Annotated in this window: 64 protein-coding genes and 1 tRNA gene (2 of these 65 only partly in view); 27 read left to right on the top strand and 38 right to left on the bottom strand. The window is 58.9% G+C overall.

Going from position 1 to position 54,066, the window contains the following annotated elements:
* The 7 genes from HKD28_RS12275 to HKD28_RS12245 form a co-directional block, all read right to left on the bottom strand.
* On the bottom strand, positions 1 to 1,377 hold the 5' portion of the coding sequence (locus tag HKD28_RS12275; RefSeq protein WP_194268556.1) for a DnaB-like helicase C-terminal domain-containing protein. 174 nt of this gene lie to the left of the window's left edge; 1,377 of the gene's 1,551 nt are visible here — the first part of the coding sequence; its start codon is at positions 1,375 to 1,377; its stop codon lies off the left edge, out of view.
* Complete coding sequence (locus HKD28_RS12270; protein ID WP_194268553.1) at positions 1,374 to 1,823, bottom strand: helix-turn-helix domain-containing protein; 450 nt, start codon at positions 1,821 to 1,823, stop codon at positions 1,374 to 1,376. Before HKD28_RS12270 ends, HKD28_RS12275 begins: the two co-directional genes overlap by 4 nt.
* Positions 1,816 to 2,094 carry a hypothetical protein gene (locus tag HKD28_RS12265; protein WP_194268550.1) on the bottom strand — a complete coding sequence of 93 codons (279 nt, stop codon included), beginning with the start codon at positions 2,092 to 2,094 and terminating at the stop codon, positions 1,816 to 1,818. Before HKD28_RS12265 ends, HKD28_RS12270 begins: the two co-directional genes overlap by 8 nt.
* Positions 2,087 to 2,326: a hypothetical protein gene (locus tag HKD28_RS12260; RefSeq protein WP_194268548.1), complete on the bottom strand. Its 240-nt coding sequence runs from the start codon at positions 2,324 to 2,326 to the stop codon at positions 2,087 to 2,089. The genes HKD28_RS12265 and HKD28_RS12260 overlap by 8 nt, the downstream gene beginning before the upstream one ends.
* A 7-nt stretch (positions 2,327 to 2,333) precedes the next feature.
* Positions 2,334 to 2,525, bottom strand: coding sequence for a hypothetical protein (locus tag HKD28_RS12255; protein ID WP_062108512.1), 192 nt, complete (start codon positions 2,523 to 2,525; stop codon positions 2,334 to 2,336).
* Complete coding sequence (locus HKD28_RS12250) at positions 2,522 to 2,851, bottom strand: hypothetical protein (protein ID WP_062108514.1); 330 nt, start codon at positions 2,849 to 2,851, stop codon at positions 2,522 to 2,524. The genes HKD28_RS12255 and HKD28_RS12250 overlap by 4 nt, the downstream gene beginning before the upstream one ends.
* Before the next feature lie 438 nt (positions 2,852 to 3,289).
* Positions 3,290 to 3,586, bottom strand: a complete 297-nt coding sequence (locus tag HKD28_RS12245) for a hypothetical protein (RefSeq protein ID WP_194268545.1) — start codon at positions 3,584 to 3,586, stop codon at positions 3,290 to 3,292.
* 100 nt (positions 3,587 to 3,686) lie between these two features.
* On the opposite strand from HKD28_RS12245, the gene HKD28_RS12240 reads away from it, so the two are divergent.
* Positions 3,687 to 4,190, top strand: coding sequence for a hypothetical protein (locus HKD28_RS12240; RefSeq protein ID WP_194268543.1), 504 nt, complete (start codon positions 3,687 to 3,689; stop codon positions 4,188 to 4,190).
* A 14-nt stretch (positions 4,191 to 4,204) separates the two neighbouring features.
* On the opposite strand, the gene HKD28_RS16075 is transcribed toward HKD28_RS12240, so the two are convergent.
* Complete coding sequence (locus tag HKD28_RS16075) at positions 4,205 to 4,381, bottom strand: YdaS family helix-turn-helix protein (RefSeq protein ID WP_407925771.1); 177 nt, start codon at positions 4,379 to 4,381, stop codon at positions 4,205 to 4,207.
* Positions 4,382 to 4,515: 134 nt separating this feature from the next.
* On the opposite strand from HKD28_RS16075, the gene HKD28_RS16070 reads away from it, so the two are divergent.
* From HKD28_RS16070 to HKD28_RS12185, 11 genes are all read left to right on the top strand, one after another.
* Positions 4,516 to 4,836: a helix-turn-helix domain-containing protein gene (locus HKD28_RS16070; protein ID WP_099286649.1), complete on the top strand. Its 321-nt coding sequence runs from the start codon at positions 4,516 to 4,518 to the stop codon at positions 4,834 to 4,836.
* Positions 4,837 to 4,929: 93 nt separating this feature from the next.
* Positions 4,930 to 5,220 (top strand): hypothetical protein, encoded by a 291-nt coding sequence (locus HKD28_RS12225; RefSeq protein WP_194268538.1) that lies wholly within the window; start codon positions 4,930 to 4,932, stop codon positions 5,218 to 5,220.
* On the top strand, positions 5,217 to 5,642 hold the full coding sequence (locus HKD28_RS12220) for a hypothetical protein (protein WP_194268536.1): 426 nt from the start codon (positions 5,217 to 5,219) through the stop codon (positions 5,640 to 5,642). The genes HKD28_RS12225 and HKD28_RS12220 overlap by 4 nt, the downstream gene beginning before the upstream one ends.
* On the top strand, positions 5,642 to 5,875 hold the full coding sequence (locus HKD28_RS12215; RefSeq protein WP_062108528.1) for a hypothetical protein: 234 nt from the start codon (positions 5,642 to 5,644) through the stop codon (positions 5,873 to 5,875). The genes HKD28_RS12220 and HKD28_RS12215 overlap by 1 nt, the downstream gene beginning before the upstream one ends.
* On the top strand, positions 5,872 to 6,342 hold the full coding sequence (locus HKD28_RS12210; RefSeq protein WP_194268534.1) for a helix-turn-helix domain-containing protein: 471 nt from the start codon (positions 5,872 to 5,874) through the stop codon (positions 6,340 to 6,342). The genes HKD28_RS12215 and HKD28_RS12210 overlap by 4 nt, the downstream gene beginning before the upstream one ends.
* 1 nt (position 6,343) lies before the next feature.
* Positions 6,344 to 7,024, top strand: a complete 681-nt coding sequence (locus HKD28_RS12205; protein WP_194268532.1) for a hypothetical protein — start codon at positions 6,344 to 6,346, stop codon at positions 7,022 to 7,024.
* A 205-nt stretch (positions 7,025 to 7,229) separates the two neighbouring features.
* The gene (locus HKD28_RS12200) at positions 7,230 to 7,784 is read left to right on the top strand and encodes a hypothetical protein (RefSeq protein WP_194268530.1); all 555 of its coding nucleotides are present in this window, start codon (positions 7,230 to 7,232) and stop codon (positions 7,782 to 7,784) included.
* A gap of 94 nt (positions 7,785 to 7,878) precedes the next feature.
* On the top strand, positions 7,879 to 8,001 hold the full coding sequence (locus tag HKD28_RS15940) for a hypothetical protein (RefSeq protein WP_268898561.1): 123 nt from the start codon (positions 7,879 to 7,881) through the stop codon (positions 7,999 to 8,001).
* Positions 8,002 to 8,301: 300 nt separating this feature from the next.
* On the top strand, positions 8,302 to 9,432 hold the full coding sequence (locus HKD28_RS12195; RefSeq protein ID WP_194268528.1) for a tyrosine-type recombinase/integrase: 1,131 nt from the start codon (positions 8,302 to 8,304) through the stop codon (positions 9,430 to 9,432).
* A gap of 21 nt (positions 9,433 to 9,453) precedes the next feature.
* The gene (locus tag HKD28_RS12190) at positions 9,454 to 9,963 is read left to right on the top strand and encodes a DUF488 domain-containing protein (protein WP_207728985.1); all 510 of its coding nucleotides are present in this window, start codon (positions 9,454 to 9,456) and stop codon (positions 9,961 to 9,963) included.
* On the top strand, positions 9,926 to 10,717 hold the full coding sequence (locus HKD28_RS12185) for a hypothetical protein (RefSeq protein WP_194268523.1): 792 nt from the start codon (positions 9,926 to 9,928) through the stop codon (positions 10,715 to 10,717). The genes HKD28_RS12190 and HKD28_RS12185 overlap by 38 nt, the downstream gene beginning before the upstream one ends.
* Before the next feature lie 144 nt (positions 10,718 to 10,861).
* Here HKD28_RS12185 and HKD28_RS12180 read toward each other — a convergent pair.
* From HKD28_RS12180 to HKD28_RS12170, 3 genes are all read right to left on the bottom strand, one after another.
* A tRNA-Val gene (locus HKD28_RS12180) sits at positions 10,862 to 10,936 on the bottom strand.
* Between the two features lie 96 nt (positions 10,937 to 11,032).
* Entirely contained in the window at positions 11,033 to 12,919 is a 1,887-nt protein-coding gene (locus HKD28_RS12175) for an adenine nucleotide alpha hydrolase family protein (protein ID WP_194268521.1), read from the bottom strand.
* 13 nt (positions 12,920 to 12,932) lie between these two features.
* Entirely contained in the window at positions 12,933 to 13,865 is a 933-nt protein-coding gene (locus tag HKD28_RS12170; RefSeq protein ID WP_194268518.1) for a mitochondrial fission ELM1 family protein, read from the bottom strand.
* A 62-nt stretch (positions 13,866 to 13,927) separates the two neighbouring features.
* On the opposite strand from HKD28_RS12170, the gene HKD28_RS12165 reads away from it, so the two are divergent.
* Positions 13,928 to 15,109, top strand: coding sequence for a DEAD/DEAH box helicase (locus HKD28_RS12165; protein ID WP_194268516.1), 1,182 nt, complete (start codon positions 13,928 to 13,930; stop codon positions 15,107 to 15,109).
* Here the strand turns inward: HKD28_RS12165 and HKD28_RS12160 are convergent.
* Positions 15,106 to 16,194 (bottom strand): glycosyltransferase family 4 protein, encoded by a 1,089-nt coding sequence (locus HKD28_RS12160; protein ID WP_194268514.1) that lies wholly within the window; start codon positions 16,192 to 16,194, stop codon positions 15,106 to 15,108. The two genes, HKD28_RS12165 and HKD28_RS12160, sit on opposite strands and share 4 nt — an antisense overlap.
* The gene (locus tag HKD28_RS12155) at positions 16,191 to 17,384 is read right to left on the bottom strand and encodes a glycosyltransferase family 4 protein (protein ID WP_194268512.1); all 1,194 of its coding nucleotides are present in this window, start codon (positions 17,382 to 17,384) and stop codon (positions 16,191 to 16,193) included. The genes HKD28_RS12160 and HKD28_RS12155 overlap by 4 nt, the downstream gene beginning before the upstream one ends.
* A 207-nt stretch (positions 17,385 to 17,591) precedes the next feature.
* Here HKD28_RS12155 and HKD28_RS12150 point away from each other — a divergent pair, with 207 nt between their 5' ends.
* A complete protein-coding gene (locus HKD28_RS12150; RefSeq protein WP_235993456.1) occupies positions 17,592 to 18,734 on the top strand; it encodes a M14 family metallopeptidase in 1,143 nt (380 codons plus the stop codon).
* Here the strand turns inward: HKD28_RS12150 and glyA are convergent.
* Complete coding sequence (glyA, locus tag HKD28_RS12145) at positions 18,731 to 20,035, bottom strand: serine hydroxymethyltransferase (RefSeq protein WP_194268510.1); 1,305 nt, start codon at positions 20,033 to 20,035, stop codon at positions 18,731 to 18,733. The genes HKD28_RS12150 and glyA overlap by 4 nt on opposite strands.
* Before the next feature lie 92 nt (positions 20,036 to 20,127).
* On the opposite strand from glyA, the gene HKD28_RS12140 reads away from it, so the two are divergent.
* Genes HKD28_RS12140 through HKD28_RS12130 form a run of 3 tightly spaced genes read left to right on the top strand, consistent with a single transcriptional unit; the run spans position 20,128 to position 22,953 of the window.
* Entirely contained in the window at positions 20,128 to 21,564 is a 1,437-nt protein-coding gene (locus HKD28_RS12140; RefSeq protein WP_194268508.1) for an amino acid permease, read from the top strand.
* A 10-nt stretch (positions 21,565 to 21,574) separates the two neighbouring features.
* A complete protein-coding gene (gene hemB, locus HKD28_RS12135) occupies positions 21,575 to 22,585 on the top strand; it encodes a porphobilinogen synthase (RefSeq protein ID WP_194268507.1) in 1,011 nt (336 codons plus the stop codon).
* Entirely contained in the window at positions 22,582 to 22,953 is a 372-nt protein-coding gene (locus tag HKD28_RS12130; RefSeq protein ID WP_328750506.1) for a YraN family protein, read from the top strand. Before hemB ends, HKD28_RS12130 begins: the two co-directional genes overlap by 4 nt.
* Before the next feature lie 4 nt (positions 22,954 to 22,957).
* Here the strand turns inward: HKD28_RS12130 and HKD28_RS12125 are convergent, their stop codons facing one another.
* The 9 genes from HKD28_RS12125 to purB all read right to left on the bottom strand — a co-directional run bounded on the left by HKD28_RS12125 (position 22,958) and on the right by purB (position 29,930).
* Entirely contained in the window at positions 22,958 to 23,284 is a 327-nt protein-coding gene (locus tag HKD28_RS12125; RefSeq protein WP_194268504.1) for a hypothetical protein, read from the bottom strand.
* A gap of 206 nt (positions 23,285 to 23,490) precedes the next feature.
* Complete coding sequence (grxD, locus tag HKD28_RS12120; protein WP_099286707.1) at positions 23,491 to 23,826, bottom strand: Grx4 family monothiol glutaredoxin; 336 nt, start codon at positions 23,824 to 23,826, stop codon at positions 23,491 to 23,493.
* Positions 23,827 to 23,913: 87 nt separating this feature from the next.
* Positions 23,914 to 24,144 (bottom strand): BolA/IbaG family iron-sulfur metabolism protein, encoded by a 231-nt coding sequence (locus HKD28_RS12115; RefSeq protein ID WP_062032111.1) that lies wholly within the window; start codon positions 24,142 to 24,144, stop codon positions 23,914 to 23,916.
* A gap of 5 nt (positions 24,145 to 24,149) precedes the next feature.
* On the bottom strand, positions 24,150 to 26,354 hold the full coding sequence (gene purL, locus HKD28_RS12110; protein ID WP_194268501.1) for a phosphoribosylformylglycinamidine synthase subunit PurL: 2,205 nt from the start codon (positions 26,352 to 26,354) through the stop codon (positions 24,150 to 24,152).
* Positions 26,351 to 27,052: a phosphoribosylformylglycinamidine synthase subunit PurQ gene (gene purQ, locus HKD28_RS12105; RefSeq protein ID WP_194268499.1), complete on the bottom strand. Its 702-nt coding sequence runs from the start codon at positions 27,050 to 27,052 to the stop codon at positions 26,351 to 26,353. Before purQ ends, purL begins: the two co-directional genes overlap by 4 nt.
* On the bottom strand, positions 27,049 to 27,453 hold the full coding sequence (locus HKD28_RS12100; RefSeq protein ID WP_194268497.1) for a Rap1a/Tai family immunity protein: 405 nt from the start codon (positions 27,451 to 27,453) through the stop codon (positions 27,049 to 27,051). The genes purQ and HKD28_RS12100 overlap by 4 nt, the downstream gene beginning before the upstream one ends.
* Positions 27,450 to 27,692: a phosphoribosylformylglycinamidine synthase subunit PurS gene (purS, locus tag HKD28_RS12095; RefSeq protein WP_099286711.1), complete on the bottom strand. Its 243-nt coding sequence runs from the start codon at positions 27,690 to 27,692 to the stop codon at positions 27,450 to 27,452. The genes HKD28_RS12100 and purS overlap by 4 nt, the downstream gene beginning before the upstream one ends.
* Positions 27,689 to 28,453, bottom strand: coding sequence for a phosphoribosylaminoimidazolesuccinocarboxamide synthase (gene purC / locus HKD28_RS12090; RefSeq protein WP_194263023.1), 765 nt, complete (start codon positions 28,451 to 28,453; stop codon positions 27,689 to 27,691). The genes purS and purC overlap by 4 nt, the downstream gene beginning before the upstream one ends.
* Positions 28,454 to 28,598: 145 nt before the next feature.
* A complete protein-coding gene (gene purB, locus HKD28_RS12085; RefSeq protein WP_194268495.1) occupies positions 28,599 to 29,930 on the bottom strand; it encodes an adenylosuccinate lyase in 1,332 nt (443 codons plus the stop codon).
* Positions 29,931 to 30,021: 91 nt separating this feature from the next.
* Here purB and HKD28_RS12080 point away from each other — a divergent pair, with 91 nt between their 5' ends.
* Genes HKD28_RS12080 through HKD28_RS12070 form a run of 3 tightly spaced genes read left to right on the top strand, consistent with a single transcriptional unit; the run spans position 30,022 to position 32,975 of the window.
* Positions 30,022 to 30,624: a YjbE family putative metal transport protein gene (locus tag HKD28_RS12080; protein WP_099286714.1), complete on the top strand. Its 603-nt coding sequence runs from the start codon at positions 30,022 to 30,024 to the stop codon at positions 30,622 to 30,624.
* A 22-nt stretch (positions 30,625 to 30,646) separates the two neighbouring features.
* On the top strand, positions 30,647 to 32,500 hold the full coding sequence (locus HKD28_RS12075) for a lytic transglycosylase domain-containing protein (RefSeq protein ID WP_235993453.1): 1,854 nt from the start codon (positions 30,647 to 30,649) through the stop codon (positions 32,498 to 32,500).
* Entirely contained in the window at positions 32,490 to 32,975 is a 486-nt protein-coding gene (locus HKD28_RS12070; protein WP_194268485.1) for a CinA family protein, read from the top strand. Before HKD28_RS12075 ends, HKD28_RS12070 begins: the two co-directional genes overlap by 11 nt.
* A gap of 78 nt (positions 32,976 to 33,053) precedes the next feature.
* Here HKD28_RS12070 and HKD28_RS12065 read toward each other — a convergent pair whose 3' ends face one another.
* From HKD28_RS12065 to HKD28_RS12010, 12 genes are all read right to left on the bottom strand, one after another.
* The gene (locus tag HKD28_RS12065) at positions 33,054 to 33,356 is read right to left on the bottom strand and encodes a hypothetical protein (RefSeq protein WP_194268484.1); all 303 of its coding nucleotides are present in this window, start codon (positions 33,354 to 33,356) and stop codon (positions 33,054 to 33,056) included.
* An 84-nt stretch (positions 33,357 to 33,440) separates the two neighbouring features.
* A complete protein-coding gene (locus HKD28_RS12060) occupies positions 33,441 to 33,920 on the bottom strand; it encodes a type II toxin-antitoxin system RatA family toxin (RefSeq protein ID WP_194268483.1) in 480 nt (159 codons plus the stop codon).
* On the bottom strand, positions 33,920 to 34,888 hold the full coding sequence (gene lipA, locus HKD28_RS12055) for a lipoyl synthase (protein WP_194263029.1): 969 nt from the start codon (positions 34,886 to 34,888) through the stop codon (positions 33,920 to 33,922). Before lipA ends, HKD28_RS12060 begins: the two co-directional genes overlap by 1 nt.
* Positions 34,889 to 34,893: 5 nt before the next feature.
* Entirely contained in the window at positions 34,894 to 36,300 is a 1,407-nt protein-coding gene (gene lpdA, locus HKD28_RS12050; protein ID WP_194268482.1) for a dihydrolipoyl dehydrogenase, read from the bottom strand.
* A gap of 3 nt (positions 36,301 to 36,303) precedes the next feature.
* A complete protein-coding gene (locus tag HKD28_RS12045) occupies positions 36,304 to 37,518 on the bottom strand; it encodes a 2-oxo acid dehydrogenase subunit E2 (protein ID WP_194268481.1) in 1,215 nt (404 codons plus the stop codon).
* Between the two features lie 5 nt (positions 37,519 to 37,523).
* Positions 37,524 to 38,891 carry a pyruvate dehydrogenase complex E1 component subunit beta gene (locus HKD28_RS12040; RefSeq protein ID WP_194268480.1) on the bottom strand — a complete coding sequence of 456 codons (1,368 nt, stop codon included), beginning with the start codon at positions 38,889 to 38,891 and terminating at the stop codon, positions 37,524 to 37,526.
* A gap of 3 nt (positions 38,892 to 38,894) precedes the next feature.
* Entirely contained in the window at positions 38,895 to 39,899 is a 1,005-nt protein-coding gene (gene pdhA, locus HKD28_RS12035) for a pyruvate dehydrogenase (acetyl-transferring) E1 component subunit alpha (protein ID WP_194268478.1), read from the bottom strand.
* A 153-nt stretch (positions 39,900 to 40,052) separates the two neighbouring features.
* Positions 40,053 to 40,979 (bottom strand): indole-3-glycerol phosphate synthase TrpC, encoded by a 927-nt coding sequence (gene trpC / locus HKD28_RS12030; RefSeq protein WP_194268475.1) that lies wholly within the window; start codon positions 40,977 to 40,979, stop codon positions 40,053 to 40,055.
* Positions 40,976 to 42,079, bottom strand: a complete 1,104-nt coding sequence (gene trpD, locus HKD28_RS12025) for an anthranilate phosphoribosyltransferase (RefSeq protein ID WP_194268640.1) — start codon at positions 42,077 to 42,079, stop codon at positions 40,976 to 40,978. Before trpD ends, trpC begins: the two co-directional genes overlap by 4 nt.
* On the bottom strand, positions 42,076 to 42,672 hold the full coding sequence (locus tag HKD28_RS12020) for an anthranilate synthase component II (RefSeq protein ID WP_194263033.1): 597 nt from the start codon (positions 42,670 to 42,672) through the stop codon (positions 42,076 to 42,078). Before HKD28_RS12020 ends, trpD begins: the two co-directional genes overlap by 4 nt.
* A gap of 60 nt (positions 42,673 to 42,732) precedes the next feature.
* Positions 42,733 to 44,145 (bottom strand): anthranilate synthase component I, encoded by a 1,413-nt coding sequence (trpE, locus tag HKD28_RS12015; RefSeq protein WP_194268473.1) that lies wholly within the window; start codon positions 44,143 to 44,145, stop codon positions 42,733 to 42,735.
* Complete coding sequence (locus HKD28_RS12010; RefSeq protein WP_194268471.1) at positions 44,145 to 46,094, bottom strand: peptidyl-prolyl cis-trans isomerase; 1,950 nt, start codon at positions 46,092 to 46,094, stop codon at positions 44,145 to 44,147. The genes trpE and HKD28_RS12010 overlap by 1 nt, the downstream gene beginning before the upstream one ends.
* 190 nt (positions 46,095 to 46,284) lie before the next feature.
* Here HKD28_RS12010 and tpiA point away from each other — a divergent pair, with 190 nt between their 5' ends.
* The 4 genes from tpiA (at position 46,285) to kdsA (ending at position 49,979) form a co-directional block, all read left to right on the top strand.
* Complete coding sequence (gene tpiA, locus HKD28_RS12005) at positions 46,285 to 47,085, top strand: triose-phosphate isomerase (RefSeq protein WP_194268469.1); 801 nt, start codon at positions 46,285 to 46,287, stop codon at positions 47,083 to 47,085.
* Positions 47,082 to 47,423, top strand: a complete 342-nt coding sequence (gene secG, locus HKD28_RS12000) for a preprotein translocase subunit SecG (protein WP_194268466.1) — start codon at positions 47,082 to 47,084, stop codon at positions 47,421 to 47,423. The genes tpiA and secG overlap by 4 nt, the downstream gene beginning before the upstream one ends.
* Positions 47,424 to 47,526: 103 nt before the next feature.
* Positions 47,527 to 49,158 (top strand): CTP synthase, encoded by a 1,632-nt coding sequence (locus HKD28_RS11995; protein ID WP_194268456.1) that lies wholly within the window; start codon positions 47,527 to 47,529, stop codon positions 49,156 to 49,158.
* Positions 49,155 to 49,979, top strand: coding sequence for a 3-deoxy-8-phosphooctulonate synthase (gene kdsA, locus HKD28_RS11990; RefSeq protein ID WP_194268454.1), 825 nt, complete (start codon positions 49,155 to 49,157; stop codon positions 49,977 to 49,979). The genes HKD28_RS11995 and kdsA overlap by 4 nt, the downstream gene beginning before the upstream one ends.
* Here the strand turns inward: kdsA and HKD28_RS11985 are convergent.
* Positions 49,976 to 50,452 (bottom strand): DUF3429 domain-containing protein, encoded by a 477-nt coding sequence (locus HKD28_RS11985; protein WP_228125595.1) that lies wholly within the window; start codon positions 50,450 to 50,452, stop codon positions 49,976 to 49,978. The two genes, kdsA and HKD28_RS11985, sit on opposite strands and share 4 nt — an antisense overlap.
* Before the next feature lie 101 nt (positions 50,453 to 50,553).
* Here HKD28_RS11985 and eno point away from each other — a divergent pair, with 101 nt between their 5' ends.
* Together eno and HKD28_RS11975 are read left to right on the top strand one after the other, a co-directional pair.
* Positions 50,554 to 51,834, top strand: coding sequence for a phosphopyruvate hydratase (gene eno, locus HKD28_RS11980; RefSeq protein ID WP_194268451.1), 1,281 nt, complete (start codon positions 50,554 to 50,556; stop codon positions 51,832 to 51,834).
* A gap of 138 nt (positions 51,835 to 51,972) precedes the next feature.
* Positions 51,973 to 52,302, top strand: coding sequence for an FtsB family cell division protein (locus HKD28_RS11975; protein WP_194268449.1), 330 nt, complete (start codon positions 51,973 to 51,975; stop codon positions 52,300 to 52,302).
* A gap of 85 nt (positions 52,303 to 52,387) precedes the next feature.
* On the opposite strand, the gene rpmG is transcribed toward HKD28_RS11975, so the two are convergent.
* On the bottom strand, positions 52,388 to 52,555 hold the full coding sequence (rpmG, locus tag HKD28_RS11970) for a 50S ribosomal protein L33 (RefSeq protein ID WP_011253780.1): 168 nt from the start codon (positions 52,553 to 52,555) through the stop codon (positions 52,388 to 52,390).
* 303 nt (positions 52,556 to 52,858) lie between these two features.
* Here rpmG and lexA point away from each other — a divergent pair, with 303 nt between their 5' ends.
* Complete coding sequence (gene lexA / locus HKD28_RS11965) at positions 52,859 to 53,581, top strand: transcriptional repressor LexA (RefSeq protein ID WP_194268447.1); 723 nt, start codon at positions 52,859 to 52,861, stop codon at positions 53,579 to 53,581.
* Between the two features lie 53 nt (positions 53,582 to 53,634).
* Here the strand turns inward: lexA and HKD28_RS11960 are convergent, their stop codons facing one another.
* Positions 53,635 to 54,066: the 3' portion of a hypothetical protein gene (locus HKD28_RS11960; RefSeq protein ID WP_194268445.1), read on the bottom strand. It continues 174 nt past the right edge of the window; only the last 432 of its 606 coding nucleotides appear in the window; the start codon falls outside the window, past its right edge — the gene reads right to left on this strand; it ends in the stop codon at positions 53,635 to 53,637.

Here is a 54,066-nt window from a genome sequence, read left to right as displayed (position 1 = left end):
CTCTTGACAGCGCACATTGAAGGCGTCGTGGGTTTCCTTGTCGCGTTTGACGAGACCACCCGACGATGCCTCTTTTTGGATGTAGTAATGTTCGCGATGGATCAGGGCGATGACGTCTGCATCCTGTTCCAGTGCGCCGGTGTCTCGCAGATCGGACATGGCCGGACGCTTGTTCTCCCGCTTTTCCGATTCACGGTTCAGCTGGGCGAGGACGATGATGGGAACATCCAGCTCCTTGGCCAGGATCTTCAGCTCATTGCTGATTTCCGTCATTTCCTCATAGCGCATGCGACCACGGACGCGCGGCGAGCCGCGCATCAGCTGGACGTAATCCAGAACGATTGCGTTCAACCCACGCTTCGAGCGCTTCATACGACGCGCGCGGGAGCGGAGCTGCGCGACCGTCAGTCCACCACGGGTATCGATTTCCAGTGGCAGCTTCTGCGCTTCGTCACAGGCACCCTGAAGCGCATTCCATTGCCAGCCTTCCAGCTCTGGCTGCTGACCGGTTGCGGCTTCTTCCGGCACGTCCCAACGGCGACCCGAAAAAACAGAACGTAGGTTCAGGCTGGATTTGGCGGCGCCACCACGCGCGCCGACCTGTTCGGCCGTCATTTCACCTGACCAGAACAGGCACCGCAGACCAGCTGATGCGACGCGCAATGCGATCCCGAGGCCGATCGACGTCTTGCCCATCGCTGGACGTGCCCCGATCACATACATATTCCCGCCGACCAGACCATTGGTCAGCCGATCCAGCGACCGATATCCCCAGGACAGACCGGCCAGCGCCGAGCCGCGCTCGACCGCCTCACGGGCCGAGATCAGGGCATTGCACAGAGCCTCATGGAACGTGACGTTCGGCTGACTGTCAGACATGCCCATGGCAATGTGCAGCAGTGCTGATTCATGCCCTTCGACAATATCTTCAGCGCGCTGATCTTCCGGCCGACTGCACAGATCTGATGTCTGCTGACACAGCGTCATTAACTCACGACGCATCGCAGCGTCGCGGATCTCACGGGCATAATCCAGTGCGACCAGCGGGCTGACATAGGCATTCATCAGCTTGGCGAGATATTCCCGGGGGTTCAGTTTGCCCCAGATCAGTTCATCCGGATGCTCGAAATGCCGGATAATCGTCAGGATATCGACCTTGCGCGCCTCATTGTACATGAGGAGAGCCTTCTCATAGATCTGGGCGTTCACCGGATCCGAGAAATGTTCAGGCCGCAGGATCTCTTCCACGGCTTCCAGTGTCTTCTTTGAGTCGACCAGAACCGAACCCAGCAAACCATGCTCACACCCAAGGTTCTGCGGCACCGACCGCAAAGCGCCACCGAACAGGCCGGGATCAACGGGTTTATGAATACTCATGCCGCGACGGCCTCCCCGGCCGGTTTCGTGGGGCGACGCCGGTAGCAGGTCAGCCGCACATAGCCCATGACGCGGAGCAGATCGTCCGTCGCCTTGGCTTCATCATTGAGGAATTTGGAGACGCTCGAAGCGTTGAGGCCGTTCACCCGACAAAAGCCGCGCAACGAGCCCACAGTGCGAATGCGTGTTTCCACTTTTGTAAAAAACTGGAAGTTATTGATCAGCGAAGCATCTTTCCCGCCGCCGACCGCGCGATAGCGCGGAAAGCAATCAAAACCAGCTGCATCCAAGAAAGCAGCCGACGGGAGCCGTCTGCCGTTCAGGATCTGCGAAACCGTCGTATGCGACATGCCGATCTGCTCGGCATATCGAACCTGATTTCCAGCCGCGCTGACGTCTGTTTCCAGTTCCGCACAAAATCCAATGAAATCCAGAATGTCAGCCACGCCCTGAACCCCACTGCGCCGGCATCTTCATGCGCCCACCCTCGACGAGCGTCATGCCGGACGAGAAGCGCCGCACCTGATTGTGCAGATCGGGCCTGATGCGCGCACTCTCGCGGATCGCTTTGGCATCGAGAGGTTCGGGGAACCGAACGTAAGCTCCCTTCCCTCCGACCGGCCATTTCTCATGGCGCGAACCCTCAACAGGCGGCGCGCACTCGCCTTGGATTAAGCCTTCTGCCACAGCCTCGGTCATGCCTACGCGATCAAGCATTGACGCCTCCCAGCACGAGACCCATTCCAACAGGCATCGGCCGACGAACTGGACGCCGCCGCGCCGAGGTCGCGACGACCGGTCGCGTCAGCCCCAGACGGCCAATCAGGCCGTGAGCGCTGCCAACGGAGATCCCCGCCTGGCGCGCGATGCGCTGCACACCATGGCCGTCCGCATGAAGGCGACGCACCATAGGTTCGAGACGAGTGTAATCATGGGAGGGTCGGGCCATCATTTCCTCAGAGGGTCTGGATCCAGCCTTCGAGGAGACGCATCACTTTGCGGATGCGCCTGTCTCGACGCTGGATTGATTGGATCTCCCGTCCGATCCACCACTGCACAATGAAAATGACGACACCGCGCGCCCTGAAGCGCGCATAAATCAGCCAGTTTTCAGCAATGGGACCGAACAGAAAAACGAGAACTGTCATGCGGCGCCCCTGTCATTGAGGCTGTCCAACTGCTGCTGGAGCCGGAGCTGCCGCGCCTGAAGTGTCTGGATGCGGGCCTCGCGAACGGCTTCCCATTCGCCAGCCGTGACCGAACGGATCTCATGGTGCCAGCAGGCGCGAACGCGGCGCTCCGTCAGGCCGAACAGACGCGCAACCTCACGGAATGCGCCCTTCAGCCCGAGGCCGCGCCGATCGCGAACCTCCTCATTCACCATGTCCTGGAAGCGTTCGGTCAGTGCATCAGACATGGCGATGAACCGGGCCTTGGGTGAAATACCCGCGCGCTTGGGTGAAATACCCAACATCTTGGGCGTCCTTCCTGTCATTGTTCCGGGTGTTGAGAGCCGGAACAGTTGACAGGAAGAAGGAGACCAAATGACGAAGAGCAGCCTTTACGCGGGATATAGTGAAGCCCGGTTCAGGATTGCGAATTTTCCAGTAATGGCCGGGGATTCGACACCCCGGCCATTTCGGATCACCATGGAAGATATCAACCAAACCTATGGAGACTCTGATGTCCGACCAATATGCAGGCCTGCCCGTTATCCGCAGCGTAAAGCTACAGGAAGATGGGAGACTGAAAGTTCGACTGTACCTTCCTACGACCAAAGAAGGACGCGATGGGCACGAACTCACCTTCTTTCTACCCGTCGAGGGAAGCGGAATAGGCGAACCCACCCGTGAAAGCATTGCTGCCGAACTAAAGCGATTGGCTGGCGACGTTAACATGGCCTGTGTGCGCCTTAACAAGACTCACTAGGAGACTGGACCAAACGCGGATACCCACGCTCGATAGTCCATTCACTCGCGCGATCATCCGGGCGCCTCATCGTGACGCCGCTGAGATGCTGCATGAGGCGATTGATCTGCTCCCGAAACTCAGGAGCACTCATCGCCTCAACGGTCTCGGCATACGGCGCACAGGCATCGATCGCACGACGTGCATGGTTCAGCGCGCGAAGCAGTTCCGCCCGTTCATCAGCCGCCCCGACTACACCAAGCGCCATGAACCGCTTCATTTCCTCGCGGCGCTTAGCCATTGCTTCGAACCAGCATTCGGAGCCGCCTTCCGCCGTTTTCTTTTGCTCCGAACGTTTGCCGTTAGCCCCTCTACCCGGAGAGAATTTCAGGAATTTACGCATGAACGAGCCGCGCATCATCATTTCCCTTTCCCCAGAAAATCGGGAATTTTATCCACAGTTTGGCTTTGAGATTTTCTCTACTCTGAAGCGCTACGCTCTTCGCGTCCGACGCTTCACGGGCGATCCTCTCGACCTGCAAGCTGAGGTCGAAGGAGGAAGCTTCATAGTCCCGGATGATGCCCCGGCTACGGTAACGAGACTTCGCATCAAACATCTCGATGCCCCGGTACGGCTTGGCCTTGATACTGATCTCATTATCGAGATTTGGAATTTGGACACCGGAGAAGTCGTAACCAGTCTTCCGCATGAATTTCTCACTTCTTCTAAAATCAAGAATGCTGAGAAGGAAATGAGAAGCCGAAAGCGTCACTATGGTATTACTGGTTTCACCTTGGCTGATTATCATGCGTGGCGCGTGGAACGCTTTCCGCCCGATGAGATCGAAGACGACAATAGGATCGTTCATTTTATTGATCGTGATAAGGGACAGCCTACTGATTGAGCTCATTGGCCGCTTCACGCTGCACGCCCCTGCTCTACGCCAGCGGCACCATGGATGAGATCACTCGCCGTGACCTGTCCAGACGTTGCCGTGTGTATTGCGCTCAGCATACGCGGAGACGGGATAGTTTGTTTTGAAATCCACCGCGACACAGTCGTATGGGACACCCCCAAACGCCGCGCCAGCGACATTTGGTTTTCTCCGTTCGCCATCATCCATGCTTCGAGCTTCATGCAAGTTATGTGCACCCCATGCACTGTGCATGTCAAGCACATTGTGCGTGGGGCGGCGTGGCATCTCCCTGAAAGGAGCGTGAGACTGTGATATGCCTAAGATGAACCTCTCCCTTCAGTCCCACCTACGCGCATGGCGCAAACAAGTAGGGTTGTCACAAGAACAATTAGGGAACAAAATGGATGTCGCGCATACAACTGTAGGCCGATGGGAGCGTGGAGAAGTGCCACTTACGTCCGACCAATTCGAGCATTTGGCCCGGATTTTCGAGGTTTCTCCAGCTGAACTCCTTGTCGCGCCACCTGACGCAGCCTCCGTCCGAGTCCTGCATGAAACATATGAAATAGTCCGGAACATGAGTCCTGAGACGCTTAGACACTGGCTCGAAATCGGGAAGAAGCTCAGTTCATAAATTTATATGTGCATGATGTGCACAATTTAGGTTGACAGATAATGTGCACGAAATGCACATTCTTCCCATCGCCACCCGCGATGGAGAGGTTTCATGTCGTTTCAGTCGACCCGCGGACATCACTTGCGGTCCGCCCTGGACACGGTCCAGTGCTTTTTCCCGAAGATCTTCCGTAGCTATCACCGCAGTCGCAGCCTTGCCCGTATAGCGGCGCTGCCGACCGAGGCGTTCCTCGCCCAGGCGGACAGATATGACGAAGCGGCGCGGTTCTGCGACGTGCAGCCCGCAGGTAATCCCCTCGCCGTCCTGTTCCGCGATCTCGCCGACAGATGGCGCTGCCGCGCCCCGTCACGCCAGATCGCGCATGATCGAGGTGCGGCATGATCCGCAAGCCTCATCCCGCCGTTGGTGGACACACGCAGGAAAGCTTCGACGGCTTCCTGCGCGGATATCATCCGGACATCCGTGAGCAGGCCCGCGACCTTCGGACGCGCATGGACTGGTGCCACATGTTGGCCAATGACTACGGCTCCATTGAGCCGCGAACTGAACGGTTCACTGTCATGGCGAAAACATGGAGCGAGTCAGCCGACAGTCTGGAAGAGCAGCTCATACTGCTTCTTTATGCGAACCGGCTTCCGGATCCTGTCCCGGGCATTCCACCCGTCCCCGCCCATGCCGTTCAGAGCACGCCTCCCGTGGCACGTCAGTCCTCTCACGAAAGAGCGCGTCTGCGGACGTGGTGCGACAAGGCTGTCCGCAATCTGAGAGTGCTGGCTTACGCCGCGCCGCGGGAGGGCTTGTGATGGCCGGCAAGCGTCGCAGCAACAAGCCATTCTCGATCTGTGATGGCCGAGGACAGATTGCTGCCCGGTACAGCACGCTTTGGCATGCCCATATGGCTGCCTCCGCATGGTGTCGGCAGAAGCGCGTCTCCGTCCCTGTCCGCAAGGGATGCAAGATCGTCGCCATCGCGCGCCCCATCGAAGGCGGTCGCGTCACGCTCGACTGGGGCGATGCCCAGGAGCTGGCGCTATGACCGTCACGATCGTCGATATCCTTCAGGCACTCCGGCGCCGGAAAGAGCCTGTTGCTGTAGCGGCTTTCTTTGAAATCCCAGAAACAGCTGTCCACGAGGTGTGGGATAATCTGTTCGAGTGCGGGATTGCTGCCGCGACGGTGTATCCGACCGAGGTTACCGAACCCGCCGCCGTCAAAACGAGCGCGCCAGAAGGCATCACTGAACTGGCGGCCGCCAAGCCGCGGCGAAAAGGCGATCCGCCCCCTACTGGACGCCCAAAAGGCGGACGGCCGGTGCCCAGCCACAGTTCCGACCCTTCGAAGATGAGTCCTCTTCACCAGGAAATGCTCCGCCTCCTCAAGGAAGGGCGCGGTACCGCCGAAGTCTCCCGAATGCTGAACGTGACAACTGCCACGGTTTCGCAGCGCCGCCGGAAATTCGAGGACGCCAGCCTTCTCCCGGTCTCAAAATTCAGGAAACCCTGACATGTCTCGAATTCTCATTGAGGCTCGCGCACTTGCGTTTGCTTCATTCGCCGTTAACCCCGACAGCAATCGCTACCATCTGCGTGGAGTGCGGATCGAGCATCATGCCGGTCACGCCGTCTGTATAGCCACTGATGGCCTCATGCTTCTGTTTGCGCGGTCTTCCTTCCAGACGGATCCGTTCGAGCCATTCACCCTGAATTTTCGCAAGAGCGGGCGCCTGTTCGTCTGCGCGCGCAAGATGGGCCCCATGGTCTCAATCACTATCGGTCCGGATGGAGAGGCGGTCTGGGCAATCGAGCGCATGAACGGCACCGTGATCGAACGCGGATTTGTTGAGTTGCTGGACGCTGAAGATCCCTTTCCCGAATGGCGGGCCCTTCTGCCCCGCAGTCCGGTTCCTGTCTCACCAATACCGATTGATGTCTGGCACAAGCCGATACGCTGGCTCTGCCGCGCCGTCGACAATTACCAAGGCGACGTTGCCTGCACCCTGCGTCTGGCCTCCCCAGGTCCGGGACAACCGATTGTTGCCGTTCTGCCCGCCACGCCAGGAGTCGGCGGCCTGATCGTCCCCGTTTCATGTGAGCAAGGCATGGAGATCATTTTCCCCGACTGGACAATGTTGGAGCCGGAGAACGGAGAAGCAGCCAAAGACCCAGTCGTGGAGGACGTAGCATGAGGACGTCTTCTGATTTCCGAAGCCTGCGCGCCCAGGCGGCCTGCATGGGCTGGAAGCCATCAAAGACCAATGGCGGCCATATCCGCTGGCGTCATGCGTGCGGCGCAATTGTATTCGCCCCGTCCACCCCAAGTGATTGCCGTTCACGCAAAAACACTCTGGCACAATTAAAGCGCTCGACTCCCGCGCTGAAAGCACAGGCATCATGAGCAAGATCCTGATCACAAAGGCCGGCCAGGACGTTCTGGCCCGGAAGATGAAGCACGCCCTTGATACAGCATTGCTGGAGGGGCCTCGGACGACTGAAGAGATCATGATCTCTCTGGTGGTCCTGCTGATCGGCGGAAAATATGACTACAAGGTCATACTGGACCGCATCACGGGCCGGGACGGTGACGGCGGATTTCGTCGCATGGAGCAGGTCGACGTCGAGGACATCGCGATCGAGACGATCCAGCGGCTCACACAGATCATTCCTCCGTACAAGCGCACAAGCGCTGGCCGACCGGCTGAATCCTATCAGGTCGGCGAGCTGATCGGCGCGATCGTCAATGCTGACACCTATCTGCCGAACATGGCGACTGAGGACGTCCTGGCACACGTTCCCAGGCACACGCTTCTGGAGCTCACGCCCGCAGATGTTGGGCCAGAGAAGCATGTCAGACGTGCAAAACTTGAAGATTTGCGCGCCATGATCGTGGAGGCGAACGCCGAATGGCACCCCACGTCCTTCAGCTCATTCACGGAGGATCTGTCGTGATGAGCTTCCTCAAGAAAATCTGGCGGTTCTTCACAGAGCCATACGCCACCCGCGACGAAACTCCCGAAGACGTAGCCCAGAGGAACACATGGTGATGACCAAACTCTTCCGCCCGATCCAGTTCGCGGCGCGTTCAATTCGTGACCTGTGGCGCTGGCTCACGAACGATCATGACGACTTCAATCCCGACCGCGATGACATGGGGCACTACCGATGAGCCAGACCGAACAGAGCATTCTCATCGTTTTGAATGGCGACTGCGGATACAAGGCCCGGTTCTCTTATGCCAGTTCTCACAGTGGCGCTCGAGGTGAGTAATGAGCGACAGTATTCCTCTACCTCAAATTTTCACCTTCAAAGAAATCCTAACCCATTTGAAGGGTCGGATCGGCCGCAGGAAGCTTCTGGATCACCTGAAAGCGGTACCTGCCTATGCCGATGGGCCAACCCATCGACGTTGGTCCAATCGGATTATGTTCCATCCAGATGATTACAACCGCTTACTGCTGAGTCTCGAATGTCCCTTAAAATCGTCAAACGTCACGGTACGAAACGCCTCTACCTCAGCGGCACCGTCGGCGGACAACGCGTTAGCGAAAGCACAGGCACTGCTGACCCCCAACGGGCAGAAGAGATCCGGGCGAAACGCGAAGCAGAGCTCTGGCAGGAGAGCGTCTACGGCAAAAAAGCAGTCGTCACATTCGCTCATGCCGTAGCGGCCTACCTTGAGGCGGAAGAGCGATCAGAGACCACGAAATTTCATCTCCGCCGGCTACTGAATCATTTTGGGACCAGGAGACTTATCGACATCGCGCAAAACGAGCTCGATGAGGCGTATCGGAAAATCTTGAGGGAAGGCATGGATGCAAGTCCGGCCACGAAGATGCGAGGCGTCCTAACGCCGCTGAGAGCTATTTTGGAATTTGCCGCGATTCGGCGCTGGTGTGATCGACCGGCTTTTGACACGCCGCGCATTCCGAGGGCGAGGACTACTTATCTCAAGCCTGCTCAGGTTAAGCGCTTAATCGAGTGCGCAGCCCCTCACCTGAAGCCATTGCTGACTTTTCTTGTGGGAACAGGGGTTCGGATGTCCGAAGCTTTGGATCTGGAATGGAAGGATGTTGATCTGCCTCATATGCAGGCCGTGGTTTGGCAAAAGCAGGGTACTGAACGCCGCCTTGATCTGCCGCCAATTGTCATCAAAGCGCTGTCCGCGCTACCTCACCGACTTGGTCATGTGTTCCGGCCGGTTCAGATTCGTCGCCCTACCCTCGGCGCCGATCCCCAGCGAATGATTGGAGAGCGATATCATAACAATGGTCGGACCAGTGGTGGGCAGATTAAATCTGGCTGGGCTGCAGCATGCAGAAAGGCGGGGTTACCAGGACACTACCGAGTGTGGGTACCTAAAGGGCACTTGTCAGAGCGCCGGACATTCGTTCCTGATTTTACCCCCCACGATCTCAGACATACATGGGCCACTTGGCACTACTGCCTTCATCACGACATTCTTCGGCTGAAAGATGAAGGGGGATGGGAGACAATTGGCATGGTGACACGGTATGCAAAGCAGATGCCGGCGTCTTACCGGAAAGAAATCGAAGATTGGTCGTCTGATCAAAATCTGATTGAGAATCTAAATAGTTGAGCGATGATAGGCCATAGCGCATTGAAAGAAACAGTAGAAAACAAAAAGCAGAATTTATTTACGATAGGCTATGAAGGAGCCGATCTAAAGGACTTTGTGCTTACCTTGAAGAATCTAGGTGTTACGTGCTTGGCTGATATTCGCCAGTTGCCTATTTCAAGGCGAAAAGGTTTTGCAAAGACCGCACTTTCTCAAGCCCTAGAGAGCGAAGGGATTCGTTATGCACATTTTCGGTCTTTAGGTGATCCAAAAGAAGGAAGAGATGCTGCAAAGGCGGGAAATTACCGCTTATTTGTGAACATCTTTACCAGCCACATGCAAACGGAAATTGCTCAAGACGGTCTTCGGCAATTAGAGGCTATCGTCGGGCAAGAGGTAGTGTGCCTGATGTGTTACGAGTATGATCACAAGTCCTGTCATAGAAGCATTGTGGCAAGAATGATCTCTGATAGTGTTTCAATACATCTGAGGCATGTAAGCGTGAGATCGGGAATTGGACAAAAAATTAAGTCTGACGGAAATTTTCTCTGAAGAAGTTTTGATACTCGCAAAGGCTTATCCGTTGCCTGGCGCAAAACATGGAGAGACTGTTTGTTGTGCCGGAGTGACTAGAGAGGGGCAATGGAGAAGGCAATATCCAATTCCCTTCCGGCGCTTAAAAGAAAAATTCGATCGATGGGAATGGATTGAATATAAGTACAAACTTCCAGACCCCAGCCAAGACAAGAGAACAGAAAGTAGACGAGTTCAGGAAAACACGATTTTTCCAAAAGGAAAAATTAAAGAAAGCGAAAAGTCTCGCTTTCTGGAGAAGGTGATTGTTCCTTCTACACGACACGCATCCGAACTTGGAATGAGTCTGGCGTTGGTCCGGCCGCGTAATATCAAGCTTAAAATAATAAAGAAAAAACCCGAAGAATTAAAAGAAGAATCGGATCATTATAAAGAGGTTGGAAGGCAGAGAGGATTATTTGATAGTAGAGATGGGCAAGAGCTGAAATCAATTACGCCATGCCCATATAAATTCATATTTTCTTGGACGGATGCAGAAGGAAAATCGCATCAGAACATTTCCGAGGATTGGGAAATCCCTGCAATGTTCCATAACTTATGTCCAAAGTATGGAGAAAAAGAGGTATTGAAAACCATTCGTCTGAGATTTGAAGAGGAATACCCTAAAAGAGGGGTGGTGTTTGCGATGGGTACGCACAGCCGTTGGTCTGATACGTGGTTATTGATTGGGATAATTAGGCTCAATGAAACAGAGCAGGATTCGCTATTTTGAACCCACGGGCCGTAAAAAATCTGTTGCAGTTCTTGCAAACTCAAACCGATTCGCAAAGGGTTAGACTTGCATCGTGCCGCATATGCCATTCCCGAGAGGGACAAGAAAACAGAGAAAATATTTTTAATTTTCAGGGATTTAGGATGGTGGGCGCGACAGGGATTGAACCTGTGACCCCTGCCGTGTGAAGGCAGTGCTCTACCGCTGAGCTACGCGCCCATCCGTTGGACGGGCTTCTAACAAGATGTTGTTTTTCTGACAAGATCTTTTTCGCAGGAAGCCGGTTTGTCCGCTCCGGCTTCCCTTATCGGGCGCTCAGAAACCGAACATATGGTCGAGGGAGAAAGCTCCGCCCCCGTTTTCCAGTCCGTGATAGCCGAAGAGACGGCATGTCAGATCACGGATGAGGACGTAGCCGCCCACCCCTGCGTGATCGAGATTCGATGCTTCGAAAAGTTCGTGTGGACGCACCATGAAAGAGCCATTGGGCGCGATCCTGATCGTCGTCTGGGCCAGCAACGCACCATTTGCTGCATGAAGCAGCAGGACTGTTTCGGAGGCGTCAGTTCCTTCAACGGAAGCCGGATGGATCAGGCAACAGAAGCTGCGGAATGTGTCCTGAGCAGTTTTCTGACCCAGTTTCAGGAACAGCCGTGTTGTCAGGCCCGGCGGCGGCCCGGAATAGGATTGTGGCTCCGAACGCCATGTCATGAGCGTATTGAAGATATGGGCCCCGAAGCTGGTTTCGGCGGCATGGTCGCTCTCACGGTGGCGGTATCGCATCATGGCGTGCAGCCATCCATCCGCCTCGCCGCCATCGCGGAAATCATAGACCAGATCCGCATGGCCGGTCCGGTCCGTCAGATCGTGCAGAGCAACGGCCGTGTCATGATTGCGAGGAAGGTTTCCCAGAAAATGCGATCCGGTTTTTTCGCCGGATTCATCAAACACGTCCAGTCTGACAGGCAGCGTTTCCAGTGCTTCGGACATCGGATTGGGTTGAAGAAAAGTCTCGAAGCGTTTTGGATCGAGGATCGGGAACGGCAGCAGGAAGCCACGGCCCAGCGACGGTGGGAACTGACGGATGGCGGGATCTGGGCGCAGGTTGTCCCGCTCCACGTTCAGATGCGCAATGCGGGTTCGACCACGTTGGGTGATTTCATAGCGCGGACGGACCAGATGTCGGCCGGAACGTAGTTCAAGCTGTGCGGGCCAGTGCAGGTCAGGAAAAAGTGCACCGACATTTACAGCGACCGTTTCAAACGGCTTTACGGAGCGATCGAGCGCGCGTGGGGCGTCTTCTCCCATACGGTTGAAGGTAATCGCGCCAGCCGGGATTGTCGTCGCGTGACTGTTCTGGACCCACACGATCAGCGTCTCGTCAGGCTCCGGCGCCGGCAGGGTTGCGTAACGCACCGAAGGCCATGCATTGGCGTCGTGCGTGACGGACAGGCTCGGATCGCCGTTCTTGCCCCAGCTATCGAGCGCATATTTCACGACGTCATGACCGCGTGCACCGAGAACGTGAATGAAAAGCTGTCCCGTAAACTCAGGCAGATCAAACCGCCGCCGTACTGCGGCGCTATCGACCGTAATTCCCGCACCGGCTTCCGTCACCGGCTGCTCCCATTGCGCCAGAATTTTGCCGGTTTCGTCATAAAGCCGCATCCAGTAGCGCAGGTTTTCGGCGGCGTAGCTGGACCAGTAGTTGGCCGTCACGATCCGGCAGGAAAAGCGTTCTGTTTCGCGGAAAAAGGCAAAATTGGTCGCGAAGTTCAGCTTGTCCAGATAGGGTCGCCCCTTGACCAGCATATCATCTGGCAGGCGAGCGGGTGCGAGGGTCTGGAGTTCACGTCCGTTGAGAAGCCCCTTCAGGCGCGTCCGCATTTTTGCATCTTCAAATGACAGCGCGAGAATGACATCCGCTTCCGTCGCGGGAAGATCCACCAGTGCCCGCAGCGTACCGCCAAAACCATCCGGCTTTCCGACCTGTTCGGTGTCATGAACATAGACATGCGCCGGTTTCAGGCCCGGGTAGAGAGCAGCCAGTGTACGGGCGGCATCATCCGGGTCGTAGACCGCCAGTGTCCGGCCCGAGAATTCGGCTTCCATGCGAACGAGAGCTTCAGCGGCCAGCGGATGCGCCAGTGCCTTATACAGAATATTGCCACCCTGCGGACCAAAGGTGCGGATATCGAGCATACAGGGGGCCCTTTCAGAGCTTCAGACGTCGGCGCATTTCTCTCGCCACGAGGGGGGTATCGTCAAGCGGGGTCACGTCCCACGGGATCTGTTTGGGATCGAACATTTTCACACGCCCGGCGTCTTCGAGAGTTTTGACAAAGCGTGAAATCCGGCTCGAACGCCCCGGCAGCGGAAAAACCAGAACGGGCGCGGATGTCGCCACGGCTTCGGACATCATGGAAACGCTATCGGTCGTCACGGCAATGACGTCAGCACAGGCCAGCATCCCCATATAGGGATTGTCGTCGCTGCTCCCCGTTAGAACCGCGATGCCGTGCGGCTCCAGCCGTTTGCGAAAAATATCCACGGCAGCCGGATCGGTTCGGCGCGATGGCGTAAGAACGGCCTGCATGGTGTTGCGCATGGTAAAAGCGATGATCCCTTCCGCTATCCGCTCCGCTTCGGCCGCACCCAGTGTGAAACGGCCGTTGGCGCCCCCTATCAGAACAGACAGAAGCGGGCGGTCATCCCGTTTCAGCCGCTCTTCCCACTGGGCACGCGCCAGATCGAGCTTCTGCTGCGTTACGGGATGAAGCGCATTGCGCGAGATCAAGACGTTCGGCCCATTGATGCCATCATGCGTATTGGCAATCACCAGATCGAACTTTCGGACCGGCATACGCGGGTTCTGGATCTGCACAACGGGCAGCCCTTCGCGCCGTGCGACAGCCCTTCCAACAACGCCTCCGGTTCCTCCGATGCAGATGATGAGACGTGTGTCTTCGGGAATCCTGATCGGATCGACCCGCTTTAAGGGAAACGGCCAGTACCGTGCAGGAAAGCGCGACCAGAATGGCTGGATGCGAACTGGTCGAAAATCCCATTCCAGACCTGCCTTTTCGGCCAGTCCCGCACCCTGCGCGCGCATGCCGGCGAAGTCCTCCGCGATGATGATGGCTTTCATAACGGAACTCCGCAAAAAAGAAGGTGTTTCCCGAACTGCGAGAAATTTGGCAAGAAGCGCATATGACAACGTCCCAGACGCCCCCTGCCTCCTCGAATACAACCCCAGCCGCTCCTGCTCCCGGATTTGAGGAGCTTGGGCTGATTGCGCCCCTGCTGGCAACTCTCGCTCAGGCCGGCCACAAACGCCCGAGCCTGATCCAGGCACAGGCCATTCCTCCCCTGCTTGAAGGCAAGGATGTTCTGGTCGGCTCCCAGACCGGTAGCGGCAAGACGGCGGCGTTCGTACTGCCCATGCTTCAGAAGCTCGAAGAAGCGGGCCCGGCGCCCGGCCCTCGCGCGCTTATTCTTGAGCCGACACGCGAACTCGCCGCCCAGACCGCCGCCGTATGCCGTCAGCTCGGGCGCAGGCTTCCCCTGAAAACGCGCGTCGTATGTGGTGGAACTTCCCGTGAGCAGCAGGTCCAGTCTGTCAGCGATGGCGTGGATATCATCGTTGCCACGCATGGCCGTCTTCTGGATCTGGTTATGCAGGCCGATCTTGTTCTGGAACATCTGACCTATCTCGTTCTGGACGAAGCTGACCGCCTGCTGGACGAAGATTTTTCGGCTAGTATGACTGCTCTCACGCCCTATTTCCCCGATCATCCTCCTCAGACCGTTTTCTGCTCGGCGACATTGCCTGAGCCTGTGATGGATCTGGCCAAGCGGGTGACGCGCGATCCCGTTCGTGTGGAAATCGCGGCGGAGTCTTTCACGCCTAAAAATATTCGCCAGCGGGCGATCTTCGTGGAAAAAGACGACAAGCCCGAAACCGTGGCCCGTCTACTGAAGCATTTCGAAGGCCGAAGCATCGTGTTCGCGCGGACGAAGAACACGGTGGACGCGCTCGCCAAAATCCTGCGGCGACACAATTTGCGGATCGAAACCCTGCATGGGGATCGTACGCAGGGCGCTCGCAACAAGGCGCTTGATCTGTTCCGTCAGGGGCGCGTTCCCATTCTGGTGACGACCGACATCGCCTCGCGCGGTCTCGATATCCCGGACGTGGATCTTGTCATCAACATGGATATGCCTGAAACGCCGGAGGCTTATGTCCATCGTATCGGCCGGACAGCCCGTGCCGGACGCAAGGGCGTGGCGTTTTCACTCATCAATATCGATGAGCGGACTTTTCTGCGTGATGTCGAGAAACATATCGGCTACCGCGTCCGGATCGCGACGGAAGACTCGCTGGACCGTTAAGCGTTGCGGCTGGCGAGAATGTCCCTCGCCAGATTTTCCCATTCCTGAGCATTATCAACGCGGGGCCGTATGGGCGGAGGGGCTTCAAGGAGTGTCTTCAGCGCCCGTGCAATCGCTGCGGGGTCCGGATCGCACAGTACAGCCTGCGGATCGTCGGCAAACTGCTCGACCAGCCCGCCTACACGCGTTGCGACCACGTAGCGCCCGCTGGCAATCGCCATCGCGCCCACGCCACTCTGGGACGCCTCACGATAGGGCAGAACCACGATATCGGCCCATTCGACAAGCGCGGGCAGAGCGTCTTCCTCAACCCAGCGGTTCTCGACACGGACAGTTTCGAGCGTCCCAAGCCTGCTGAGTTCGGGGCTTTGCGGGCCATGTCCGACAACTCGGCATTCAAAGGTATGACGGACGTGGGGCAGAGCCTCCGCCAGAAGGTCCAGCCCCTTGTAAGGCAGAAGGCGCCCGAACATGAGAATGCGGGGCGCGCCTCCATGAGCAAATGGCACTGTGCCTGTCCCGCCGATAAAGGGTGGGTGTGCAAGCGCAGTTATGGGACACGACACGGCATGCGGCCCTGACGTCAGCCCGTCGGCAACATGACGGCTGAACGTGACGATCTGATCGGCGTGCCGGATCAACCGGCGCTGCAACAGGGCCTGCAACGGATATCCATCTCCCGGATGCGGCTGTGCATCATGCACGATAACAACGGTCCAGACGCCTGCTCTGTGGAGTACCTGCGTCATCAGCATGTCCAGTGGCCCCGGCATGGCACAGATGGCGACATCCGGGCGGAAATCCCGCACGATCCGTGCAAGCTGCCTACGAAGCCAGGGAGCCGTCAGAAGTCGTTTTAGCAATCCGCGCACCGAGCTGTATGTCGCGACCTTGACCACGGCTTCCGGGGCATTTTTGCTTCGCAGGATTTCGGCCCGTTCTGACAGGCAGAGCAGAACCTCCGTCTCTGGCAGTCTTTTCAGGCCATCCGCCAGATCCACCGCAATGCGTGGCCCTGCGCCCCGCCGTCCCCACTGCCAGACGAGAATGCGTCTGGCCGGACTGCCTTCGGAACGTCTGCTCACGGTCGCGCTCCAACGGCCTGCGCGGCTTCGCGCAATGTCGCACCATTCAGGCGTGTCGCAATTCTGTGTCTAGCATGCGCGCCCAGACGGGCTCGCAGATCCGGATCATCAGCCGCTGTCCGAAGGGCCTGCACGGCAGCCTCCATGTCAGGCAGTGCCCACTGCGTATCGGGCATGTCCCAGATCCCGCGAGGATCACGGGCAGAAACGAGCGTATAGGAAACCGGCAGGCCACAAATTTCGTCCATAAACTCGGCTGTTGCGGACCAGTCCGTTGCAATCACGCACCGCCCGAGCGCCATGGCTTCCGCCACGACAAGTCCGAAGCCTTCGCTTCGATGCAGGGACAGCACGATATCTGCACATTCCGTCAGAGCAAGTCTGTCGGCACCATCAAGCTGTCCGGTTTCGATACGGATATTGGGGGCTCCTCCGATGGCCGCCCGGATCGTCGCCAGATCCTCGGGGTAATGCGCGGTATGACCAATTTTCAGGAGCAGAAGCCGGTCCTTGCGGTCTCCAAAGGCTTTCCTGAAGGCATGGATTGTCTCGATCGGGCTTTTGCGAACCATGCTGGACGATAGGCTGAACGAAACGAGAACAATCACGCAGTTCTCCGGCAACCCGAACGACGCCCGATCCCGTCCGGAAGATTTTTCCTCCGCAAGACCAACCGGATGTTCCACAACCCGCACCGGACGTCCAAGAGAGCGCAGCGCATCCGCCGTAAACCGCGAAGGTGCCCAGATTTCATGTACATGCCGCCGGGCGATGCGCCATATGTCCGGGACGACCGGGAGTTCCCACGCCCAGTATCCGACAATCCGGCGCCCTGTCCGCAGTGGGCGTGGCATGAAGAACTGGGCATAAGGCAGCATGGGAGCATTCACATGCATGACCAGCGGCGCTCCCGGTCCGGTCCTGTCTCCTTCGAGGACGCGACGGTCAATATCCCATGTCGCGCAGGGAATCCCCATCTCCCGCAGCGCCCGGACCATCAGCCGCGCGCCTTCGCCCAGCCCGGAACTACGGCTGAATTCGCCAGCAACGATCATCCCCAGTGCCGCAACAGGTTTCTGCGGTCTGACCGGAGGCACAGCCAGAGCGGTGGCCCGAACGAAAAAGCGTCGTCGGGCGTCAGCAGGGAAGCACTGCCATACTTTGTGAAAAATGGAGAGAGACTGTTTCATCGTCCGTTCATGGGGCGTCTGTCCTTGGTCGCAAACATGGGCAAGGAGCCGAAATCTCTGGAAAACCGGGCGGAAAACAGAAAACGATGCTATCAGACCGGCCTCGGAAAAATGTGATTTCTTTCCGATATGGAAGGAAAGAAAGGCGATGTTCCCTCTCTGGCGACCTGCGCCCAACGTGCTTACACTACAATCCATGACCGATCCATGTCCTACGCTCTGTGGTGCAGGTATGGCTTCGCCGGGCTGCCGGACGGAGGGTGCCTGTTGTCGCGTCAGTCCGCGACGGTGGGGGATGGCATGAGTTGCAAGGCGGGACAGCGGCATCACCCCGTGCGGATCCGTCAGCCCCGTCTGTCGGAAACGCTGCCCGGTTTCGGACAGACCCCGCCCGTCTTTAAAGTGACCCTGCCCCCGCCCGATCTTGCCATGTGGCGTCTGCCGCCTTCAGGCGTACCGGGCGTATGGATCTTCGATTCGGGGCGCTCCGGCCCTGAAATCGTTATCACCGCTATGGTCCATGGCAACGAATATGCCGGGGGATGGGCGCTTGAGAACTTTCGCCGACGAGGCGTGTCCCTGACATCGGGGCGTCTGACCTTCATTGTGGCCAATCTGGAAGCCTTCGACCGGTTTGATATCAGAAACCCCGTCATGGCCCGCCATGTCGACGAAGATCTGAACCGCCTGTGGCACAGCACACGACTAAGTGGTCGCGACCATTCCAGCGAGCTTGAACGGGCCAGACAGCTTCAGCCTTATATCGCTCGGGCGGATCTGTTGCTGGATCTGCATTCCACGCTCTGGCCGTCCGAGCCCCTGTTCATCGCCTCTCCCCGTCATCGATCGGCAGAACTGGCCTGCGCTCTGGCGGCAGGGCGAAATCTGCCTCAAACGGTTCTGACGGATCTGGGGCATCAGGGCGGTTCACGCCTGATCGAGCACGCGCATTTCATGTCGCCGGGTGGGACCGGACGAAGCTGTCTTCTGGAAGCCGGATCTCACTGGGAGCCTGGGACCGTCACGGTCATGGAAAGCGCCATCGAGCGTCTTCTGGCGCAGGCTGAGGCCATTCATCTGCGAGGACATGCCACGCAGGAAGCCTGCGAGCCCGAATTGGCCGTCGTGACCGACAACATCATTGCCCGGCATTCGGATTTCAGTTTCGTCAGGCCATGGGAGGGCGGGGTCACGATTCCTAAAGCGGGAACGCCCCTCGCCCATGACGGGCATGATCTGATCTACACCCCGTATGACGAGTGCCTGCTGATCATGCCCAATCTGCGTCCCCGTCGGGGACAACTTGCGGTCCGTCTGGCCAGACGGACCGCATCACCGTTCAGATCTTAGGCCGAAGCGCGGTCATAGATCGGGAAGCGACGGCACAGGGCCTTCACTTCTTCATGGACGCGGGCCGTGACGGCTTCAGAGTTTTCTTCCTCAAGAGCCGCTGTCAGCACTTCGTCGATCATGCGGCCAACTTCGCGGAACTCGGCTTCTCCGAAACCGCGCGCCGTTGCCGCCGGGCTGCCCAGACGGATGCCGGATGTCACAAACGGCTTTTCCGGATCGAACGGAATGGCGTTCTTGTTCGCCGTAATGCCGGCACGTTCCAGAATGGCTTCGGCCAGCTTGCCCGTCACCTTCTTCGGACGCAGATCCACGAGGATCAGATGGCTGTCCGTCCCACCCGTAACAATATCGAAGCCGCGGTTCTGGAGTTCGTCCGCCAGCGCGCGGGCATTGGCGAGAACACGCTTCTGATAGTCCTTGAACTCGTCCGAAAGCGCTTCACCGAACGCAACGGCTTTGCCCGCGATGACATGCATGAGCGGACCACCCTGCAGACCGGGGAACACGGCGGAGTTTACCTTCTTCGCAAGTTCCGGATCGTTCGTCAGGATAATGCCGCCACGCGGACCACGCAGCGTCTTGTGCGTCGTGGATGTCGTAATGTCCGCAACCGGAACCGGATTCGGATACAGACCAGCCGCAACCAGACCGGCGAAATGGGCCATATCCACCATCAGATATGCGCCGACTTCATCAGCGATCTTGCGGAACCGGGCAAAGTCGATGACGCGCGGATAGGCGGAGCTACCCGCCACGATGATCTTCGGCTTATGCTCGCGGGCCAGCGCTTCCATCTGGTCGTAATCGATCAGACCATCTTCTGCGCGAACGCCATACTGTACGGAGTTGAACCACTTGCCCGAATAGTTCGGAGCCGCGCCATGCGTCAGATGTCCACCAGCCGCGAGGCTCAGACCGAGAATCGTATCGCCCGGCTTGGCCAGCGCCATGAACGCCGCCTGATTGGCATTGGCGCCGGAATGCGGCTGCACGTTTGCGAAATCTGCGCCAAACATCTTCTTCAAACGCTCGATGGCGAGGTTCTCAACACGGTCCACATCCACGCAGCCGCCGTAATAGCGCTTGCCCGGAAGGCCTTCCGCATACTTGTTCGTCAGCACCGAACCCTGTGCTTCCATGACGGCGAAAGAGGCCATGTTCTCCGAAGCGATGAGCTCGATGCCGTCCTGCTGGCGCGTCAGCTCCTCGTTCAGAATGGTGGCAACTTCGGCATCAACCTCCTTGAGGGGGGCATGAAAGAAACGATTCAGCGTGGACTGGCTGGCGTGTTCCGACATCGTGGTCCATTCTCCAGGGTGAGTTCGGCATGTGACTAGCCCAGATTGCCTGCCTCGGCAAAAACAATCCGCCTAACAAACGAGGATCCTTCATGACCACTCCGCTCTGGCGGACCAAACCCGTATCATCCGCAGCCGACAGCCAGACTGGCCTCAGGCGTGTTCTCGGTCCCTGGCAGCTCGTCGCCCTCGGTATCGGCGTGACGATCGGTGCTGGTCTTTTCTCTCTTACAGGTGTCGCCGCTGGCCAGAATGCCGGTCCAGCCGTGACGCTATCTTTTGTTATCGCAGCCGTGGCCTGCGGGTTTGCAGGTTTGTGTTATGGCGAACTGGCCGGGATGATTCCCTCCGGTGGTTCGGCCTATTCTTACGCCTATGCGTCCATGGGGGAGCTGATCGCATGGATGATCGGCTGGGATCTCGTGCTCGAATATACGGTGGGAGCGGCGACCGTTGCCTCAAGCTGGTCCGGCTATCTGGCGTCGCTTCTGGGCGGATGGGGGCTTCCCATCGACCCGAGGCTTCTTGCTCCGCCACTCACGCCTGTGACGCTGTCAGACGGCACCATCACGACTGCATGGTTCAATCTGCCAGCAGCCTGTGCCCTGTGGATCGTGACGGCGCTCCTGATGCGCGGTGTCAGCGAATCCGCGAAAGTGAATACAGCCGTTGTCGTCATCAAGCTGGCGGTCGTCGCTATCGTGATCGTGGTCTGTGCGCCGCATGTCCATATGGCGAACTATCACCCGTTCATCCCTGAAAATACCGGCACGTTCGGCACGTTCGGGTTTTCCGGTGTCATGCGCGCGGCCGGGATGGCCTTCTTCGCCTATCTCGGCTTCGATATCGTCTCGACCGCCGCGCAGGACAGTCGGAACCCGGCACGAAACATCCCGATCGGGATCATCGGAAGCCTGTTGATCTGTTCCGTGGTCTACGTCATTTTCTCGCTGGTTCTGACCGGGGTGGTCAATTATCGCCTCATGGCCAATGACCCGAGCCCAGTGGCGACCGCCATCGACACCGCGCATCTCCCTTGGGTCGCAAGTCTTGTGAAGCTTGGCATTACGTCGGGCTATGTCTCGGTTCTGTTCGGAATGCTTCTGGGACAGGCACGGATCTTTCTCGTGATGTCCCATGACGGGCTGCTCCCCCCGCTGTTTGCACGGCTGAACACCCGTACCCGCACGCCCTGGACATCTCATCTTCTGTTCGCGGTTCTGACAAGCCTTCTCGCGGCTCTCGTGCCGATTGGCGTGCTTGGGAACATGACCTCGATCGGAACGCTTCTTGCCTTCATTATTGTCTGTGCGAGCGTCCCCGTCCTGCGCCGAACCCAGCCGGATGCACCCCGTCAGTTCCGCGTGCCGGGTGGCGCTATCATTCCGGTCCTCGGCGTTCTGTCCTGCGGGGCCGTGATGGTATCGCTTGATCGCCTGACATGGATCCGGCTCATCGTCTGGCTCATCATTGGGCTTGTCATTTATTTCGTCTACGGCATCCGCAACAGTCGACTTTGCAGGGACTGAAGTTAGGCGCATGATCGGGGGTATGAGCAATGCAGCATATCCCCTTTCCCGTCCGCGGCGTAATCGCCACGATGCTTTCACCCGTCGTCTGGTGCAGGAACATCGCCTGCATGTTGACAACCTGATCTGGCCGATTTTCGTCTGCGAAGGTGAAAACCAGCGCCAGAAGGTCGACTCCATGCCGGGCGCCGAACGTGTCAGCGTGGACAATGTCGTCGAACACGTCCGACAGGCCGTGGACCTCGGCATCCCGGCCGTCGCCATTTTCCCCGTAACGCCCATGAGCGTCCGCGACGCCACGGGCACAGAGGCCCTGAATCCGGATAACCTGATGTGTCGCGCTTCGCGCACCATCAAGGACGCCTTCCCCGATCTGGGCATTATCGGAGACGTGGCGCTGGATCCGTACACCGATCACGGCCATGACGGCGTGATCGAGAATGGTCGGATCCTTAACGACGCCTCCGTGGAAATCCTCCGCCAGCAGGCCCTCAATCAGGCCCGTGCGGGCAATGACATCATCGCTCCCTCCGACATGATGGATGGCCGCGTGAAAGCCATTCGCGAAACGCTCGACGGCAATGGCTACGACACGACGCGCATCATGGCCTACACGGCAAAATATGCGTCCGCCTTCTACGGTCCGTTCCGCGATGCCTTGGGGTCCGGCAGCCTGCTGCACGGAGACAAGAAAACTTACCAGATGGACCCGGCCAATTCCGACGAAGCCATGCGCGAAGTTGAGCAGGATCTGCGCGAAGGTGCGGACATGATCATGGTCAAGCCGGGCATGCCGTATCTCGATATCATCCGCCGCGTGCGCGAACGCTTCGAAGTTCCGACTTTCGCCTATCAGGTGTCGGGGGAATACGCGATGCTGGTGGGGGCCATCCAGAACGGCTGGCTCGACCGCGATCGCACGATCATGGAAAGCCTGATCGCTTTCAAGCGTGCCGGCTGTAACGGCATCCTTACCTATTTCGCTCTGGACGCCGCCCGTCTTCTGCGGGACGAACACTGAAAAGCCCACAGACCCGAGGCGTTCAATCCTATTATACGGGGCTGAACGCTGAAAATATTGCAGCCCGCCTCCTTGAAGAGCGCGGGCTGACAATTATGGCGCGCAGATTACGAACGCCTTATGGCGAAATCGATCTTTTGGCAGCAGATTCGGAATGGCTGATTGCTGTTGAAGTCAAGCAGAGACGCAGCCTGCGGGAAAGTGCGTCATGCCTGACTGTCAGGCAGTCTCAAAGGCTGATGGAAGCCTTCGAGTATATCCTGCTGACGAAACCGGAGTGGCAGCGACCCAACACACGGTTTGATCTGATCATCGTGGACCCGTCAGGTCAGGCGCGACGCATTCAGGATGCGCTGCGCCAATTCTGAAAAATCAGGTGCGACGGACGCGGGCGTGGTGATGAGCGGACGCCACTGCGATATGGGCATGAGCGGTTGCATGTGGGCGATAAGCAACGTTGCGGATAACAGCGTGTGAACTGCTCCAGGCAACGGCTGTGTTATGCGACGTTGCGCGGCGCGCAAGCGCATGATGGAAAACGGCGCGGTGATAAACCGGCGTTGCAGTCAATGCGTCAAAGGTCAGCTTGCTGGCTTCGTAATCGGTGATGGCCGGACGGGCATAGGCCTTGCCTGCCCCCATGCAGATACCGACACCCATGATACCCAGAGCAATTCTGCCGACCCAGTTGCGCGCCATTGACGTTGTGTCCCATCCCGTTCTGATGGAAACAGCCTATGCGCTGAACTCGGGGTCCGGCAACCCCTGATGGGAAAGTTTCCGAAAAAATCAAGGTCCTGCCACTTTTCGTCGTTTCATGGCTGAATTGTGGCAGGAGCAATGCTTAAAAAGTGCTGAATTCAGCACTTTTCGTCACAATCGCGCCCGAATCAGGCGCGTGTCGGTCAGGCGTTGGCAGTCGTGATGCCTTTTTCGGTCAGCAGAGTCTCAAGCTCGCCGCTCTGGTACATGTCGGTCACGATATCGCAGCCGCCCACGAACTCGCCCTTGATATAAAGCTGCGGCACGGTCGGCCACTGCGAGAAGTCCTTGATGCCCTGACGCAGTTCAGCGCTCTCAAGGATGTTGCAGGTCGCAAACGGGACGCCAAGATGGTTGAGAATCTGGACCACGCGCGCGGAAAAGCCGCACTGCGGGAAGAGCTTGTCACCCTTCATGAACAGCATGACCGGATTGGCGTCGATCAGGGTCTGGATATGCTGGAACACGGTTTCGGACATTGGATTTTCCTTGGTTCGGCAGGGCGGACAGAACGTCCGCTCCTGCTGTCAGTGCTCGTCTGGAAAAAAAGACGTCAGCCCCGGCTCTTAAGGGGTGAGCGTCTTGAGGGCCATCGCATGCAGTTCGGTGCCCATGCGGGTTCCGAACGCATCATAAACCAGTTTGTGCTGGCGTACACGCGAAAGCCCGCGGAAGGCTTCGCTTGTAACCTGGCAGGCGTAATGATCCCCGTCCCCGGCGAGATCTTCGATCTCGATCCGGGCGTCAGGGATGGCGGCGAGGATCGTGCGTTCGATTTCAGAAGCTGCCATCGGCATAAAAATCAGGCTCCCTCACCCATGAACTGCGGGAAGAACGCGGCATTGATCTCGCTGAGACGCTCCGCGCTGACACTGACGGTTCCCGGCACGACCAGATCACTGCCGCCCGAACGTCCCAGACGGATTGCCGGTACATTGGCCTTCCCTGCTGCTTCGACAAGGGCTGCGCCATCGGGAGTTGCAACCACGTAGCAGCCCTGATCCTCACCGAACCAGAAGGCGTGCGCGGGAATGTTTGTCGGAGCGGCTTCAAGCGTGCAGCCGACGCCGCTCGCCATGACCATTTCCGCAACTGTCACCAGCAGACCGCCATCGGCGATGTCATGACAGGCCGCAACCTCGCCTGCCGTAATCTGGCTGCGCACAAAGTCCCCGTTACGACGTTCGACCGCGAGATCAACGACCGGCGGTGCTCCGTCTTCACGTTGGCAGATTTCGCGCAGCCACAGAGACTGTCCGAGTTCGCCCCGGATAGAGCCGACCAGCACCAGATCATGGGCATCCGGCATCGCAAGCCCGATGGACTTGGACGCATCCGCGAGCACGCCAAGCGCACCGATCGCGGGCGTCGGCAGAATTGCCTGAGCCTCGCCGGACGGTGAGCGCGTCTCGTTATACAGCGAGACGTTGCCGCTCACGACCGGGAAGTCGAGCGCACGGCAGGCATCGCCCATGCCTTTGATGGCATCGGCGAACTGCGCCATGATTTCCGGCCGTTCCGGATTGCCGAAGTTCAGGTTGTCCGTCACGGCCAGCGGTGTGGCACCCGTTGCTGTCAGATTCCGCCAGGCTTCGGCCACGGCCTGCGCACCGCCAGTCTTCGGATCGGCCTGACAGTAACGCGGCGTACAGTCCGTCGTCAGGGCGAGACCCAGACGCGTATCGTCAACGCGGACGACTGCCGCATCGGCTGCACCCGGACGACGCGCCGTGTTGCCACCGACCGAGCCGTCATACTGGTTCCAGACCCAGGCGCGGGACGCCAGATCCGGGCAGCCGATCAGCGTCAGCAGCGCCTTTTCGATCCCTTCCGGGTCAGCAGGCGTTTCAATCCGTGCAGGTGCCGTCAGCGGCACGGTCGGACGGTTATAGAGCGGAGCTTCATCCGCCAGCGGAGCCAGCGGAATATCGGCTTCGATTTCGCCATGATGACGGATCGTGATGCGGCCCGTATCGGTCAGCACACCGATGATGGCGAAATCCAGTTCCCACTTTGCGAAAATCGCACGGGCAACTTCGGTTCGTTCGGGCTTGAGGACCATGAGCATGCGCTCCTGGCTCTCGGACAGCATCATCTCGTAAGCCGACATGTTCGGCTCGCGCTGCGGAACGGCATCAAGATTCAGTTCAATGCCAACGCCGCCCTTACCCGCCATTTCAACGGCGGAAGAGGTCAGGCCTGCTGCACCCATGTCCTGAATGGCGACGATCGCATCGGTGGCCATCAGTTCGAGGCAGGCCTCGATCAGCAGCTTCTCGATAAACGGATCACCAACCTGAACGGTCGGACGCTTGGACGCCGCTTCCTCGTCGAATTCCGACGAAGACATGGTCGCACCGTGAATGCCGTCACGTCCCGTCTTGGAGCCGACATACACGACCGGATTGCCCACGCCAGCCGCAGCCGACAGGAAGATCTTGTCCTGCTTGGCCACACCGACCGTCATGGCATTGACGAGCGGATTGCCGTCATACGCCTTGTGGAAGTTGACCTCACCACCCACGGTCGGAACACCGACGCAGTTGCCATAACCGCCAACACCACGCACGACGCCATCGACGATACGACGCGTTCCTGCATGTTTCGGATCACCGAAACGCAGGGCGTTGAGGTTCGCAACTGGACGTGCGCCCATCGTGAATACGTCACGCAGAATGCCGCCCACGCCCGTCGCCGCGCCCTGATAGGGCTCGATGAAGGACGGATGGTTGTGGCTTTCCATCTTGAAGACGGCAGCCAGACCCTCGCCAATATCCACGACGCCTGCGTTCTCGCCCGGCCCATGGATGACCCAAGGCGCCTTGGTCGGCAGCGTCTTGAGATGAATGCGGGACGATTTGTAAGAGCAGTGCTCGGACCACATGACGGAGAAAATTCCAAGCTCCGTAAAGCTCGGCGTCCGTCCCATGATCGTGACAAGCTTGTCGTATTCCTCGCCGGTCAGTCCGAAAGACTGGGCAAGCTGGGCATCAATCGTCACACTCATCCGACAAGAGCCTCCACAAGGCCTTTGAAAAGCGGCACGCCGTCGGTTGCGCCGATTTCGGGGTCAGTCAGGTTCTCCGGGTGCGGCATCAGGCCACAGACACGGCCATTCTCGCTCAGAATCCCGGCGATGGAACGTGTGCTCCCGTTGGGGTTGGTCGCACGATCATCGTCCGAAACCACACTATCCGCCCCACAATAACGGAACGCCACGCGGCCTTCGCCTTCAAGACGCTTCAGCGTCTCGGGAGAGGCCGTGTAGTTCCCGTCACCATGTGCCAGCGGCGCGCGGAACACATCACCGCGCGCCCAGCCCCGCGTATAGGGCGACGACGCATTCTCAACCTTCAGATGGCAATCCTGCGACAGGAAACGCAACCCTGCATTGCGAAGCAGTGCGCCCGGCAGCAGATGGGATTCCGTCAGGATCTGGAAGCCATTGCAGACACCCAGAACATGACCGCCCTTGCCTGCGAACGCCTTGACGTCACGCATGATCGGCGAATGCGCGGCCATGGCCCCGCTGCGCAGATAGTCCCCGAAACTGAAACCGCCCGGCAGCACCACGAGGTCCAGATCCCCCAGAGAGGTTTCCCCGTGCCAGATCAGACGCGGCGTCTGCCCCGTCACCAGCTTCAGGGCATGGACCATGTCGCGCTCCCGGTTCGTGCCGGGAAATACGACGATACCTGCCTTCATTTCTGGCCCTCCGCCGGAGCGGACGCATGGCACGGATAAGTGTCATGCAGGGCGCGATAGACAGCCTTGCCCGCAGGCTCTGTCAGCGCGTCGTTGTGGGCATGCAGCCAGGCGACGACCAGCCCGCGGATTTGCGGGGCTGTCTGCTGGGCCGGAACGCAGAATGCCACCGGGGCGGACTCGTCATGGGCAAAGCTGTCGTACTTCTTCGCCCAGGCTTCACCATCCATCAGACCCGACAGATAGGCATCGCACATGCCGATGGAGGACTTGCTGGAGCACATCTGGCCTAGAGCCTTGCCTGAAACCTTGGACACGCGCTGTGCGTGAGCCGGGGCTGCCACGAGAGCCGGAGCAACTGCGAGACCGGCCAGCAGGAAGATCGTGGAAAGACGGGTCATCCGGCCACCTCGACGCTGAAATCCTCAATGACCTCATTGGCCAGAAGCGCGCGCGCCATGGCCTCGCCCTGCGCCAGTGCGTCGGCGGCATTGTCGGCCGGAACATCAAGTTCAACGACGCGATTGATGCGGACTTCGCCCAGACCCTTGAAGCCTAGGGTTTCGAGAGCATGACCCACGGCCTTGCCCTGCGGATCGAGAACGCCGTCTTTCAGGGAAACAAAAACACGGATTTTCACTGAACTGCCTCCGGACCCTTGAGGTCACCATTCCCGGACTCGGGCAGAATCCCGAGACGCTTTGCTACTTCCTGATACGCTTCTTCGACGCGACCCATGTCGCGGCGGAAACGATCCTTGTCCAACTTCTCGTTCGTCTTGGAATCCCACAGACGGCAGTTATCCGGCGAGATTTCGTCGGCCAGAAGAATACGCATCTCCTCGCCTTCCCAGATCCGGCCGAATTCCAGCTTGAAATCGACAAGCGTGATGCCGACAGCCGTGAACATGCCCATCAGGAAATCATTTGTTCTGAGTGCAAGCTGGTTCATGTCATCCATGTCCTGCGGCGCGGCCCAGTTGAACGCTGCGATATGCTCTTCCGACACCATCGGGTCGTTGAGCGCGTCGTTCTTGTAGTAATATTCGATGATCGTGCGCGGCAGGCGCGTCCCCTCGGGGATGCCAAGCCGCTTAGCCAGCGAGCCCGCCGCCACATTGCGTATCACAACTTCAAGCGGGATGATCTCCACTTCGCGGATGAGCTGCTCGCGCATGTTCAGCCGACGGATGAAGTGGGTCGGGATGTTGATCTCGTGAAGCTTGAGCATCAGGTATTCGCTGATGCGGTTGTTCAGGACGCCCTTCCCGGTGATGATGCCGCTCTTCGCGCCGTTTCCGGCGGTGGCGTCATCCTTGAAGTACTGAACGAGTGTGCCGGGTTCTGGGCCTTCAAAAAGAACCTTGGCTTTGCCCTCATAGAGCTGGCGGCGGCGAGCCATGAGCAATCCTTAGCGTTGCGCCGTCCTGACAGGAAATGCGGACGGCTGGAGCAGCGACGAATTGTGGTTCCATAGCATTGCGGAACCGGAACTGCGAGTGTGCGGAACGCAGGAAATCGCAGGAGGTCTGCGTCCCGCACCCTTCTCAGTTAAAGATACGGGCGAAGATGCGGTCCACGGCGCGCAGATGCTGTGCCGGGTCGAACGCCTGATCGAGAATGTCCTTGCTGACACGACCGGCCACTTCCGGGTCGGCTTCAAGGTTTTCACGGAACGTCTTGAAGCCCGGCTTGTTCAGCTTGGTCCATGTTTCCATGGCGTTACGCTGCACGATCCGATAGGCGTCCTCGCGGGAAATCCCAGCACGAGCCAGCGTGAGCAGGACTTCGCCGGAATGGACGACGCCACCGAGGCTTTCCATGTTGGCGATCATCTGCTCGGGATAAACGACCAGCTTTTCCATCATCCCGGCCAGACGCATCAGCGCAAAATCCAGCCCGATCGTGGCGTCGGGGCAGATGTTGCGTTCGACGGCGGAGTGGCTGATGTCCCGCTCGTGCCACAATGCGACGTTTTCCAGAGCGGGGACGACATGCGAGCGGATCAGGCGCGCCAGACCCGTCAGGTTCTCCGACAGGACAGGGTTGCGCTTGTGCGGCATGGCCGAACTGCCCTTCTGTCCCTTGTGGAAGAACTCTTCCGCTTCCCGGACTTCAGAACGCTGAAGATGACGGACCTCGATCGCCAGACGCTCGATGCCGCTGGCGATCACGCCGAGCGTGCAGAAGAACGCTGCATGGCGGTCGCGCGGAATGACCTGCGTTGACACGCTCTCGACAGCCAGACCCAGCTTGTCGGCGACGTATTCCTCGATTTCCGGGTCGATATGGGCATAGGTGCCAACAGCGCCGGAAATCGCGCAGACCGCAATTTCCTTGCGGGCCTGCATCAGACGCTCGCGGTTACGAGCGAACTCGGCATAGTGCCCCGCAATCTTCAGGCCAAAGCTGGTCGGCTCGGCATGAATTGCATGGCTGCGGCCGATCGTCACCGTGTTGCGATGCTCGTAGGCGCGCTCTTTGAGTGCGGCGAGAACCCGGTCCAGATCCTCCAGCAGCAGATCAGCGGCCTGCGTCATCTGAACGGACAGGCAGGTGTCCAGCACATCCGAAGACGTCATGCCCAGATGGACGAAACGGCTGTCCGGACCGACTTTTTCCGCAAGCCAGGTCAGGAACGCGATGACGTCATGGCGCGTTTCGGCTTCGATCTCGTCGATGCGGGCCAGATCCGCATCGGAGAACGCCGCCATGGCGACGTCACCCTTTTCGCGGATGGTCTTTGCTGATTCGGCGGGAATGTCACCCCGTTGTGCCATGGCTTCGCAGGCAAGGGCTTCGATCTCGAACCAGATGCGAAAACGGTTGGCGGGAGACCAGATGGCAGTCATCTGCGGACGGCTGTAACGGGGTACCATGGGAACTCCGGATGCGAGGTGGGGCTTTACGGAGGCTCCTTAGACCAAATACGAAGACATTGCACGGACCCCTTTTCGGAAGAATGACACCTTGGCCCCTGACTCTCTGCTTCACGCACTTATAGCCCTCGGCCAGATCACTCTGATCGACATCACCCTTGCCGGTGACAATGCGGTCGTTATCGGGATGGCCGTGCGCAATCTGGAAGGTCGGCAGCGCCGTCTCGCCATTCTGTTTGGAACGGGGTTCGCCGCCATTCTGCGTGTGGGGCTGGCCCTGCTGGCGACCACGCTGCTCGCCGTGGTCGGTCTGACTCTGGCGGGTGGATTTCTGCTTCTGTGGGTCTGCTGGAAGATGTATCGTGAGCTTCGAGGAGGCGAGCATCATGAGGACGTCGAGGCTGCTCCGCCCCGGCTCGGCCCTGCCGTGCTTAAAATTGTTGTGGCTGATCTGTCCATGAGTCTGGACAACGTGCTGGCGGTTGCCGGAGCGGCTGTCGGTCATCCGTGGATTCTGGTTGCGGGGCTCGTGCTGTCGGTGCTGCTGATGGGGCTTGCTGCATCGGTCGTCGCCAATCTTCTGGCCAGATATCGCTGGATTGCATGGATCGGTCTGCTGGTGGTTCTGGGTGTTGCAATCGAACTCATCATCCGCGGCGGCGGGGAGGTCTGGACGCATGTTCTTCCGAGCTGACAAAACTCTTTTTGCTGGACTGATGACGCTGCTTGTTACGTCATCAGTCCTCGCTGCGCCCCCGATGGAGATTACCCCCTCGCCTGTTCAGGAGCGGCTGGCGGAGTGGCTGATCCTCGTCGGGCCGGAGGGAAGCAGTTTCCCGGCACAGCGTTACTCCAGTTTCCTCGCACAGACGCCGCAATGGCCGCAGAGAGTGCGTATTCTGTGGCGTTTTCAGAACGCCCTGTCCCAGACATCCGATCCGCAGACCCTGAACGCTCTCTGCCCGCTTTATCCGCTCACATTGCCAGCGGCGTTTATTACAGCCTGTGCAGACCATCTCCCGGACCCGGCTTCCACAGCGCGCCGTCTCTGGCTGTCCGGCAGTGCCCTGACCACTGCCGAAGAGCAGACCCTGCTCACGCGGTTTGGTCAGACATTCACGCCCGCCGATCAATGGACCCGCTATGAAGCGCTCGAACTACGGGGGCAGTTTTCGGCGGCCTCCAGACAGATCGAGCGCCTTTCCGCCGATCAGCAGCTTCTTGCCCGCGCCAGACTGGCCGAACGTCTGGCGTCTCCCGATGCCGATTCCCTGTTCACCTCCCTGCCATCAGACCTGCAATCCGATCCGACCCTGATCCGCTATCGCCTGCGTGCGCTGCGTCGCGGGGATCGGCTGGATGAAGCGCTGTTTCTCTGGACCACGCAGGGCGTAGCTCTGCAGCAGGCGCACCCATCCCATGACTGGTCTTCCGAACGGATCAGCCTCGCCCGCGCCCTGCTTCTGGCCGGTCGTCCGAAAGAGGCGGCCGATCTCGCAGATGACACCACCCTGCCTCCGGACACCACAGACCGTCAGGAAGCGGCTCTTCTCAGCGGCTTCATTGCGCTCAGAGAGCTTCATGACCCTGTGCGCGCGGAACAGTTCTTTGCCCTTCTTCAGAGCGCAACCTCGCTTCAGATGCAGGCGCGCGGCTATTACTGGACAGGCCGCGCCCTTCAGGCCGCTGAAAAACATCAGGATGCCGAAGCTGCTTTTCAAAAAGCCGCGACCTTCCCCACGACGTTTCCGGGTCAGCTCGCTCTGGCATCCCTGACGCAGAACAACGCCATTCTGGTCTCAGGTCGGTCGTCATCGGCCTTTGACGACGCCCTGTTACAGGCCCTTCAGTCTCTGCCCACTCCACCCGCCGGAACGCTCAGCCGACCTGATCTGCTCGAAGCCGCCACGGATCTCGTGCAGGCAGGTGATCCCGATCATGCACGGGATTTCCTCATGATGCTGGAAGCCGTCAATCCGTCTCCGGAAGGTCAGAAAGCCGTTGCCGATGCTGCATCCCGCCTTGGGTTACCCGCGCCGGAAGTCTTTGCCTCCTATGCCTTGGCCCGCAAGGGCATCGCCCTTTACCCGCAGGGCTTCCCCGATCCCTACCCAGCCGCATCAACTGTTCCGGACGGCCTGCTTCCCGCCATCATCCGACAGGAAAGTGGTTTCGATCCGAACGCACTAAGCGGCGCCAAGGCCGTGGGCCTGCTGCAACTCCTACCTGCCGCAGCCAGAGACGTGGTGCGCAAGGGGCATCTGGGGCCGATCAATGTCTCTCCTGCGTCCCTGACCGATCCTCAGACAAACCTGAAAATCGGCAACGCCTATGTCTCGCAGCTTCTCGAACGCTTCGGGAATGTAATCCCCTACGCATTGGCTGCTTATAACGCGGGCCCGCATCGAGTGGACCTCTGGCTCAAAGCAAACCCACCTTCCGACCCGTTGTCAGAAGACGGCGTTCTGGACTGGATCGAGCGCCTGCCCTACCGGGAAACCCGCCTTTATATCGAGAACATCGAAGCAGGAATGATGGTCTATCGTGTCAGGAATCTTCATGCCGGATAATGACATTGCAATCCTTGCTGGAGAGGTTCTGGAGCATCTGCGCCGATCCGGTCGCAGGCTGGTGACAGTGGAAAGCTGCACAGGCGGCCTGATCGGCGCTGCTCTCAGTGATATTCCCGGTTCGTCAGACGTTTTGGAAGGCGGCTTCATCACCTATTCCAATGCTCTGAAAATAAGCGCCGTGAGCGTGCCAGAAACGGTTCTCGCACAATACGGAGCCGTCAGCCTCCAGACGGCTCAGGCCATGGCGGAAGGTGGCCTTCTGAATGTCGTGGATGCTGATATTGCCGTCTCTGTGACAGGCATCGCAGGCCCAGGCGGTGGTAGCGTTGCCAAACCGGTCGGCACCGTCTGTTTCGGGCTGGCTGTTCGCACCGGCTTGCCTTCGGTCGTTCAGTGTCACTTCGTCGGAGATCGCACCAGCATTCGCTCTCAGGCTGTGCAGCAAGCCCTTCAGATGGTTCTGAACGCCTGACGTAAAAAAGGCGGCTCCGAATGAACGGGGCCGCCCTTTTCTGCAAACCTGCAACAGACCACCGATCTGTTTACAGCCTCAGTTGCCCTGCGTCGGAGCTGGCATCGTTGAAGCTGCCGGAGCTGCCTGAAGGCTGGGAGCGGTCGGGATCGCGGTCGGAGCAGCGGGCGGAACTGCTGCTGTCGGAGCGGTCGGAGAAACCGGCGTCTGGGCCTGCTGCAGCGAACGTGCGTTCAGATCTTCCGTCGTGGGGGAGCCGCTGGCTTTTGCAGCATGCTCGCCCTTGTCATGATGCTTGCCGTGATGATGCGCGGCCATGGCCGGAGAGGCCGCAGCGACCAGTGCAGTCAGAGCGAATGCGCCAAAAGAAATCTTTTTCATAACGTAATCCTTTCCTGTCACCATCGCGGTGTTTGACTGTGTAACGACTCAACCCGCAAATGGTTCTGGCAACACTATGAAATTTTATGTCCTTTGGGAAAGACCGGGCGTAGAAGGAGCAGCCTTTGCCCCCTGCGCACCGTAAATATCTCGTGCGCGCTTGATGAAGGCGGACACCATAAGGCGCACACCCTCATTGAACACCACGCCCATCGCGTTTTGTAACAGGCGCGACTTGAATTCGAAATCCACAAAGAAATCGACCAGACAGCCACGAGGGTCCGGGCTGAACGTCCACACATTGTTCAGATAACGGAAAGGCCCTTTTTCATAACGCACCCGGATGCGCGACGGCCTCTCCAGCGTCACACGGCTCGTGAAGGTCTCGCGGAAGGGGCCAAACCCGATCGTCAGATCCGCCACAAGCTCCTGTTCCGTCTGGGTGCGGATGCTCGCCTTCACGCACCAGGGCAGAAACTGCGGATACTTCTCGACATCCGCCACAAGATCAAAGAGCTGGTCCGGAGTGTAGGCGATCAACCTTTGCTCGGCATGTGTCGGCATCAGAGACTTTCTTTCAGACGGCTTTTCCGCGCAGCCTGAAGCTTCGCGAAGTCGCTGTCCGCATGATAGGAGGACCGGGTCAGCGGACTGGCACTGACCTGAAGAAATCCTTTTGAACGGGCAGCCGCAGCATAGCCGTCAAACTCGTCGGGGGTAATAAACTTTTCAACGGCCGCATGTTTTGCGGAGGGCTGAAGATATTGCCCAAGTGTCAGGAAATCGACGTCCGCGATCCTGAAATCATCCATGACCTGAGCCACTTCCATACGCTCCTCGCCCAGCCCAAGCATCAGGCCGGACTTGGTAAAAATGGAAGGATCGAGTTTCTTTACTCCGTCCAGCAATCGAACGGACTGATAGTAACGCGCACCCGGCCGGATGGTGGGATAAAGTCGGGGTACGGTCTCGATATTGTGATTGAACACGTCGGGACGTGCAGCCACGACGACCTCCAGCGCTCCATCTTTGCGAAGGAAATCAGGAGTGAGGATTTCAATCGTAGTCTCTGGAGAGGTCTGCCGGATCGAACGGATGACCTGTGCGAAATGCTCCGCGCCACCATCTGCCAGATCGTCGCGATCCACGGACGTGATGACGACATGTCGTAGTCCAAGCTTCGCCACAGCCTCGCCAACACGCCGGGGTTCGTCCGCATCAAGATGCTTTGGCATCCCGGTCGTGACGTTGCAGAACGCACAGGCCCGGGTGCAGATCTCGCCCATGATCATCATCGTGGCATGACGTTGCGACCAGCATTCCCCGATATTGGGGCATGCTGCTTCTTCGCAGACCGTCACGAGGCCTGCATCGCGCATCAGCGCCCGCGTCTCGTGATACACGGGATGGTTCGGCGCCTTGACCCGGATCCAGGACGGCTTGCGCTGGATCGGATTGTCAGGCCGATGCGCCTTTTCCGGGTGACGGAGCGCGGGTGCTGCGCGGTGGTCGATGGTGATGCGCTGGGACATGGTGCTCAGATATGCAGCGGGCCGTCGAAGGCCGCCAGTGTTGCCTCGTGCATGGTCTCGGAAATGGTCGGATGCGGGAAGACCGTTTCGATCAGTTCCGCCTCTGTCAGTTCCCCGGTCCGGGCAATGACATAACCCTGAATCATTTCCGTTACTTCCGCGCCGATCATGTGCGCACCCAGAAGTTCGCCACTCGTCGCGTCGAAAACGGTCTTGACCATGCCGTCCGTCTCACCCATCGCAACAGCCTTGCCGTTGGCGATGAACGGGAAACGGCCAACCTTGACCTTGTGTCCTGCGGCAATGGCCTTCTCTTCACTGAGCCCGACAGACGCGATCTGTGGACGCGAATAGGTGCAGCCCGGAATGTTCAGCGGATGCAAGGGCTGCGGCGAACGTCCGGCAATTTTTTCAACGCACAGGATGGCTTCGTGGCTCGCCTTATGGGCCAGCCACGGTGCTCCGGCCACATCACCGATCGCATAGACACCCGGCTCGCCTGTCCGGCAGAAGCCGTCCGTGACGATATGGGTCCGGTCCACCTGAACCTTGGTGCCTTCAAGCCCCAGATCCTCGACATTGCCCACGATGCCAACCGCACAGATCACGCGGTCCACCGTCAGATCGATTTTGCCTGTTGGGCTCTCGATCGTCGTGGAAACCTCGTTCTCACCCTTGTTCAGCGGGCCGACCTTCGCGCTGGTGATGATCGTCATCCCCTGCTTTTCAAAAGCTTTGCGGGCTGCTGCACTGATTTCCGGATCTTCGGCGATCAGGATCCGATCCGCCACTTCGGCGATCGTGACCTCACTGCCCATGTTCCGGTAGAACGACGCAAATTCGATACCGATCGCACCCGATCCGATGACTAGAAGACGCTTCGGCAACTCCTTCGGCGTCATGGCCTCGCGTGCCCCCCAGATCAGGGTGCCATCCGTTTCCAGTCCCGGAAGCTGACGCCCCCGCGCACCCGTTGCCAGAATGACATGCGGGGCTTTGATGGTCGCAACCGCCGCGCCATCCTTCGTGATGGCAACTTGATGCGCCTCGCCCGAACGACCGGCCAGTTTGGCGCGGCCGTCAAAGGTCGTGACCTTGGCTTTCTTCAGAAGATGGGCAATCCCTCCCCCCATCCGGCGCGCAATGCTGCGTGAGCGGCCCACGATCTTGGACAGGTCGAACGAGATATTGTCTGCGGACAGGCCGAACGTACCTAGTTCATGTAGAAGATGATGGATTTCCGAAGAGCGCAGAAGCGCCTTGGTCGGAATACAACCCCAGTTCAGGCAGACGCCACCAAAATGCGTGCTTTCCACGAGCGCCACGCTCATGCCGAGCTGGCTGGCTCGCAGCGCCGCCACATAGCCGCCGGGGCCGCCACCAACAACAATCAGATCGAAAGTCTCGGACATGGTTCAGACCACCAGAAAGTAAGGATTCTGCACGATATCGCGCAGCGCATTCAGCCACTCGGCCCCAAGGGCCCCATCCACCGCACGATGATCGACCGACAGCGTCGCCGTCATCACGGTTGCAATCGCAATCTCCGAGCTACGGACCACGGCCCGCTTTTCGCCGGACGCAATTGCCAGAATTCCGGCCTGGGGCGGATTGATGATCGCAGCGAAGTCACGCACGCCGAACATCCCCATATTGGAAACGGAGAACGTCCCGCCCTGGAATTCCTCGGGTTTGAGCTTTCCGGCACGCGCGCGCTTGGCTAGATCCTTGGCTTCGACGCTGATGTCGCGCAGGGATTTGCGATCGGCATTGCGGATAATCGGAGTAATCAGCCCGTCCGGAATTGAGACGGCCATCGAGATATCAACATTCTCGAAATGCAATGTCTCGGCATCCGTGAACTGAACGTTCACGCCCGGAACTTTCTTCAGTGCCAGCGCCACGGCTTTGATCATCATGTCATTGACCGAGATCTTGAAGCTGTTTTCCTGCGCCGTCGCATTCAGTTTCGAACGCAGGGCCAGCAGCGCATCCAGCTCGATATCCACCGAAACATAGAAATGCGGAACCTGCGTCTTGGATTCCGTTAGGCGACGCGCGATCACTTTCCGCATCGTCGAGTTCGGCACCCGACGGACCGTCTCTTCCGATGCGGTGATGACGGGCGTAGAAGCAGCTTTCGGAGCTGTCTTGGGCGCAGTTGGGCCTTTTTCAACGTCGCGCTTGAGAATGCGTCCGTTCGGACCACTTCCTGTCAGGGCGTCAAGGGCAATGCCTCGCTCACGCGCCATACGCTTGGCGAGCGGAGAGACGAAAATCCGCTCTCCTTTGTCCTCAGCCGGAGCAGCAGGCGTTGTTTTTGCGGTTGCCGTCTCAGCCTTGGGAGGCGCTGCGGCCTGCGCGGAAGAGACGTCAGGCAGGGCCTCGCCGTTTTCCACAAGAATCGCAATCGGCGTGTTGACGGGAATCCCCTCAACGCCTTCCTGAATCAGGATGCGGCCAAGGATGCCCTCGTCCACGGCTTCCACTTCCATGGTCGCTTTGTCGGTCTCGATTTCAGCAATCACGTCACCCGCAGCGACGGTATCGCCCTCGGCTTTGAGCCAGCGGGCCAGTTTGCCTTCGGTCATGGTCGGCGACAGCGCCGGCATCAGAATATCGGTAGCCATCGTTGTCAGTCCCGCAGCTGCTTGCGAACCGCATCCACAACCCATTCAGGTTTCGGAAGCGCCAGTTTTTCGAGATTGGCCGCATAGGGCATGGGTAGGTCAAGCCCGCAGACACGCGCTGGCGGAGCATCGAGCCAGTCAAAAGCCTGCTCGACGGCCACCGTGCAGATTTCCGCCCCAATGCCCGCAACCGGCCAGCCTTCTTCGACGGAGACAATGCGGTTCGTCTTCTTCACACTGCGTACGATTGTCTCGGTATCCAGAGGACGGATCGAGCGCAGGTTGATGACTTCGGCCGAAATGCCTTCTTCTGCCAGAAGAGCTGCGGCTTCCAGCGCCACACCGACCATGATGGAAAAGGCCACGAGCGTTACGTCCGTCCCTTCCCGTTCGATCTTCGCGCGACCGATCGGCAGGATGAAGTCTTCATCTACGGGGCACGGAAACTTCTGGCCGTAAAGGATCTCGTTTTCCAGCACGATCACCGGGTTCGGATCGCGAATGGCGGCCCGTAGCAATCCCTTCGCATCTGCAGACGACCAGGGGGCGACCACCTTCAGGCCCGGAATATGTGCAAACCAGCTTGCGAAACACTGCGAGTGCTGTGCGCCGACACGCGCCGCTGCACCATTCGGGCCACGGAACACGATGGGACAGCCCATCTGACCGCCGGACATGTAGAGCGTCTTGGCGGCAGAGTTGATAATATGATCAACGGCTTGCAGCGAGAAGTTCATGGTCATGAACTCGACGATCGGCTTGAGCCCGGTCAGCGCCGCACCTACGGCCATGCCCGTGAAGCCATGTTCCGTGATCGGCGTATCGATGACGCGCTTCTCGCCGAACTCGTCCAGCAGGCCCTGACTGACCTTGTAGGCACCCTGATACTGCGCCACTTCCTCACCGATCAGGAACACGTCCTCATCACGACGAAGCTCGGCCGCCATGGCGTCACGCAGGGCCTGACGGACGGTGATTTCGCTGGTCTCGCCCCAGTCCCGGTCATTCTCGGCCTGTGCGACTTCCGGTGCTTCCACAATCCCCGGATCAGCCGGTGTTTCAATCGCGACAGAAGCGCCCGCAGCTGGATCGGCAGAACGGGTTACGGTGTCCGCTGCCGAAGCGTCCTCGCCTTCCGCCAGAAGCACGGCGATCGGCGTGTTGACTGCAATGTTCTGAGTCCCTTCGGCAACCAGCGTCTTGCCAATCACGCCTTCGTCCACGGCTTCCACTTCCATGGTCGCCTTGTCGGTCTCGATCTCGGCGATCACGTCTCCGGCGGAAACGGTTTCACCCGCCGTCTTGACCCAGCGCGCAAGCGTCCCTTCGGTCATGGTCGGCGAGAGAGCCGGCATCAGAATCAGAGATGCCATGGATCAGGCCTCCACCAGAATGTCAGTCCAGAGTTCGGAATGATCCGGCTCGGGGCTTGTCTGCGCAAATTCGGCCGCGTCAGCGACAATGGCTTTCACGTCCGTCTCAATGTCCTTGAACACGCTCTCTTCGATCCCGCTGCGCAGCATCTCGGCCTTCAGCGTGTCGATCGGGTCGCGCGTCCGGCGCATTTCCTCGACTTCCGAACGCTGGCGATACTTCGCCGGGTCCGACATGGAGTGCCCACGATAGCGATAGGTTTCCATTTCCAGCAGGAACGGCCCCTTACCCGCACGGCAGTATTCCACAGCTTCCTGCGCAGCTTCATGAACGGCAAAAATGTCCATGCCGTCGACCTTGCGGCTGGCAATGCCCCAGGGTTCGCCATTGCGCGACAGATCTTTGGAAGCCGAGGCGCGCTCAATGGACGTGCCCATGCCGTAGCGGTTGTTCTCGATCACATAGATGCAGGGCAGCTTGTGCAGGGCCGCGAGATTGAAGCTCTCATAGACCTGGCCCTGTGCCGATGCGCCTTCGCCGAAATACACGATCGAGACTTCATCCGTACCGCGATACTTGTTCGCGAAAGCTAGACCCGTACCCAGTGCGACCTGCGCGCCGACGATACCATGACCACCGTAGAACTCCTTTTCACGGGAGAACATATGCATGGAGCCACCCTTGCCGCGGGAATACCCGCCGGACCGGCCCGTCAGTTCCGCCATCACACCGCGCGGCGTCATACCTGCTACGAGCATCTGTCCGTGGTCACGATAGGACGTGATGGACTTGTCGCCCTGCTTCATGTTGAGGCCGATCCCGACCACAACGGCTTCCTGCCCGATATAAAGATGGCAGAAGCCGCCGATCAGACCCATGCCGTAAAGCTGTCCGGCTTTTTCCTCGAAACGCCGGACAAGAAGCATGTCCCTGTAAGCGCGCTTCATGGTCTCCGGCGAAAGGGCCGGACCGTTGCTCCGGCCTGAAGCGGACGGTGTCTCGTCCATGACGGTCTCCTGATGGAAATGCATAAAATCCCGCATGCTCTTAGCGGCAGAAGCCACCAAAAGCCAGACCACGTTCCGCTTGCGCGAAACGCCTCGATCTGGGGGATATGCCGTGAAAAAACGGCCCTGACCGCCCCGAAAGGCGGCCGGAGTTTAAATAAAACCGAGCAGTCGACGTGCCGCCACGCCCGGATCGGGCTCACGCAGCAGGCTCTCACCGACCAGCACGGCGCTCGCGCCAACTGCGCCAACCTTCATCATGTCATCCTGCGTCCGGATGCCACTTTCAGAGACGACCAGACGATCCGGCGGCACCATCGGCGCCAGATCGATCGTCGTCTGGATATCGGTTTTCAGAGTGCGCAGGTTACGGTTGTTGATCCCGATCAGGAATGTATCGAGTGCCAGCGCCCGGTTCAGTTCGGCTTCATCATGGACTTCCAGCAGGACATCCATATCTAGTCCACGTGCAATCGCGATCAGTTCGGCGGCCTGCGTTTCCGTTAGCACCGCCATGATCAGCAGAATGCAGTCGGCCCCGATCAGACGGCTTTCATGGACCTGCCAAGGGTCAAGGATAAAGTCCTTGCGCAAAATCGGCAGACTGCAGGCTTCGCGAACAACGCGGATATCTTCCGTGCTGCCATGAAAGCACGAGCCTTCCGTCAGAACGGACAAGCAGGTGGCGCCAGCGGCCTGATAGTCCTGCGCAATTTTCACCGGATCATAGTCCGGACGCAGGATTCCTGCGGAGGGAGATGCTTTCTTGATTTCGGCAATCAGTCCGACCTGACGGTCTGCCGTCAGATGCTGAAGCGCTTGCCCGAACCCCCGTGTGGGAGTGGTGACTTCCCGCGCCCGCGCCGTGACGTCCTTGAGAGACATGATCTGCGAGCGCTGTTCGATGTCCACCCGCGTACGCGCGCAGATGCGTGCCAGAACATCACTCCGGTCGGCAGCGGTTTCCGCTTCCGGATTTTTGATGGGAGGGGTCGTCGTTTCCGGAACTTCCGGGTCCGGAAACTGTTCTGTTCCCTCGGGCGAATATGTCATCGCCGGTCGATGGTGCATGAATGTCATGATCGTCCTGCGTCTGTGGAAGCAATGGAATGAGTCGGGGAATGAGCTGACAGACGCGCCCGCTCAAGCGCGGCGCGGGCGAGCCCACGGTCGATGGACTCTGCCGCCAGACCTACATTGCGACGGAAAGCCGGAACGTCAATCGTCCCGCCCTTCACGATATCGCCGCGTCCTGCCACATGCAGGGCCGCGGCTGCGTTGAGAAGAACCGTATCACGGTAAGCACCAATAGTGCCTTCCAGCAGGGAAAGCAGTGCGGTCGCGTTGGTCTGGGCATCACCGCCCCGGATGGCGGAGATCGGAGCTGCCTTCAGGCCTGCCATATCCGGTTCGATCTCAAACGAAAAAAGAGCGTCTTTCTCCCAGGCCGAGACCTGAGAGAGGCCAGCGAGGGTCAGTTCGTCACTGCCACCTTCAGGGGTCGCGCCATGCACGACCCAGACAGACAGGCTCCCCAATGCGCCAAGGGCTTTCGCCACCGGCTCGCACCAGCGTCCATCAAATACGCCGATCAGCTGATGGCGCACCTGAGCGGGATTGCACAGTGGTCCGAGCAGATTGAACAATGTCCGAAAACCCAGCGCCTTACGCACCGGCGCCGCATGGCGCATGGCAGGATGATGCTGGGGGGCTGCCAGAAAGACCAGACCGTCTTCGCGCAGACGCCTGCCTTGCAGGGCCAGATCATCGGTTGGTGGAATGCCCAGAACTTCCAGAACATCCGTTGCGCCCGTGGCTGACGAGAGCGCGCGGTTGCCGTGTTTGGCGACTGGAACGCCCAGACCGGCCAGCACGAAGGCCACGGCCGTCGAGACGTTCAGCGTCTTCAGACCATCCCCGCCCGTTCCGCAAACATCAATCGCTCCAGACGGAACATCCGGCAGGAGCGTCATGTGATGCCGGACAGCTTTCACGGCACCCGTCAGCTCGGCCAGAGTCTCTCCACGGAGTTTCAGAGCCGTCAGAAAAGCCGAAAGATGAACTGGATCAACTGTTCCTGCCATGATGGCGTGAAAAGCAGTTTCTGCTTCCTGATTGCTGAGAACCTGCCCCGAAACAGCTTTTTGCAAAAGCGTTGTAAACTCAATTCCCACCGTCAGGCGGCCTGCGAGGTTACGACCGGAATCCCGGCAATCGTTAGGAAGTTGGCCAGCAGTTCGCGTCCAGCGACGGAAGCGATGCTCTCTGGATGGAACTGAACGCCATGTATGGGATAGTCGCGATGGCGCACACCCATGATGACCCCATCTTCCGTCCGCGCATTGACGACCAGAGTCTCGGGAATGCTGTCGGGCCGAAGCGTCAGGCTGTGATAACGCACGACATCGACCGGATCGGGTAATCCGGCAAAAACCCCCGTTCCGTCATGGTGAACGGCGCTGATCTTGCCGTGCATCGGCACCGGCGCCCGCACGACTTCTGCACCGAAGACCTGCCCGATGGCCTGATGACCAAGGCAGACACCGAAAACCGGCACTCGCCCCGCGGCTGCGCGGATCAGATCACAGCAGATCCCCGCTTCCGCAGGGGCACCGGGACCGGGTGAGATTACGATGGCAGCCGGATTGAGCGCCAGAGCCTCTTCAACGCTCAGCGCATCGTTGCGACGCACGTCACATGCTGCTCCAAGCGCGCCCAGATGATGGACGATGTTGAACGTGAAGCTGTCGTAATTGTCGATGAGAAGGATCATGGCAACAGAATGACCTTCACGTCTCTTTTCGTCAAACAACACATCGTGAGCTATCCTCCGTCAGGCTTTGGCCGCGGTTGCGACCGCGATTTCTGCCGCCCTGAAGAGTGCGCGGGCCTTGGCCTGTGTCTCGCGGAACTCAGCATTCGGATCGCTGTCCGCCACGACGCCGCATCCGGCCTGCACATACATGTTGCCGTCCTTGAGAACGGCCATGCGCAGCCCGATGCAGGTATCCATCTCGCCGTCCGCGCCGAAATATCCGACGCAGCCGGAATACGGCCCGCGTCGTGTCGGCTCCAGTTCGTCGATGATCTCCATGGCGCGGATCTTGGGCGCACCTGTCAGGGTTCCTGCGGGGAATGCGGCCACGAGCGCGTCCATCGCCGTGCTGCCATCCTTGATCTGGCCCGTGACGGTCGAGGAAATATGCATCACATGGCTGTAGCGCTCGACGACGAACTGCTCCGGCACTGCGACGGTACCAAGCTTCGAGACGCGGCCTACGTCATTGCGTCCCAGATCAATCAGCATCAGATGCTCGGCCAGTTCCTTGCGGTCTGCCAGAAGCTCTTTTTCCAGAGCCAGATCCTCATCGCGGTCTGCACCGCGCGGACGGGTGCCCGCCAGCGGCCGCACCGTGACTTCGCCGTCCCGCAGTCGTACTAGAATTTCCGGCGAGGAACCCACGAGAGCGTAGTCCTCAAGCTCCATCACAAACAGGAACGGTGCCGGATTGACGCGCCGGAGGCTGCGATAGAGCGAGAGCGGCGAGAGGGGGAATGGTGTCGTAAAGCGCTGGCTCGGCACGATCTGGAAAGCATCGCCCGCCGCAATATAGTCCTGCGCCTTGCGGACATGGTCTTCAAACTGCTGCTGCGTCATGTTGGAGACCGGAGCTTCCAGTTCCGTACCGGCAGGCAGTGTCTCGCGCGCGTCTCCTAACGGAGCGGACAGAGCAGACCGCGCCCTGTCCAGAAGTGCGTGAGCTTCCGTGTCCGTCGTGTCTCCACGGACCGGCACGGCCAGTGTCAGTTCGTCCCGCACGGAATCAAAGACCGCGAACAGGCGCGGACGGATCATAATCCCTTCCGGCAGCCCCAGATCGTTGACCGGAGCATTCGGCAGACGCTCCATCTGACGCACCATGTCGTAGCCCAGCACGCCGAACACGCCACCGATCATGGGAGGCATTCCGCTCGGAAGATCCATCTGGCTTTCGTCCACGATGGCCTTGAGTGTCTCGAGCGGTATTCCGTCGATGGGTTTGCCGTCGAGCGTGACCTTCCCGTCCCGGGACTTCCAGACCAGATCCGGCAGTAGAGCTATGACGGAATAACGCCCGCGTGCAGCACCACCTTCGACGCTTTCAAACAGAAGCCGATACGGATCATCCGACAGGTTCGAAAGTCTGAGAAATGCCGAAACGGGCGTCAGGAGATCGGCGGCCTCGATGCTGTAGACAATGCCCATCAGTGTGCCCCGTTTTCTGCTGCGGGTGCGCTGGCCGGAGCCGCGGCCGCTACGACCTGATTGTAGAGCGCCATATTGATATGCGAAGGCGGGAAAGCCTTTTCCATCGCAGCACTCAGGACCATCGGAATATCGGACTGCATGGACTGACGATAATCGTCCACAAGACGGGTGCCGAGGGACTTCAGGTCTTCTGCCGAAGCAGGGCGATCGGCCGTCACGTTAACGAGCCAGAACGCATCCGGCGTTTCAAACATCCCGGTCGTACCCGGCTTGAGATCAAAGATCCCGCGCAGGATGTTCTGGGGCAGGCTTTGATCGGGATGAACGCGCGAGACGCTCACGTCCTGACGCAGGGCCGAAGCTTCCGGCTGTCCGTCCATGGCCTTGCGAAGCGTGCCGGACTTTGCGGTACCGAACAGAGCTGTTGCGCGTAGATTGGCGGCGCGGCGCTTCTGTTCTGCCGTCCACGCCTGAACGACCTGATCGCGTACGCTGTCGAAAGGCTTGAGGGTTCCGGGGCGGACCTCGTCAACCAGTACCGAAAAGAAGGTGCCATTCGGGCCGTTGACCACTGTCGGCTGAGCACCTTTGGATTGCGTGAAGACCTGATGAACGATGGCCTGACGCAGAGTTTCATCACCCGGGATGGGTGCGGGCAGACCGTCCTGTGTCATGCCATTGGAGTCCAGCGTTCCCGCAGCCGGAACAGCGCCGAGATCGCCCGGGATCTGTTCCAGCGTCGAAGAACCGGCAACCGCGTCCTGAAACTGCTTCTGGCGTGCCTGAAGAGCCTCGGCAGATTCCTGCGTCTGGACCTGCTTTTTCAGATCGCCTTTTGCCTGCTCGAATGTTGTTTTGTGAGGCGCCACGATGGCCGTGATGTTGAAAACGACCCATCCCATTCCGGTCTTTTCCGGGCCGGAAATGCGGTCAGGCTGTGCAGCGAAAGCGGCCTTAGCGAGTTCGGGGTTGGGAATATCGCTCTGCCGAACCGATGGCAGGGCCACGGCAGCGGCTTCGGGAAACTTCTTCTGGATATCGTCCCAGGAAAGTCCGCCTTTCCATGCCGTCGCTGCCGCAGCGGCTTTCGCCTGATCCGTAAAAGTCAGAACCTGAAGCGTCCGGGTCTCGGGCATGTCATAGGTGCGCGCCTGAAAATCGTAGAGACGATGAAGAACATCGTCCGGAACCTCGATTGTCTTGGCAACGCTGTCCGCCGTCATGACGACCATCTTGGCATGACGATATTCTGTCGTGCGGAACATCTGCGGGTGGTTGTCATAAAAGCGGTGAAGCTGTTCGTCTGTGGGAGGCGCAGTCACGGCGCCGCTCGCAAACGGGATTTCCACCATATCAAAAACGCGCTGGTTCGCATCGAAAGACAGCATGCGCTCCGTCAGTGATGGGGGCGCGACTACGGCCTGACCGATCCCCTGCAACAGACCACGGGATGCAATATCCTCGCGAACGACCTGAATCAGTTTGCCTTCAGTCAGACCCATCCGGGTCAGACGGTCGTTAAAGATGCTTCGGTCAAACTTTCCGGCCGCGTCATGGAAAGCGGGGATCGCGAAGATGTCCTGCCGCACCAGATCGTCGGGCACCATCATGCCTGCGCGCTCGGCGGCAAGCTGGATCTCGTTCTGCATCACGAGATTTTGAAGCGTCTGTCGGGCGATCTGCTCCACCTCGCTCTTGGGCAGTTTGGAGGGATCAGCAAGTCCGATCTGCTTGGCGACGGCGGGAAGCTGGGCTGAAAGTGCTCGGCTGAAATCGTCCGGAGTGATGCTGCGATCATAGATGCGCACGATTTCGTTGGACCCTGTCGCACCCAGATTGGAGTAAACATCTCCCACGCCCCAGCCGATAAAGGCCAGAAAGATCAGAAGAGCGGCGGCACGGCCAATCCAGGAGTCAACAAACAGGTGGCGGAGCGAGATAATCATGGGGTCAGGGCAGATCCGGATGACGGGATGGTGCGGACACGGTAGGACCGCTAAACTTGCCGCACCATAATGTCGTGAGAACGGCTTGACCAGAAGCAGACCGGAACGGAAAGCATCCTTTTAGCCCCCGTCCGGTCCTTAAGCCCCGATTGAGCGGTTATCCCGCTGCTATCGCCACGAAGGAGGAAGAGTGATCCCATCCCCAAGACTTGTCGTTGGTAACTGGAAGATGCACGGGCTGCGTGAGCAGTCCACCCGTCTGGCCCGTGCCGTCGCCGAGGGCGCAGAGGCCCTTCCTGATGATGTGCGGCTCGTCCTTTGCCCGCCCTTCACCCAGCTTGCGAGTGTTCACGGCATCATCAATGCCGCAGGCCCGGATACGCTACTGCACCTTGGCGCGCAGGACTGTCATACGACTTCGTCCGGTCCACATACCGGCGATATCTCGGCGGATATGCTGTCCGATCTGGGGGTACAGTATGTCATCCTCGGTCATTCCGAGCGTCGTCAGGCCCATGGCGAAACCGATGCGCTGATCCGCCGGAAGGTCGAGGCGGCCGAGGCTGCCGGGCTTATTCCCATCGTCTGTATCGGCGAGACGATGGAGGAACGCCTCGAAGGGCGGACGACCACCGTTCTGGCAACGCAGGTCGAAGGGTCGCTGACGGACAATTTCAATGGCGTGCTGGCCTATGAGCCGGTTTGGGCCATCGGAAGCGGCTCCGTTCCGCCGATTGAGGAGCTTGAACGGACCCTCTCTTTGCTTCACGGACTGTTGCAGTCGCGTCTCAAGATGGATGACATTCGTGTCCCGATCCTGTATGGCGGCTCCGTAACACCGGCTCAGGCGCCGACCATTTTTTCCATCGGGTCGCTCGGAGGGGTGCTGGTGGGCAGTGCCAGTCTGGAAGCGAAGAGCTTTCTGCGCATTGCCGAATCAGCCTCTCTCCGCCTGTCTGCCCAACCACTGTCCGGACCCTATCGTTCATGACCACTCTTCTGCTTGCTCTCAACCTGCTGGTCACACTGGCGCTGATCGGGGTGATCCTCATTCAGCGCAGCGAAGGCGGCGGCCTCGGCATCGGCAGCGGCCAGGGGATGGGTTCGTTCATGAGCGGCCGTGGAACGGCAACGCTTCTCACACGGGCCACGTCGATTCTGGCCGGAATTTTCATGCTGTTGTGCCTGGTGCTGGCCGTCATGAACCGTGGTGCCTCCTCCGGCGTTGGCTCCCGCGACATTCTGGCCCAGCCACCTGCTGCTCAGACGACACCCGCGACCACAACCCCGGCAGCTCCCGCCGCTCCGGCGTCCACGCCTGCTCACTAATCGGGCCTGAAAATCCCCGTTCAGATTTTTTAACGGGGATCTTTCACACAGACGCGTCTCTTCGCTTCCCCTGCCCTATGTCGGCAGTGTATGAAGACCGCCCATGACGCGTTTCGTATTCATCACCGGCGGTGTGGTATCTTCTCTCGGCAAGGGCATCGCTTCCGCGGCCCTCGCTGCTCTCCTCCAGGCGCGCGGATACAAGGTCCGCATGCGCAAACTGGACCCCTATCTCAACGTGGATCCGGGCACCATGAGCCCGTATCAGCACGGCGAGGTGTTCATTACCGATGACGGGGCGGAAACTGACCTCGATCTCGGTCATTATGAGCGCTTCACGGGCGTTCATGCCTCCCGGGCTGATAATACCACGACGGGCCGGATCTATTCGGATGTCATCGCGCGCGAACGCCGCGGCGACTATCTGGGCGGGACCGTGCAGGTCATTCCGCATATCACGGATGCCATCAAGGACGTGGTCGTCACGGGCACGGACGATTACGATTTCGTGCTGGTGGAGATTGGCGGCACGGTCGGCGATATCGAGAGTCTGCCCTTCCTTGAAGCCATCCGTCAGCTCCGCAATGATCTGGGCCATGCCCAGACCATGTGCGTGCATCTGACGCTTCTGCCCTACATTCCGGCAGCCGGCGAACTCAAGACCAAGCCGACGCAGCATTCCGTCAAGGAACTGCAGAATGTCGGTATCCAGCCGCAGATGCTCCTGTGCCGCTCGGACCGTCCCATTCCGGACAATGAGCGTCGCAAGATCGCCAATTTCTGCAACGTCCGCCCGGAAGCAGTCATTGCGGCGCTGGATGTGGACACGATCTATGCCTGCCCCATTTCTTACCACAATGAGGGAATGGATCAGGAAGTCCTGCGCTATTTCGGCCTGCCCTATGGCAGCAAGCCGGACCTCTCGCGTTGGGAAAAGATCGTCCATGCGATTCGCGAACCCGAAGCCGAAGTCCGCGTGGCTGTTGTCGGTAAGTACACAGCTCTGCTTGATAGCTATAAATCGCTCGCTGAAGCCTTGCTGCATGGTGGCATCGCCAATCATGTGAAGGTCAATCTGGACTGGATCGAATCGGAAGAGTTTGAAAAGAACGGCAATATCGCCGAGCGCCTGAAGGATGCAGATGCGATCCTCGTTCCCGGCGGCTTTGGTGAACGCGGTGCCGAAGGCAAAATCCAGGCTGTCCGTTATGCCCGCGAGAACAATATTCCGTTCCTCGGGATCTGCTTTGGCATGCAGATGGCCGTAGTCGAGTGCGCGCGTTCGCTTGCCGGTCTTCCCAAGGCGTCCTCCACCGAATTCGGCCCGACGGACGAGCCTGTGGTCGGTTTGATGACGGAATGGGCGCGTGGGGGCGAACTGCTCCGTCGTCGTGAAGGCGGTGATCTGGGCGGCACGATGCGTCTTGGCGCCTATCCGGCAAAGCTGGTTCCGGGCTCCCGTGTGGCCGAGATTTATGGCCGTACGGAAATCCGCGAGCGCCATCGTCATCGCTGGGAAGTCAACGCCCATTACAAGGATCGTCTGGAGAAGACAGGTCTGCGGTTCTCTGGCCTTTCCCCCGACGGCGTGCTGCCGGAAGTGGTCGAATACCCGGATCACGCGTGGTTCGTGGCCGTGCAGTACCATCCGGAACTGCTCTCCAAGCCCTTCGATCCGCATCCCTTGTTCGCGGGCTTTATTGGTGCCGCCGTTAAGGAGGCTCACAGCAAGTGAGCTTCCGGATTGGAGACCTCACGGTCGGTCAGGATCAGCCCTTCACGCTGATCGCTGGCCCTTGCCAGATCGAATCCCGCGAGCATGCAACGGAGATGGCCGATGCCATCTCCGCCATCTGCCGCGAACTCGGAATCGGGCTGATCTATAAAAGCAGCTTCGACAAGGCCAATCGGAGTTCGGTCAATGCTGCGCGTGGTGTGGGTATGGATGCCGGTCTGGAGATCCTTGCCAGCATCCGCGAGCGATTCGGCGTTCCCGTCCTGACGGATGTGCATACTGCCGAGCAGTGCGCACCTGCCGCTCAAGCCGTTGATGTTCTGCAGATCCCGGCATTCCTGTGCCGCCAGACGGACCTGTTGTTGGCGGCGGGCGAAACCGGTCGTGCCATCAACATCAAGAAGGGCCAGTTCCTCGCACCGTGGGACATGGCCAACGTCGCTGCCAAGATTGCCTCGACCGGCAATAAGCGCATCATGCTATGCGATCGTGGAACGAGCTTCGGCTACAACACGCTTGTCAGCGATATGCGCGGTCTGCCGATCATGGCGCAGACGGGCTATCCTGTCGTGTTCGATGCGACGCATTCCGTGCAGCAGCCGGGTGGCCTTGGGGCATCAACGGGGGGGCAGCGTGAATTCGTGGAACCCCTCGCCCGTGCGGCGCTCTCAATCGGTGTGGCGGCTGTTTTCATAGAAACACATCAGGACCCGGACCATGCTCCAAGCGATGGTCCGACCATGGTGCCGCTTCATGAAATGCGTAGCCTTCTGACGCGCCTGAAAGCCTTTGACGCTCTGGCGAAATCCTTTCCGGCCTAACTCCCGGACGGAGCCAGAGCAGCCAGAAACAGGCTCAGTACCGCAATAGCCGTCAGTCCGGCTCTCAGCGGCAGATAGCCTGGGGGAAGTGCACCTTTCCTCCAGGCTTCCCGTTCCACTAGGAACGTCCCGACAAAACCGATGATTTCCAGCCCGAACCCGGCCCGGACATGACCGAGAACGCCGATGCAGAGGGCTAGCCATGCCCAGAGCGCAGGGCAGACACCCAGCACGAGGCGCTGCCGGTCCTGCTGTGAGGTGCCACCGACCGTAATGATGTCCGGTCGCTCCATGGCCAGCCCCCAGTGTACGGCCCCCAGAAATGACAGGATGCAGGCACCATACGCCAGCAGAATGATCTTCAGATGCGGCAGCGGCGTAAACAGTCCAGCAAGGAAGATCCACCCTCCAAGCGTCATGAAAGGGATCAGTCCGGCAATGCCGAGCACGAAAATGGGAAAAGGAAGGCGCATGTCGTCGTTGACCTCACGGCGTGATTTTGAGACTTGAAATAGCTGTTCCATTCAGAACGGTCACGAGCCAACCCGGTTCACGCATCCCAGGAGAGCTTCCATTGAGCGCCATCGTTGATATCATCGCCCGCGAAATCCTGGACAGCCGCGGCAATCCCACTGTCGAGGTCGAAGTCGAGCTGTCCTCCGGTGCCCGCGGCCGTGCAGCCGTCCCGTCCGGTGCTTCCACAGGCGCACATGAAGCCGTGGAACTGCGTGATGGTGACAAGTCCCGCTATGGCGGCAAAGGCGTCCTGAAGGCTTGTAGTCACGTCGAGAATGACATTCTTGAAGTGCTTCAGGGGGCCGAATCCGAAGATCAGATCGCTATCGACAATGCGATGATCGATCTGGACGGAACGTCCAACAAGTCCCGTCTCGGTGCCAACGCCATTCTCGGCGTCTCGCTTGCTGTTGCCAAGGCGACCGCCGAGGAACTGGAACTGCCGCTGTACCGCTATGTTGGTGGCGCTTATTCGCACCTTCTTCCCGTGCCGATGATGAACATCGTCAATGGTGGCGAGCATGCCGACAATCCGATCGACATTCAGGAATTCATGATCCAGCCGGTCGGCGCGCCGACGATTGCGGATGCCATCCGTATGGGCTCCGAAATTTTCGCCCGCCTGAAAAAAGGTCTGTCCGAAGCCGGCCATAATACCAATGTCGGCGATGAAGGCGGTTTCGCGCCGAACCTGAAGTCTGCGGATGAAGCTCTTGGTTTCATTGCAAAATCTGTTGAAGCCGCCGGCTATCGACTGGGTGAAGACGTAACCTTCGCTCTCGACTGCGCCGCAACCGAATTCTATGCCGACGGACGCTACAATCTGAAGGGCGAAGGTAAGGAATTTGATGCCTCGGGCATGATTTCTTACCTTGAAGATCTGGCCAATCGCTATCCGATCGTGTCCATCGAAGACGGTCTGGCGGAAGATGACTGGGAAGGCTGGGCAGAACTGACGACCCGTCTGGGCAAGAAGCTCCAGCTGGTCGGAGACGATCTGTTCGTCACCAATCCCGAGCGTCTGCGTCGTGGCATCAAGGCCGGAACCGGTAACGCCCTGCTGGTGAAGGTCAACCAGATCGGCACGTTGACGGAGACTCTGGAAGCTGTGGAAACCGCTCATAAGGCTGGCTATGCCTGCGTCATGAGCCATCGTTCGGGCGAGACGGAAGACTCCGTCATCGCCGATCTCGCGGTTGCTACGAACTGCGGCCAGATCAAGACAGGCTCCCTCTCCCGCTCTGACCGTACGGCCAAGTACAACCAGCTTATTCGTATCGAGCAGCAGCTCGGCAGTGCAGCCCGTTATGCTGGTCGCAACATTCTCAGAAACTCCTGAGACTGAGCCAGGCCTCATTCCTCCCCGGAATGAGGCCTTTTTTGTGCCTGAATATGATTGATGTCCGTATCATTCATTGTCTGGTCACAAATGACTGATATAGACTGATACAGTCTCTCAGAACGGAGTTTGCACGACGTGACACTGATCCGACTTATCAAGCGTGGTGTCCGCGCCGTAGCTCCTCCGGCTTTTTTCCTGTCGCTTACCGCCTATTTCGGCTGGAACGCTCTGCATGGGGCGCACGGGATTCACGCCTATCAAGAGCAAACCCAGCTTCGGAAAGATGCGATTCAGGCCCGGCAGGACGCTGATGACGAGCAGAATGTCTGGCGCCGCCGTGTCGTTGCTCTCAAGGAAAAAGCGCTGGACGCTGACATGCTGGATGAGCGTGCCCGTGCCACGATGAACCTGACACGCAGTGGCGATCTGGTTGTTCCTTACGGACCGCATGACAAGCTGTTCTAAGCAGTAGTTAAAACGAACAGCTCTCAGAGCATAAAAAAAAGCGGCCCGAAGGCCGCTTTTTTTTATGAAGACTGCTGGAGCAGGCTTACTTGATCTTGGCTTCGCGGAACACGACGTGCTTGCGTGCAACCGGATCGTACTTGCGCACTTCCATCTTTCCCGTAGCAGAACGGGCATTCTTCTTCGTGACGTAGAAGTAGCCGGTTTCAGCTGACGAAACGAGCCGGATCTGAATAACGTTGCTCTTTCCCATGATACCCTCGGGCTTTCGCCATAACTTATGCCGCTCGAAGGTGTCGATGCAGCATGTTGATCTCTAGATTTGGCGCACCATGCTGATTTGTGGCCCGTAGGTCAAGACCTTTGCGCACGATTTAGCGGTTTTCCTGTAGTTTCAAGGAGTTTGAAGCTTAAAAATTCTTGCTGGATATCTTTGTCGATGCGTCTCTTTGCTTGAAGGGCAACAGGTGGGAACCTATAAGGAACAAATGCAGGATGTCCGTCATTCTGTGTCCTGTTCTGACCTGCCTCCGCCGAGGCGCATGGGAGCGCCTGTATGCTGACCCGTAAGCAGCACCAGCTTTTGCTGTATATCGACGACCATCTCCGCCGCACGGGATATTCGCCCTCTTTCGATGAGATGAAAGATGCCCTCGAACTGCGTTCCAAATCGGGCATTCATCGCCTGATTTCCGCTTTGGAAGAGCGTGGCTTTCTTCGTCGTCACCATCATCGCGCACGGGCGCTCGAAGTACTGCGTCTGCCTCATATGGGTACGGAAGCTCCTGTCGCCCCTCTGGCCTCGGAAGCCGCCGGTTTCGTCCCGGCTGTTCTGAGCCAAGGCGAGACGGGCCTTGATGGAGCCTTCTCCGAAGCCAGTGTCGCCAATGATCGTCAGACCGTCAGCATTCCTCTTTATGGACGTATCGCAGCGGGTCTGCCGATTGAAGCTATGCAGGACGACAGCGACAGGATCGAAGTCCCCATTTCGCTTCTGGGCACCGGAGAACATTACGCCCTCACGGTGGCTGGCGATTCGATGATCGAGGCTGGAATTCTGGATGGAGACATCGCCATTATCCGGCGACGTGAGACGGCCGAAAATGGACAAATTATCGTTGCCCTCATTGACGGACAGGAAGTGACGCTCAAGAAGCTGCGCCGTCGTGGATCAATGATCGCACTGGAAGCTGCGAACCGGGATTACGAAACGCGTATCTTCCCAGCAGAACGTGTGAACATTCAGGGACGGTTGATCGCCCTTTTCCGTCAGTATTAAAGACGGGCTCCTGAACGGTAAAATGCTGACGGCTCTGGTCCGTCAGCAAACCCTTATTGAGGAGGTAAGGTCGTTCCGTGAATGACCTTCACACTTCCATCCGGGCCGATAACTGTGCTGGTGCCATCTCCGTTAGGAATGATGATGGCCTTGCTGGGGCTCTTGTTTAAAAAGCGGGCCGCACTATCGGGGACTGACGAAGGAAGTGTCGGAATAAGGTGGGTATGGTCCCGGGATACACCCTGATGCGTATCCGTACCTTCCCCGACTGACAGGCTCTGGCCCTGCATGAGTTGCGGGCCGGAGGCTCCAAGAGCGCCCTTGCCAGCGATTCCGCCCATGAAGTTTTCGTCAAGTGCAGCGCCGCCAAAGTAGGTCGCCGGATCGCCGAGAGCGTGGCTGAACGTACTGTTGGGGTTCTCGACATCCTTGAGCGTCGGGAGCGGTTGTGGGGCCCCGGGCCAGATATTTCCGCTTTCAGGAAG

Origin of the sequence: Gluconobacter cadivus, from assembly GCF_015244745.1 — a bacterium.
In the GTDB taxonomy this organism is placed as follows: domain Bacteria; phylum Pseudomonadota; class Alphaproteobacteria; order Acetobacterales; family Acetobacteraceae; genus Gluconobacter; species Gluconobacter cadivus.
This window is presented reverse-complemented; position numbering and strand designations above follow the sequence as displayed.

Bases quoted from the DNA above. Each gene is read 5' to 3' on its own strand.
- HKD28_RS15940 (WP_268898561.1), top strand. From the start codon at position 7,879: ATGACCAAACTCTTCCGCCCGATCCAGTTCGCGGCGCGTTCAATTCGT.
- HKD28_RS12205 (WP_194268532.1), top strand. From the start codon at position 6,344: ATGTCTCGAATTCTCATTGAGGCTCGCGCACTTGCGTTTGCTTCATTC.
- HKD28_RS12125 (WP_194268504.1), bottom strand. From the start codon at position 23,284: ATGGCGCGCAACTGGGTCGGCAGAATTGCTCTGGGTATCATGGGTGTC.
- HKD28_RS12150 (WP_235993456.1), top strand. From the start codon at position 17,592: ATGTCCTACGCTCTGTGGTGCAGGTATGGCTTCGCCGGGCTGCCGGAC.
- HKD28_RS12210 (WP_194268534.1), top strand. From the start codon at position 5,872: ATGACCGTCACGATCGTCGATATCCTTCAGGCACTCCGGCGCCGGAAA.
- trpC (WP_194268475.1), bottom strand. From the start codon at position 40,979: ATGACATTCATGCACCATCGACCGGCGATGACATATTCGCCCGAGGGA.
- HKD28_RS12060 (WP_194268483.1), bottom strand. From the start codon at position 33,920: ATGCCGACACATGCCGAGCAAAGGTTGATCGCCTACACTCCGGACCAG.
- HKD28_RS12245 (WP_194268545.1), bottom strand. From the start codon at position 3,586: ATGGCTAAGCGCCGCGAGGAAATGAAGCGGTTCATGGCGCTTGGTGTA.
- HKD28_RS12010 (WP_194268471.1), bottom strand. From the start codon at position 46,094: ATGATTATCTCGCTCCGCCACCTGTTTGTTGACTCCTGGATTGGCCGT.
- HKD28_RS12140 (WP_194268508.1), top strand. From the start codon at position 20,128: ATGACCACTCCGCTCTGGCGGACCAAACCCGTATCATCCGCAGCCGAC.
- HKD28_RS12155 (WP_194268512.1), bottom strand. From the start codon at position 17,384: ATGAAACAGTCTCTCTCCATTTTTCACAAAGTATGGCAGTGCTTCCCT.
- lexA (WP_194268447.1), top strand. From the start codon at position 52,859: ATGCTGACCCGTAAGCAGCACCAGCTTTTGCTGTATATCGACGACCAT.
- HKD28_RS12240 (WP_194268543.1), top strand. From the start codon at position 3,687: ATGAACGAGCCGCGCATCATCATTTCCCTTTCCCCAGAAAATCGGGAA.
- purQ (WP_194268499.1), bottom strand. From the start codon at position 27,052: ATGAAGGCAGGTATCGTCGTATTTCCCGGCACGAACCGGGAGCGCGAC.
- secG (WP_194268466.1), top strand. From the start codon at position 47,082: ATGACCACTCTTCTGCTTGCTCTCAACCTGCTGGTCACACTGGCGCTG.
- glyA (WP_194268510.1), bottom strand. From the start codon at position 20,035: ATGTCGGAACACGCCAGCCAGTCCACGCTGAATCGTTTCTTTCATGCC.
- HKD28_RS12215 (WP_062108528.1), top strand. From the start codon at position 5,642: ATGGCCGGCAAGCGTCGCAGCAACAAGCCATTCTCGATCTGTGATGGC.
- HKD28_RS12065 (WP_194268484.1), bottom strand. From the start codon at position 33,356: ATGAAAAAGATTTCTTTTGGCGCATTCGCTCTGACTGCACTGGTCGCT.
- HKD28_RS12165 (WP_194268516.1), top strand. From the start codon at position 13,928: ATGACAACGTCCCAGACGCCCCCTGCCTCCTCGAATACAACCCCAGCC.
- HKD28_RS12020 (WP_194263033.1), bottom strand. From the start codon at position 42,672: ATGATCCTTCTCATCGACAATTACGACAGCTTCACGTTCAACATCGTC.
- lpdA (WP_194268482.1), bottom strand. From the start codon at position 36,300: ATGTCCGAGACTTTCGATCTGATTGTTGTTGGTGGCGGCCCCGGCGGC.
- lipA (WP_194263029.1), bottom strand. From the start codon at position 34,888: ATGTCCCAGCGCATCACCATCGACCACCGCGCAGCACCCGCGCTCCGT.
- HKD28_RS12175 (WP_194268521.1), bottom strand. From the start codon at position 12,919: ATGCTCGATATCCGCACCTTTGGTCCGCAGGGTGGCAATATTCTGTAT.
- grxD (WP_099286707.1), bottom strand. From the start codon at position 23,826: ATGTCCGAAACCGTGTTCCAGCATATCCAGACCCTGATCGACGCCAAT.
- purB (WP_194268495.1), bottom strand. From the start codon at position 29,930: ATGGTACCCCGTTACAGCCGTCCGCAGATGACTGCCATCTGGTCTCCC.
- HKD28_RS11995 (WP_194268456.1), top strand. From the start codon at position 47,527: ATGACGCGTTTCGTATTCATCACCGGCGGTGTGGTATCTTCTCTCGGC.
- HKD28_RS12195 (WP_194268528.1), top strand. From the start codon at position 8,302: ATGTCCCTTAAAATCGTCAAACGTCACGGTACGAAACGCCTCTACCTC.
- rpmG (WP_011253780.1), bottom strand. From the start codon at position 52,555: ATGGGAAAGAGCAACGTTATTCAGATCCGGCTCGTTTCGTCAGCTGAA.
- HKD28_RS12200 (WP_194268530.1), top strand. From the start codon at position 7,230: ATGAGCAAGATCCTGATCACAAAGGCCGGCCAGGACGTTCTGGCCCGG.
- HKD28_RS16075 (WP_407925771.1), bottom strand. From the start codon at position 4,381: ATGTCGCTGGCGCGGCGTTTGGGGGTGTCCCATACGACTGTGTCGCGG.
- pdhA (WP_194268478.1), bottom strand. From the start codon at position 39,899: ATGGACGAGACACCGTCCGCTTCAGGCCGGAGCAACGGTCCGGCCCTT.
- purC (WP_194263023.1), bottom strand. From the start codon at position 28,453: ATGGCTCGCCGCCGCCAGCTCTATGAGGGCAAAGCCAAGGTTCTTTTT.
- hemB (WP_194268507.1), top strand. From the start codon at position 21,575: ATGATCGGGGGTATGAGCAATGCAGCATATCCCCTTTCCCGTCCGCGG.
- trpE (WP_194268473.1), bottom strand. From the start codon at position 44,145: ATGGGCATTGTCTACAGCATCGAGGCCGCCGATCTCCTGACGCCCGTT.
- purL (WP_194268501.1), bottom strand. From the start codon at position 26,354: ATGAGTGTGACGATTGATGCCCAGCTTGCCCAGTCTTTCGGACTGACC.
- HKD28_RS16070 (WP_099286649.1), top strand. From the start codon at position 4,516: ATGCCTAAGATGAACCTCTCCCTTCAGTCCCACCTACGCGCATGGCGC.
- HKD28_RS12265 (WP_194268550.1), bottom strand. From the start codon at position 2,094: ATGCTTGATCGCGTAGGCATGACCGAGGCTGTGGCAGAAGGCTTAATC.
- HKD28_RS12170 (WP_194268518.1), bottom strand. From the start codon at position 13,865: ATGAAAGCCATCATCATCGCGGAGGACTTCGCCGGCATGCGCGCGCAG.
- HKD28_RS12260 (WP_194268548.1), bottom strand. From the start codon at position 2,326: ATGGCCCGACCCTCCCATGATTACACTCGTCTCGAACCTATGGTGCGT.
- HKD28_RS12220 (WP_194268536.1), top strand. From the start codon at position 5,217: ATGATCCGCAAGCCTCATCCCGCCGTTGGTGGACACACGCAGGAAAGC.
- HKD28_RS12070 (WP_194268485.1), top strand. From the start codon at position 32,490: ATGCCGGATAATGACATTGCAATCCTTGCTGGAGAGGTTCTGGAGCAT.
- HKD28_RS12250 (WP_062108514.1), bottom strand. From the start codon at position 2,851: ATGTTGGGTATTTCACCCAAGCGCGCGGGTATTTCACCCAAGGCCCGG.
- HKD28_RS11985 (WP_228125595.1), bottom strand. From the start codon at position 50,452: ATGCGCCTTCCTTTTCCCATTTTCGTGCTCGGCATTGCCGGACTGATC.
- HKD28_RS12075 (WP_235993453.1), top strand. From the start codon at position 30,647: ATGACGCTGCTTGTTACGTCATCAGTCCTCGCTGCGCCCCCGATGGAG.
- HKD28_RS12225 (WP_194268538.1), top strand. From the start codon at position 4,930: ATGTCGTTTCAGTCGACCCGCGGACATCACTTGCGGTCCGCCCTGGAC.
- HKD28_RS12100 (WP_194268497.1), bottom strand. From the start codon at position 27,453: ATGACCCGTCTTTCCACGATCTTCCTGCTGGCCGGTCTCGCAGTTGCT.
- HKD28_RS12115 (WP_062032111.1), bottom strand. From the start codon at position 24,144: ATGCCGATGGCAGCTTCTGAAATCGAACGCACGATCCTCGCCGCCATC.
- HKD28_RS12045 (WP_194268481.1), bottom strand. From the start codon at position 37,518: ATGGCTACCGATATTCTGATGCCGGCGCTGTCGCCGACCATGACCGAA.
- HKD28_RS12040 (WP_194268480.1), bottom strand. From the start codon at position 38,891: ATGGCATCTCTGATTCTGATGCCGGCTCTCTCGCCGACCATGACCGAA.
- HKD28_RS12255 (WP_062108512.1), bottom strand. From the start codon at position 2,525: ATGACAGTTCTCGTTTTTCTGTTCGGTCCCATTGCTGAAAACTGGCTG.